This window comes from Streptomyces sp. NPDC059851 (assembly GCF_042732005.1).
GTDB lineage: Bacteria > Actinomycetota > Actinomycetes > Streptomycetales > Streptomycetaceae > Streptomyces.
In genome coordinates, this window is the sequence record NZ_JBHWJJ010000066.1 from 1 (window position 1) to 41320 (window position 41320).

The 41320-nt window shown below is 73.1% G+C and carries 43 protein-coding genes; 20 read left to right on the forward strand and 23 right to left on the reverse strand.

The annotated features are described in order from the left end of the window. Positions 1-67: 67 nt before the first annotated feature. From ACFV7Q_RS22030 to ACFV7Q_RS22045, 4 genes are all read right to left on the reverse strand, one after another. Positions 68-334, reverse strand: coding sequence for a hypothetical protein (locus tag ACFV7Q_RS22030; protein ID WP_385430770.1), 267 nt, complete (start codon positions 332-334; stop codon positions 68-70). After that, entirely contained in the window at positions 331-1194 is an 864-nt protein-coding gene (locus tag ACFV7Q_RS22035; RefSeq protein ID WP_385430772.1) for an oxaloacetate decarboxylase, read from the reverse strand. Before ACFV7Q_RS22035 ends, ACFV7Q_RS22030 begins: the two co-directional genes overlap by 4 nt. Positions 1195-1426: 232 nt before the next feature. Continuing rightward, positions 1427-1624 (reverse strand): hypothetical protein, encoded by a 198-nt coding sequence (locus ACFV7Q_RS22040; RefSeq protein ID WP_385430774.1) that lies wholly within the window; start codon positions 1622-1624, stop codon positions 1427-1429. Positions 1625-1985: 361 nt separating this feature from the next. Continuing rightward, positions 1986-2228 (reverse strand): DUF6480 family protein, encoded by a 243-nt coding sequence (locus ACFV7Q_RS22045; RefSeq protein WP_385430776.1) that lies wholly within the window; start codon positions 2226-2228, stop codon positions 1986-1988. A gap of 155 nt (positions 2229-2383) precedes the next feature. Here ACFV7Q_RS22045 and ACFV7Q_RS22050 point away from each other — a divergent pair, with 155 nt between their 5' ends. Further along, a complete protein-coding gene (locus tag ACFV7Q_RS22050; protein ID WP_385430778.1) occupies positions 2384-2890 on the forward strand; it encodes a flavin reductase family protein in 507 nt (168 codons plus the stop codon). A gap of 14 nt (positions 2891-2904) precedes the next feature. Here the strand turns inward: ACFV7Q_RS22050 and ACFV7Q_RS22055 are convergent, their stop codons facing one another. Genes ACFV7Q_RS22055 through ACFV7Q_RS22065 form a run of 3 tightly spaced genes read right to left on the reverse strand, consistent with a single transcriptional unit; the run spans position 2905 to position 4881 of the window. Further along, positions 2905-3909, reverse strand: a complete 1005-nt coding sequence (locus tag ACFV7Q_RS22055) for an iron-containing redox enzyme family protein (RefSeq protein ID WP_385430780.1) — start codon at positions 3907-3909, stop codon at positions 2905-2907. Then, positions 3906-4130, reverse strand: a complete 225-nt coding sequence (locus ACFV7Q_RS22060) for a CDGSH iron-sulfur domain-containing protein (RefSeq protein WP_385430782.1) — start codon at positions 4128-4130, stop codon at positions 3906-3908. Before ACFV7Q_RS22060 ends, ACFV7Q_RS22055 begins: the two co-directional genes overlap by 4 nt. A 52-nt stretch (positions 4131-4182) precedes the next feature. Next, complete coding sequence (locus ACFV7Q_RS22065) at positions 4183-4881, reverse strand: HemK2/MTQ2 family protein methyltransferase (RefSeq protein WP_385430784.1); 699 nt, start codon at positions 4879-4881, stop codon at positions 4183-4185. Positions 4882-5039: 158 nt separating this feature from the next. Here ACFV7Q_RS22065 and ACFV7Q_RS22070 point away from each other — a divergent pair, with 158 nt between their 5' ends. The 3 genes from ACFV7Q_RS22070 (at position 5040) to ACFV7Q_RS22080 (ending at position 7451) form a co-directional block, all read left to right on the forward strand. Further along, on the forward strand, positions 5040-5600 hold the full coding sequence (locus ACFV7Q_RS22070; RefSeq protein ID WP_385430786.1) for a hemerythrin domain-containing protein: 561 nt from the start codon (positions 5040-5042) through the stop codon (positions 5598-5600). 60 nt (positions 5601-5660) lie between these two features. Further along, positions 5661-5984: a plasmid stabilization protein gene (locus ACFV7Q_RS22075; RefSeq protein ID WP_385430788.1), complete on the forward strand. Its 324-nt coding sequence runs from the start codon at positions 5661-5663 to the stop codon at positions 5982-5984. Positions 5985-6425: 441 nt separating this feature from the next. Next, positions 6426-7451: a serine/threonine-protein kinase gene (locus tag ACFV7Q_RS22080; protein WP_385430789.1), complete on the forward strand. Its 1026-nt coding sequence runs from the start codon at positions 6426-6428 to the stop codon at positions 7449-7451. A 30-nt stretch (positions 7452-7481) separates the two neighbouring features. Here ACFV7Q_RS22080 and ACFV7Q_RS22085 read toward each other — a convergent pair whose 3' ends face one another. Together ACFV7Q_RS22085 and ACFV7Q_RS22090 are read right to left on the reverse strand one after the other, a co-directional pair. Beyond that, complete coding sequence (locus ACFV7Q_RS22085) at positions 7482-7712, reverse strand: response regulator transcription factor (protein WP_385430790.1); 231 nt, start codon at positions 7710-7712, stop codon at positions 7482-7484. 219 nt (positions 7713-7931) lie between these two features. Beyond that, on the reverse strand, positions 7932-10373 hold the full coding sequence (locus tag ACFV7Q_RS22090) for a SpoIIE family protein phosphatase (RefSeq protein ID WP_385430792.1): 2442 nt from the start codon (positions 10371-10373) through the stop codon (positions 7932-7934). Positions 10374-10879: 506 nt separating this feature from the next. Here ACFV7Q_RS22090 and ACFV7Q_RS22095 point away from each other — a divergent pair. After that, a complete protein-coding gene (locus tag ACFV7Q_RS22095; RefSeq protein ID WP_385430793.1) occupies positions 10880-11932 on the forward strand; it encodes an ArsR/SmtB family transcription factor in 1053 nt (350 codons plus the stop codon). Positions 11933-12137: 205 nt separating this feature from the next. On the opposite strand, the gene ACFV7Q_RS22100 is transcribed toward ACFV7Q_RS22095, so the two are convergent. Then, entirely contained in the window at positions 12138-13520 is a 1383-nt protein-coding gene (locus ACFV7Q_RS22100; protein WP_385430795.1) for a DUF6777 domain-containing protein, read from the reverse strand. A gap of 795 nt (positions 13521-14315) precedes the next feature. Here ACFV7Q_RS22100 and ACFV7Q_RS22105 point away from each other — a divergent pair. From ACFV7Q_RS22105 to ACFV7Q_RS22130, 6 genes are all read left to right on the forward strand, one after another. Continuing rightward, positions 14316-15845, forward strand: coding sequence for a monooxygenase (locus ACFV7Q_RS22105; protein ID WP_385430797.1), 1530 nt, complete (start codon positions 14316-14318; stop codon positions 15843-15845). A gap of 23 nt (positions 15846-15868) precedes the next feature. Beyond that, positions 15869-16540: a TetR/AcrR family transcriptional regulator gene (locus ACFV7Q_RS22110; RefSeq protein WP_385430799.1), complete on the forward strand. Its 672-nt coding sequence runs from the start codon at positions 15869-15871 to the stop codon at positions 16538-16540. Between the two features lie 138 nt (positions 16541-16678). After that, positions 16679-17380 (forward strand): hypothetical protein, encoded by a 702-nt coding sequence (locus ACFV7Q_RS22115; RefSeq protein ID WP_385430801.1) that lies wholly within the window; start codon positions 16679-16681, stop codon positions 17378-17380. A gap of 12 nt (positions 17381-17392) precedes the next feature. Continuing rightward, the gene (locus ACFV7Q_RS22120; protein ID WP_385430803.1) at positions 17393-19006 is read left to right on the forward strand and encodes an alpha/beta fold hydrolase; all 1614 of its coding nucleotides are present in this window, start codon (positions 17393-17395) and stop codon (positions 19004-19006) included. Between the two features lie 156 nt (positions 19007-19162). After that, positions 19163-19945: an alpha/beta fold hydrolase gene (locus ACFV7Q_RS22125; RefSeq protein ID WP_385430804.1), complete on the forward strand. Its 783-nt coding sequence runs from the start codon at positions 19163-19165 to the stop codon at positions 19943-19945. Between the two features lie 234 nt (positions 19946-20179). Continuing rightward, positions 20180-20641 carry a hypothetical protein gene (locus ACFV7Q_RS22130; RefSeq protein ID WP_385430806.1) on the forward strand — a complete coding sequence of 154 codons (462 nt, stop codon included), beginning with the start codon at positions 20180-20182 and terminating at the stop codon, positions 20639-20641. Positions 20642-20799: 158 nt separating this feature from the next. Here the strand turns inward: ACFV7Q_RS22130 and ACFV7Q_RS22135 are convergent, their stop codons facing one another. Further along, positions 20800-21249, reverse strand: a complete 450-nt coding sequence (locus ACFV7Q_RS22135; RefSeq protein ID WP_385430808.1) for an arsenate reductase ArsC — start codon at positions 21247-21249, stop codon at positions 20800-20802. Between the two features lie 186 nt (positions 21250-21435). On the opposite strand from ACFV7Q_RS22135, the gene ACFV7Q_RS22140 reads away from it, so the two are divergent. From ACFV7Q_RS22140 to ACFV7Q_RS22150, 3 genes are read left to right on the forward strand one after another with little or no spacing between them, the layout of a single operon-like run. After that, a complete protein-coding gene (locus ACFV7Q_RS22140; RefSeq protein WP_385430810.1) occupies positions 21436-21750 on the forward strand; it encodes an ArsR/SmtB family transcription factor in 315 nt (104 codons plus the stop codon). Between the two features lie 40 nt (positions 21751-21790). Beyond that, a complete protein-coding gene (locus ACFV7Q_RS22145; protein ID WP_385430811.1) occupies positions 21791-22567 on the forward strand; it encodes an aquaporin in 777 nt (258 codons plus the stop codon). After that, on the forward strand, positions 22564-23622 hold the full coding sequence (locus tag ACFV7Q_RS22150) for an ArsO family NAD(P)H-dependent flavin-containing monooxygenase (protein ID WP_385430813.1): 1059 nt from the start codon (positions 22564-22566) through the stop codon (positions 23620-23622). Before ACFV7Q_RS22145 ends, ACFV7Q_RS22150 begins: the two co-directional genes overlap by 4 nt. Before the next feature lie 110 nt (positions 23623-23732). On the opposite strand, the gene ACFV7Q_RS22155 is transcribed toward ACFV7Q_RS22150, so the two are convergent. The 4 genes from ACFV7Q_RS22155 to ACFV7Q_RS22170 all read right to left on the reverse strand — a co-directional run bounded on the left by ACFV7Q_RS22155 (position 23733) and on the right by ACFV7Q_RS22170 (position 26344). After that, a complete protein-coding gene (locus tag ACFV7Q_RS22155) occupies positions 23733-24230 on the reverse strand; it encodes a GNAT family N-acetyltransferase (protein ID WP_385430815.1) in 498 nt (165 codons plus the stop codon). Further along, entirely contained in the window at positions 24227-24595 is a 369-nt protein-coding gene (locus tag ACFV7Q_RS22160; RefSeq protein WP_385430817.1) for an ArsR/SmtB family transcription factor, read from the reverse strand. Before ACFV7Q_RS22160 ends, ACFV7Q_RS22155 begins: the two co-directional genes overlap by 4 nt. A 209-nt stretch (positions 24596-24804) precedes the next feature. After that, the gene (locus ACFV7Q_RS22165) at positions 24805-25503 is read right to left on the reverse strand and encodes a sigma-70 family RNA polymerase sigma factor (protein ID WP_385430819.1); all 699 of its coding nucleotides are present in this window, start codon (positions 25501-25503) and stop codon (positions 24805-24807) included. Between the two features lie 136 nt (positions 25504-25639). Continuing rightward, on the reverse strand, positions 25640-26344 hold the full coding sequence (locus ACFV7Q_RS22170; protein ID WP_385430821.1) for a hypothetical protein: 705 nt from the start codon (positions 26342-26344) through the stop codon (positions 25640-25642). A gap of 365 nt (positions 26345-26709) precedes the next feature. Between ACFV7Q_RS22170 and ACFV7Q_RS22175 the strand changes: the two genes are divergently transcribed. Both ACFV7Q_RS22175 and ACFV7Q_RS22180 read left to right on the forward strand, forming a co-directional pair. Then, a complete protein-coding gene (locus tag ACFV7Q_RS22175) occupies positions 26710-27837 on the forward strand; it encodes an MFS transporter (protein ID WP_385430822.1) in 1128 nt (375 codons plus the stop codon). Beyond that, the gene (locus ACFV7Q_RS22180) at positions 27834-28928 is read left to right on the forward strand and encodes a sugar ABC transporter permease (RefSeq protein ID WP_385430824.1); all 1095 of its coding nucleotides are present in this window, start codon (positions 27834-27836) and stop codon (positions 28926-28928) included. Before ACFV7Q_RS22175 ends, ACFV7Q_RS22180 begins: the two co-directional genes overlap by 4 nt. Here the strand turns inward: ACFV7Q_RS22180 and ACFV7Q_RS22185 are convergent. Then, a complete protein-coding gene (locus ACFV7Q_RS22185; protein ID WP_385430826.1) occupies positions 28915-30123 on the reverse strand; it encodes an acyl-CoA dehydrogenase family protein in 1209 nt (402 codons plus the stop codon). The two genes, ACFV7Q_RS22180 and ACFV7Q_RS22185, sit on opposite strands and share 14 nt — an antisense overlap. A gap of 143 nt (positions 30124-30266) precedes the next feature. On the opposite strand from ACFV7Q_RS22185, the gene ACFV7Q_RS22190 reads away from it, so the two are divergent. Both ACFV7Q_RS22190 and ACFV7Q_RS22195 read left to right on the forward strand, forming a co-directional pair. Continuing rightward, a complete protein-coding gene (locus ACFV7Q_RS22190) occupies positions 30267-32042 on the forward strand; it encodes a CoA transferase (RefSeq protein ID WP_385430827.1) in 1776 nt (591 codons plus the stop codon). Then, positions 32039-33718 carry a class I adenylate-forming enzyme family protein gene (locus tag ACFV7Q_RS22195; RefSeq protein ID WP_385430829.1) on the forward strand — a complete coding sequence of 560 codons (1680 nt, stop codon included), beginning with the start codon at positions 32039-32041 and terminating at the stop codon, positions 33716-33718. Before ACFV7Q_RS22190 ends, ACFV7Q_RS22195 begins: the two co-directional genes overlap by 4 nt. Positions 33719-33771: 53 nt before the next feature. On the opposite strand, the gene ACFV7Q_RS22200 is transcribed toward ACFV7Q_RS22195, so the two are convergent. From ACFV7Q_RS22200 to ACFV7Q_RS22220, 5 genes are all read right to left on the reverse strand, one after another. Further along, entirely contained in the window at positions 33772-34020 is a 249-nt protein-coding gene (locus ACFV7Q_RS22200) for a hypothetical protein (protein ID WP_385430830.1), read from the reverse strand. Between the two features lie 505 nt (positions 34021-34525). After that, positions 34526-35332: a metal ABC transporter solute-binding protein, Zn/Mn family gene (locus ACFV7Q_RS22205; RefSeq protein WP_385430832.1), complete on the reverse strand. Its 807-nt coding sequence runs from the start codon at positions 35330-35332 to the stop codon at positions 34526-34528. Next, positions 35290-36156: a metal ABC transporter permease gene (locus ACFV7Q_RS22210; RefSeq protein ID WP_385430834.1), complete on the reverse strand. Its 867-nt coding sequence runs from the start codon at positions 36154-36156 to the stop codon at positions 35290-35292. Before ACFV7Q_RS22210 ends, ACFV7Q_RS22205 begins: the two co-directional genes overlap by 43 nt. Further along, positions 36153-36788, reverse strand: a complete 636-nt coding sequence (locus ACFV7Q_RS22215) for a metal ABC transporter ATP-binding protein (protein WP_385430835.1) — start codon at positions 36786-36788, stop codon at positions 36153-36155. The genes ACFV7Q_RS22210 and ACFV7Q_RS22215 overlap by 4 nt, the downstream gene beginning before the upstream one ends. 135 nt (positions 36789-36923) lie before the next feature. Further along, positions 36924-37133 (reverse strand): heavy-metal-associated domain-containing protein, encoded by a 210-nt coding sequence (locus ACFV7Q_RS22220; protein WP_385430836.1) that lies wholly within the window; start codon positions 37131-37133, stop codon positions 36924-36926. A gap of 282 nt (positions 37134-37415) precedes the next feature. Here ACFV7Q_RS22220 and ACFV7Q_RS22225 point away from each other — a divergent pair, with 282 nt between their 5' ends. Continuing rightward, positions 37416-37631, forward strand: a complete 216-nt coding sequence (locus tag ACFV7Q_RS22225; RefSeq protein ID WP_385430844.1) for a hypothetical protein — start codon at positions 37416-37418, stop codon at positions 37629-37631. Positions 37632-37657: 26 nt separating this feature from the next. Here ACFV7Q_RS22225 and ACFV7Q_RS22230 read toward each other — a convergent pair whose 3' ends face one another. Next, positions 37658-38197, reverse strand: coding sequence for a copper chaperone PCu(A)C (locus ACFV7Q_RS22230; protein ID WP_385430838.1), 540 nt, complete (start codon positions 38195-38197; stop codon positions 37658-37660). Beyond that, positions 38194-40494, reverse strand: a complete 2301-nt coding sequence (locus tag ACFV7Q_RS22235) for a heavy metal translocating P-type ATPase (RefSeq protein ID WP_385430840.1) — start codon at positions 40492-40494, stop codon at positions 38194-38196. The genes ACFV7Q_RS22230 and ACFV7Q_RS22235 overlap by 4 nt, the downstream gene beginning before the upstream one ends. 563 nt (positions 40495-41057) lie before the next feature. On the opposite strand from ACFV7Q_RS22235, the gene ACFV7Q_RS22240 reads away from it, so the two are divergent. After that, positions 41058-41320: transposase (locus ACFV7Q_RS22240; protein ID WP_385430842.1), on the forward strand; the 263-nt coding region annotated here is incomplete at its 3' end.

Below are 41320 nucleotides of genomic sequence, written 5' to 3' on the forward strand. Positions count from 1 at the left end.
CGTGCGGCGGGGCGGCGCGACCGGCCCCCGGCACCGGGATGCCGGGGGCCGGTCGCGTTGGCCGCCGTCAGTCCGGCTCTGCGGAGGTGAGGGCGCCGAACAGGGCCTGCACGGCTTCGACGGCGCTGCCGTCGTGGTCGCTGCCCGCCGTGCCGCTGCTGCGGTACTGGACGTTGGCGGTCCGGTCGAGCTCCAGGATGGAGTCGGCGTGGGAGTTGTCGACCACCGTGATCAGACTCCCGCCGGCCGCTGCGGGCGCGGCCGCCGCACCGAGCAGGACCGCCGCGAGCACCGGGACGGCCGCTCGCCCCCGCCCGCCCTGCCGGCGGCTCACACCCCCACCCGCTCGGGAACCGGGCGCAGCCGGGCCACGTTGTCCTCCAGGAGCCGGGTAGCGGTGGCGACACCGATCCCGCCGTCGGCGGTCACGAGGGGCAGCCGCCCGTCGTTCCGCCGCAGGTCGCGCAGGGCCGCGTCCATCGCCTCGTGGGCCGCGAAGAGGCAGGGCGTGCTGTAGATCGCCACGTCCACCCCGAGTTCGGCCAGCTCACCGAGCGAGAGCCGCGGCGACTTCCCGCCCGCCAGCTGGTTGAAGAGCAGCGGCTTGTCGCCGACCACCTCCCGGATCCGTCGGATCCACTCCACGCTGCGCACCCCGTCGACCAGGACCACGTCGGCGTCGGTGGCCGCCAGGCGCTCGGCCCGGTGCAGGATGTCGGCCTCCTCGGTGGCGTCCGTACGGGCCACCACGACCATGTCCTGGCGGACGGCCAGCACCATCTCCAACTTGTCGAGGTACTCCTGGAGGGGCAACACCTGCTTGCCGTCGGCGTGCCCGCACCGGCGGGGACGCCGCTGGTCCTCCAGGATCACCCCGGAGGCCCCGATGCGCTCCAGCCCCTCGACGACGTGGCAGGCCACCTCCGGGTCCGCGTAGCCGTCGTCGATGTCCACGAGCAGGTGGTGCCCGGGGAAAGCGCCGCGCAGCCGCTGGACGAAGGCGACCATGTCCGGCCAGGCGATGAACCCGATGTCCGGCAGCCCGTAGTAGGACGCGGCGAAGCCGAAGCCGGAGACGAACATCCCGTCGTAGTGCCGGGCCGCGATGGACGCCGAGTACATGTCGTACACGCCGATCAGGGGGGTGGTTCCCGGCGCGGCGATCTGTTCCCGCAACTTGTTCCCGTAGGTCAAGGCCTGACTCCTCGTCATGGTGAAGCAGCACAGAGACGTGGCGGGACCGCCGCAACACGACGGTCCTTTACCAAAGCCCGATGGTTTCGTGGGAGAACCCGGAAACTCCTGAGGCGAGCGCTTTACTCACTCTCCAGGGGGAGCGTTTTCACCAGAGAAACGTCACTGGGCGCCTCAGCCGAGGACCGCTGCTCACCCGGCGAGCGGACCACCAGCAGGCCACCCCTCCGCTTCAGCGGTCGTCGCGCATGTCGTCCAGGTCTCCCTCGCTCAGCTCGTGCATGACGTCGCGCATGGTCGCGTCCTCCCGGCCGCGCTCGTGCGCGACCTCGTCGGGGCTGCGCGGCCGGCCGCCCGTCTTCAGCTGGTCCGGGTCCGGCGACCGTCCGCGGATCCGTTCCCTGTCCTGCCTGTCGCTGTCGCCGCCCATGGCCTTTCACACTCCCAGCTCGTCCCCCGCAGCCGCAGCGCATGCAGCCACTGCGTCACTGCTGCAGCCACTGCGTCACTGCGCGGGCGCACCGCTCGGCGGCGGCCGTCGCCTCCGCCGCCCGGCGCCTAACCGTTCCTCCGCCCGCCAAACCTGCGGCCCGTCCTGCTCCCGGTCCAGCTCCCGTTCCGCACGTCGGCCAGCACGGAAGGCGTGGCATCAAGCCGGGGCCGGGTCGCCTCGACCACCGTCCCGGACGTCCTTCGCCCAGGCCGAGGGGTGGCTCCGTACTCACGGACCCGGCTCCTGCACGGGCTCCGCCCGTCACGGCATCCACACCATCGTCGGACCCGGCCGGCCGTCACAAGGCCAGCATGATGCCGTAGGCGAGGAAGAACAGGGCGACGATGAGGGCGAGCACCACGATGATCGCGAGCGGGCCGCCCGCCCAGCCCCGCTTCAGGGGACGGTGCGGGCCGGCACCCGTGCCGGTGCTCGCCTCGCCCGGCGGTGTCTCGCCCGGGGGCACACTGCCGCCCGGCGTCAGTCCCGGTGTCCGCCGCGGGTCGGGGTCCGGGTTGCTAGGGGGATGGTCTCTGTTCATGCCCGGCGCCTCCCCCCGGAGGCCGCGGGTATGCACCGGCGGTGGAACCGTTCGGGCGGGCCGCGGCAGTGAGCTCAAGCCCGACCGCACGCGTGCCGATGCAGAGGGGGCAAGGGGCACGCCGGGGCCCAGCCGCCGACCGCCAGGAGCCACTCGTGCCGGAATCCGGGCCCGGTCTCGACGCCTTCAACGCCGCGCTGGACGGACCCGTGTACGTGGTCACGGCCGCGTCCGGCGGCAGGCGCGGCGGGTGCCTGGTCGGGTTCGCCTCCCAGTGCTCGATCGACCCGCCCCGCTTCGTCGTCTGGCTGTCGACCGCGAACCACACCCACACGGTCGCGCGCGGGGCGCAGTACCTCACCGTGCACCTGCTGCGTCGGGACCAGCGGGCCCTCGCGGAGCTCTTCGGCGGCCAGACCGGAGACCGCGTGGACAAGTTCGCCCGCACCGGCTGGCGGCCCGGCCACGCGGGGAGCCCGGTGCTGACGGACGCGGCCGACTGGTTCACCGGCCGGATCGAAGGCGTGTTCGCGGGCGGCGATCACGAGGGCTTCCTCCTGGCCCCGGTCCAAGAGTCTCCGTCCCCGCCGGCCCCCGGCCCGGTCGTCCCGCCCCTGCGGTACGCCGATGTACGGGACCTGGAGCCCGGCCACCCGGCCTGACCGCCGTCCCCCCGTCAGGCGGCGGGCGGGAGCGGGAGGCGCAGGGCCGATTCGTTCCGGTCCCAGGCCGCCGTGACGTGCGCGTCGAGCCGCTCTTCCAGCAGGACCGTCGCCGCGCAGCCGAAGGCCACGTCGGCCTCCAGCGCGGGTTCGTCGGCGAGCAGCCCGCCGACGACCTCGCGGCGCACCACCTGCTCGTGGACCGCGTCGGCCTCGACGTGCTCGGCGTAGAAGCGTTCGGCGGCCGGGCCCGCGCCGCACCGCCGCATCGCGTGCAGCAGGCGCCGGGACCCCGGCGAGGAGGTGATCTCCACACAGGCGAAATGGCCGACCAGGGCGCCGCGCAGGGCCCGGTGCAGGCCGAAGAGCGACATCAGGTTGACGGTGGCGAGCAGGACCGCCGGAGCGTGTTTCAGGTACCTGCCGTACGCGGGATCGAGGCCGAGGTCGGTCATCAGGTCGGCGAACAACCGTGCATGGATGTCCTCGGCGCGTCCGGCGCCGAACTCGTCGTACTCGACAGCGGCCATGCCGGCCTTGGCCCGACCGGTCAACCGCGGGACGACCCACAGGTGGGGGTCCGCTTCCTTGAGGTGGTAGAGGGAGCGCAGGGCGGCGTACTCGCGCAGCTGCCAGAGCGAACCCCGCTGTTCCAGGTAGTGGCTGGTGCTGCCGGCCGGTTCTGCGGACTCCACCAGGAGGGGACCGAAGGCGTCCGCGACGCTGTCCGGCCCGCCGCCCAGTTCGCCCCGCAGGGCGTCGAGGAACGCGGTCTCCAGGAGCCGTCGCAGCTGCAGCAGGTGCGGGTCCCACTCCCGTTCGTCGACGGCCTCGCGGAATCCCCGGTAGTGCAGTTCGTACAGCAGGTACAGCGCGAGCTGGAGGTCCTCGCCCCACGGATCGGCGCGCGTGGCGGCCGCGCGGGAGTACGCGGGCGGCCGGCCGCCGCGCAGGGCGTCCACCACGGCCTGCGACAGCTCTCCGCGCCCCGGCACGAGGCCGGGTCGTCGCCCGTTCACGGTCCGCTCCCGTCGTCGGAGGGCGCCGCCGGGCCCCGGCGGCGCGGGCGGTGGCTGGTGTCGCACCAGGGCAGGTTCCGGCTGCGGCGGCAGGTGCAGACCGCGACCGTGAAGCGGTCCGAGCGGGCGACCGTACCGTCCTCCAGCACGATCTCCACCGGGCCCTCGATCAGCACGGGGCCCTGGGGGACCACCGTCACACGGCGGGCGGGACTCGTCACGGGGGCGGCTGCGGTTTCGGCCGCGGATGCGGTCGGGGAAACCGGGCGGTGTTCAGGCGCGTCGGGCACGGATGACCACCAGCTCTTCCCACTGCTCGCCCGCGCCCGCCAGGCCGTGGCTCTCCAGCCAGGTACGCCGTGAGCGCAGCACCGGACCCCACGGCACGGCCGTGCGCAGTAGGACCCCCGCACTGAGTCCGGCCCGTTCCAGGCGCCGCACGGTGGCACGCGGCCCGCACATGCCGGACTGCACGATCAGGAGCACACCGCCCGGCCGCAGCACGGCCGGAGCCCAGGCACAGATCCGGTCGATGATCTGCCGCCCGGTCGGCCCTGCGTCCCAGGACCGGGCGGCGCCGCGGAGCGGTAGCCGCGGGTCGGGGGAAGGGACGTACGGCGGATTGGCCAGGACCAGATCGAACCGCCGGCCGCGGGTACGGGCGGCGAAGTCCCCGTGCAGCACCCGCAGCGGCAGCCGCCGCCGCAGCGCGTTGGCGTACGCGGTGAGGACGGCCGGCCAGGAGACGTCGACCGCGGTGACGCTCGCCCCCCTGCCGGCCGCGCGGAGGGCGAGGGCCCCGGTTCCGGTGCCGACCTCCATCACCGTCGTGCCGGGTCCCAGCTCCTCCCGGTCGAGGGCTGCGGCCAGGAGCCGGGTGTCCGCCTGGGGACGGTAGACCCCCGGCGGGGCGAACAGCCGTGGCGAGGGTGCCGGGGCCCGCCCGACGGCCGGTGCGGTGTGCTGCGTCATGACACGGCGACTACCCGGAACCCGCCCGGCCATTCCGCCCCACTACTCCCGCCGGGGTGCGATCGCGGTTTCCCGGCATGACGTGCGGGCGACGGGGCAGGCGCGAACCAAGTGGCGTCCGGGCGACCGTCCCGGACCGCAGGACGGGAGGTACCCCAATGGGACACGGTGGAGACGTCGTCGAGGAACTCACCACCGATCACGACGAGGTGAAGGACTACTTCGCGCAACTGCGCAGCACCACCGAGGGCCAGCAGCGGCGACAGGTCGCCGACCTGCTGACCATCGAACTGGTCCGCCACTCGGTGGCGGAGGAGCAGTACCTCTACCCCGCCGTCCGCGAGCACCTCGACGGCGGCGACCGGATCGCCGACAAGGAGATCGCCGACCACACCCGGACGGAGCAGATGCTCAAGGAGCTGGAGGAACTGGACCCCGCCGGCCCCGAGTTCGACCGGCGCGTGGACGAACTGCACACCGAGGTCCTCGCCCACATCAAGGACGAGGAGGAGAACCTCTTCCCGGCCCTGCGGCACAACTGCCCCCAGCAGGTCCTGGACGACCTCGGCGACAGGATCCGGCGCGCGAAGAAGCTCGCACCGACCCGCCCGCACCCCGGCAGCCCGTCCACCCCGCCCGCCAACAAGCTGCTCGCCCCGGGCCTCGGCCTGGTCGACCGGGCACGGGACCTCGTGACCGGCCGCGGCAAGGCGTCCTGAACCGTCGCCGTCGCCGCGGCGCCACCCACGAAGGTACGGAAGACACGGAAGGAGAGGGCCATGCCCCGCGGCTCTTCCCCGAAGCGGGAACGACAGTACGAGCACATCAAGGAGTCCGCGCTGGACCGAGGCGAGTCCGAGAAGCGGGCCGAGGAGATCGCCGCCCGGACGGTGAACAAGGAGCGCGCCCGCTCCGGCGAGTCGAAGACCGCCAGCCGCTCGTCCACCCAGGACATGTCCTCGTCCAAGCGCGGCGGACAGCGGTCGCACAGCGGCTCCGAAGGACCGACGAAGGAGCAGCTCTACAACGAGGCGAAGAAGCGGAACATCAAGGGCCGCTCCCAGATGGACAAGGCCGAACTCAAGGAGGCCCTGGACCGGTGACCAGGGCCTGCCGCCCTGCGTACTGCCGGCCCTGCGTGCAGCCGCCCTGCGTCCTGGTCCCCGGTCGGATGCGGCTCTGCGGGACCTGCGGAGGGCGGCGGGCGGCACTGACACGGGCGGGAGCGCTGCGGCCGGCGGAGCGTAGGTCGGGCGGGTGACGAGCTCGTACGGCCGCGGCGGTACGGCGCGCTCCCCCCGGCGCCGGGCTGCTGACCGTTCATCACCGTGCTGCCCCCCACACTGCCCGTGCAATGCGCGCCGCACCCCCTCCGGGCCGTGACCACATGCGGATCGCCGTGCCGTTCGCGAACGGGCACCTGTGTGGATCACTGGATAGACTTTCGGGTATGGAGGAGCGGCCTGTCGCGTCGATCACGCGTTCGAGCCGACATCACCGCGCCGCCGGCGGCGCCGGCCGTGAGGCGGGGTGAGGGGTGCCTGATGGGCACGGCATCGAACCTGAGCGTGTACGCGGGCGGCCGGGGGTCCGGCCTGATCGGGAAGCAGATCGCGGGCTACCGGGTCGACCGGATGCTCGGTCGCGGCGGGATGGCCGTCGTCTACTGCGCGAAGGACCTGCGTCTGGACCGTACGGTCGCGCTCAAGCTGATCGCGCCGGAGCGCGCCCGCGACGACACCTTCCGGCGCCGCTTCACGCACGAGTCGCGGGTGGCCGCCTCGATCGACCACCCGCACATCGTGCCGATCTACGAGGCGGGCGAGACCGAAGGCGTCCTCTACATCGCCATGCGGTACGTCTCCGGCCTCGACATGCGGGCCCTGCTGGACCGGGAGGGCCCGCTGCCCGTGACGACCGCCCTGCGCATCGCCGCCCAGGTGGCGTCCGCACTCGACGCGGCCCACGAGCACGACCTGGTTCACCGGGACGTCAAACCCGGGAACATCCTGGTCGCCGCGGGCACCGACAGCGACCACCCCGAGCACGTCTACCTCACGGACTTCGGGCTGACGAAGAAGTCGCTGTCGCTCACCGGCTTCACCACCGCCGGCGAGTTCGTCGGCACGCTCGACTACATGGCGCCCGAGCAGATCTCCGGCCGACCGGTCGACGGCCGGTGCGACCTCTACAGCCTCGCCTGCGTGGTGTACGAGTCCCTCACCGGCGGACCGCCCTTCGAGCGCGAGGAGGACGCGGCGCTGCTGTGGGCCCACCAGTACGATCCGCCGCCTCCGCTGACCGAGAAGCGGCCGGACATCGCGTCCGCGGCCGACGAGGTCCTGGAGAAGGCCCTGGCGAAGGTGCCGGAGGACCGCTACGACTCGTGCCTGGAATTCGTGGCCGCCCTGCGTGCCGCCACGGGTACGGCCGCCCGGCGTACGGATCTCGAATCCGGGACGGTCCACCGGTCCCGCAGGAGCGGCGCGGACGCCGAGCCCCCACCGGAGCCACCGGCCTGGGCCGCCCCGGTCTTCCGCGTCCCGTCCGGCGGGCGGCCGTCGGCGTAGAACGCGCCCTCGTTCCCGTCTGCGGTGGGCTCACAGCCCCATGGAGATGGCCAGGCGGGTCATCTCCGCCGTGGTGTTGATGCCCAGCTTGGCCCGGATGCGGCGCAGGTAGGCGTCGACCGTGTGCTTGGAGAGTCCCATGTTGCGGGCGGTCTGCACGTAGGTGCAGCCGGCGGCGATGTGGCCCAGGGCTTCCTGCTCGCGCGGGGCCAGCGTGGATGCGGCGGCTTCGGCGTTCGGGGCGGTCAGCGTGAGGCTCATGGGATTTCCTCCGACGAATCGGTTCGGTCATCTCTGCTCACACCCTCGGAAGCAGGGGATCCATACCGGAATGTCGGTATTTGTCCCTGCTCAAAAGCTTGGCGGTGCGACGTCATGGCGGTGTCCGTCGACTGTCACAGGCGTGTCACAGGGGCACCCCGCCCCGTTTCGGACCGGCAGCGCGGCGCCCGGCTGCACGGCAGCCCCGGTACGCCGCCCTCAGAAACCGACGAGCGACTGCTCGGCCCAGATGGTCTTGCCGATGGGGGCGGGCCGGGTGCCCCAGCGCTGGGCGAGCTGCGCGACCAGCAGCAGGCCCCGCCCCCCCTCGTCGAAGGTCCGGGCCCGCCGCATGTGCGGGGCGGTGCTGCTCGAATCGGAGACTTCGCAGATCAGCGTGCTGTTCTGGTGGATCAGCCGGAGCTGGATGGGCGGCTGGCCGTACCGGATGGCATTGGTGACCAGCTCGCTGACCAGCAGCTCGGTGACGAAGGAGGCTTCCTCCAGCCCCCAGGCCATCAGCTGGTCCGTGGTGTACCGGCGGGCCTGGCCCACGACGGACGGGTCCGGGGACAGGTCCCAGACGACGACCTGGTCGGCGTGCAGGGCCCGGGTCCGGGCCACGAGCAGGGCGACGTCGTCTTCGGGAGGGTGGGTCAGCAGCGCGGTCAGTACGCGGTCGCAGACCGTGTCCAGCGTGGAGGCCGGCCGGTAGAGGGCGGCGAGCATGCCGTCCAGGGCGTCGTCGATGTCGCGGTCGCGGGCCTGGAGCAGGCCGTCGGTGTACAGGGCGATGATGCTGCCCTCGGGAAGCTCCGCCTCGGCGGTCTCGAAGGGCAGGCCCCCCAGCCCCAGCGGCGGTCCGGCCGGTACGTCGATGAGGTACACGGAGCCCTCCGGGGAGACCACGGCCGGCGGGGGGTGGCCGGCCCGGGCGAGGGTGCAGCGGCGGGTCACCGGGTCGTAGACCACGTACAGGCAGGTGGTGCCGATGCCGCCGGCGGCCTCCCCGCCGGGGTCCTGCTCGCCCTCGTCCGCGGACAGGTGGATGATCAGGTCGTCGAGGTGGGTGAGCAGCTCGTCCGGGGGCAGGTCGACATCGGCCAGGGTGCGGACGGCGGTGCGCAGCCGGCCCATGGTGGCGGCCGCACGCATGCCGTGGCCGACGACGTCGCCCACGACCAGGGCCACCCGCGCGCCGGACAGCGGGATCACGTCGAACCAGTCGCCGCCCACGCCGGCCTCGGTGCCGGCGGGCAGGTAGCGGGAGGCGATCTCCAGCGCCGCCTGCTCGGGCAGCGTGTGCGGGAGCAGGCTGCGCTGGAGGGTCATGGTGGTGGTGTGCTCGCGGGGTTGCCGACCCGCGCTGTGGATGCCGGCGGCCGCCCTCTGCCCGAGTTCCTCGGCCAGCCACAGGTCCTCCGGCTGGAACGGCTCCCGGTGCAGCTGCCGGCCGAAGAGCGCCACACCGAGCGTGGTGCTACCGGCCCGCATCGGCACCACCATCATCGAGTGGGTCCCGTACTCGCCGATCCAGGCGGTCCCGGCGTCCTGGTCCGCCCACCGGGCGACGGCCGGGTCGCCCGCCCCGTACACGGCGCCGCGGCCCGCGGCCAGGCACGCGGCGGGAGGCGACAGCGGCGGGTAGACGGTCGTCTCCCCGACCGCGACCCGTGACTCCGGGCCCCCTTCGAGAACCGACCGCACCGCAGTACGGCAGACGGTGACCGGCCCCGCCCCCGGGCCGGGGGCGGGCTCGTCGCCGCGCGGGAGCGGTTCGAGCAGGTCGACGACGGCGAAGTCGGCGAGCCGGGGGACGGCGACGTCGACCAGCTCCTGCGCGGTGCGGGCGCTGTCCAGGGTCGTGCCGATGTGGGCTGCGACGTCGTTCGGCAGGTGCAAGTGCTCCCGTACGCCCTCACCGGCTCCGGTGCGGTCGTGCGCGGCCAGGCAGACGGCGCGCACCCGGCCGTCCGCATCCCGCAACGGAGCCAGCGAGGCCGCCCAACCGTGCGCCGACCCGGCAGCCGTAGGGCGGATGAAGGCGTCCACGTACTGCGCTTCCCCCGTCTCCAGTACCAGGCGCATCCGCCGCTCGGTCTCGTCGCTCACGGGATCCGGGGCGATCTCCGGCAGCCGCAGGCCGTGCATCTCGGCCTCGGTGAGCGAGAGCGTGCGCTCCATGCCTTCATTGGCCCGCACCAGCCGCAGCTCGGCATCGAAGATCGCCAGGAAGCAGGGGCACTGGGAGAACGCCCACTCCTTCAGCTCCTTCGGCTCGCCCGCGGGTGTCGCGGGCCCGCCCGGCACGGCGGAGACCACGAACCACTTGGCGGTCCCGCCGCTGGACGTCCAGCGGTGCGCGAGCAGCCCGGGTTCCAGCCGGCGGCCGTCCCGGTGCCGCAGCGCGACCTTGCCGCTCCACCTCTCCTGGTCGGGCGCGATCCTGCGTGCCGCGTCGTCGGCGGCATCGGCGAGCAGCCGGTCGGCGGGCAGCCCCACGACCTCGGAGGGCACGTAGCCGAGCAGTCGGGTGGCACCCTCGCTCCACTCCGTCACGACGCCCTGCTCGTTGATGGTGGCCGTGGCCGTGTACGACTGCTGGGGGGAGGCGTCCGGTTCCTCGGGCCGCTCACCAGGAGAGGTGGGAAGTTGCTCCATCGCCGCTCATCTCGCCCTCGCTCGTTCCGCTACCGCTGTCCCACGGGAAACTGCACGGCCAGAGGCCCCACTGACAAGCATGATCCAGCGGGGCAAGGAGCACCAACGCAGTGCTGGCCGCCGAGGGCGGTCGGCGCCGAGGCGGACGACGGGGACGGTGGGAGCCGAAGACGCCGGAGAAGCGGGAGACGCCGAAGGGGCCCCCGCCCCCTCCGGCGTCCGCGGAGTGCTCCCGCGACCGGCGTCCGGCGGTTCCGCCCCACCCCCGTAGGAGCGGGACCACCGGACGCGGTGCGCGGCAGGGGCAGCTGCGGGCACGAGCCGGGAACCCTCCGCCCGGTGCGTACCGTGCGCCCCGGAAACGATCCTCCAATCGCGGTCCCGGAGAGGCCCAGCCCTTTCGGCCACGGCCGAAGTGCCTGGCGCAAACCTCCCTTGGGACGGGCCGGGGAAGCGGGGAGGATGTCAGCCCGACCTTCCCAGCAGCCCCGTAAGGAGGTCATCCCGTGCTGCGCATCGTGTTCACGCCCGAGGACCTCGCCAGGACCCGTATCGCGGCGACCTGGGGGCCGCTGGGGGAGACGCTCCTGTCCCTGACGACCTTGCAGCAGACCCAGGAACGGGCACTGTTCGACGCCTGGCGCCGGAAGGTCGACGCGACCTCTGCCGCCCGCACGCATCCCGCCTCCGCCCTCTTCCACGAGGCCTACCTGGACCTGTTCACCGTCACCGGGGCGAAGGCCACCCTTGAGGAGGGCATCGAGGCCCTGCGCGCGGCGCGGGCGGACCACGTGCACAACGAGCTCGTCGGAGCCGTCGGCGTCCGGGCCCGCTACACGCGCTGCACGGGCCCTTGGCAGGGCACCGCATGGGGTGACATCGCGTACGACCGGGAGGACCGGGAGGAGCTGCTGTCCTACCTCCAGGACGCCCACCGCTCCGCCGTGGCGCCGTACTGGCCGCGGATCCTGTCCCGGCTGCAGGCCGAGCAGGCCGCTCACGCCCGTGTCCTCGCCGAACACGGGGTCGAGGCGATGCTGGCCGGCCTACCCCCCGGGTTCCGCTGGCGGTCCCCTGTGCTGGAGGTCGGCCGGGGAACGCTCACCGGCACCGTCGAACTGGGCGGCCGGGGTCTGCTGCTGGTCCCCTCGGCCTTCTGCCGGACCGGACCCGCCACCTACACCAGCGAGGTCGACGGGCAGGCGCCCACCGTGCTGTTCGTGCCCGTCATCCGCAGCGTCGCCGATGCCGCCACCCTGCTGACCACACCCGAGTACGGGCTCGACAAGGCCCTCATCGCCCTCCTGGGCCGTACCCGCGCCCACACCCTGGACGCGATCGGCCGGGGGCCGTGCACCACGGGGCAACTGGCCGAGCGGATCTCGGCGTCCCTGCCCACCGCCAGCGAGCAGGCCACCGTGCTCCGACAGGCGGGTCTCATCACCACCACCCGTCACGGCAGCGCGGTCATGCACGCCCTCACCCCGTTGGGTCGCGCGCTGCTGAACGGGCACCACTTCCGGGCCGCGCCCATCGGGGTCACCGTGTCGGAGCCGTGAGTCGTCGGAGCCGTGAGCTGCGGGCGTGCCGCACCGTCGTCCCCGTCCCGTCCCGTTCCGTGCCCGTTTCCGCCCGCGTCCCCGTGTGAGGGCGGGGCGCGCCCGGCCGCACGACCGCCGCGGGTCCGGTCGTCACTGCCGAGTGCCGCCCGCACCAGCGGGTGCCGGAGAGGCCATCGGCCCTCCGGCACCCGCTGGTGCGTGACTACTGCTGGTTCTCGTTGGCGGGCGGCTCGACCTGGTTCTCGTTCGGGGCGGGTGGCTCGACCTCGTTCTGGTTCGGGGCGGGTGGCTCGACCGCCGACGGGGGCGCCGGAGGCTCGGGGACGGCGGGCTCCGTCACGCGGGGCTCGGGCGCCACGCTTTCGGGCCGCGGAGCGTCAGGCGACACGGGGGCGACCGGCGAGACCGGTGCGTCCGGCGTCGCGGGCTCGACGGGCGACGCAGGCGAGGGCACCGTCTCCGCGGTCGGGGCCGCCGGCGTCTCGCTCCCGGCCTCCTTGGTCACCGGAGGCGGGGACGCAGGGGACGCAGGGGACTTGGGTGCCGGGGAGTCGGACGCGGGGGACTTGGTCACCGGGGGCCGGGACTGCGGGGATTTGGACGCGGGGGACTTGGTGCCCGGGGACGACGTGCCGGGGGACTTGGTACCCGGGGATTGCGTGCCGGGGGACTTGGTGCCCGGGGATTGCGTGCCGGGGGACTTCGTCCCCGGGGATTGCGTGGCCGGGGACTTCGTGCCCGGGGACTTCGTGCCCGGGGACCTGGTGTCCGGCGACACGGTCGCGGGGGACTTGGTGGTGGGCCAAGGCCACTTCGTCGGCGGCAGCGGCCAGTGCGTCGACGGGGGCTTGGTCCTCCTGTCGTGGCGGCCGTGGTCGCCCGAGTGCCGGCTGACCCAGGTCTTGTTCTTCGCGTCGAAGATGACGAAGATCTTGATCACCGTGGGCGCACGGTTGACGACCACGACGTCTTGCGGCCGGTAGCCGGACCAGGTGGTCCCCGTCTGCTTGGGCGTGCCCCTCTGGGGGACCGCCCGGGCCAGCGGATTGCCACAGGCGCAGCGCACCTTCGGCTCTCCGCGGCCGTCGACCAGGACGGCCGTGCCGGACTGCAGCACCGCCTGGTAACTGTTGGAAGTGCCCTTGCGGTAGCCGTGATTGGTGACCCGGGTGTCCGAGCGCAACTGCACGGGCGTCAGCGAGCGCAAGTATCCGGGAACCGCGGACGGCTGGATGTTCGTCGCGGAGGCGAAGGCGTTCTGCCTGCTCGCATCCGCGGTCATGTAGCGGACCTGCTTCTCCACGTCGCAGGCCGCGCTCTTGCGGGTCCCGCCGTAGAGGCCGGGCTCCGCTCCCGACACGCTCCGGATGACACCGGCCTCGGTGGGCGCGGCGACCGGCGCGGCCGCCGGCAGGGCCGTGGACGTGTTCGCCGTCGACGGGGTGAACGGATCCGGCCCGGTCGAGCTCGTGGGCTGGAGGATGACCTCGCTGGCCTGGGCGGAGTCACCCGCCGGGCGGGTGAGGACGACGGCCAGGACCGTGGCGACGGCAATCGCGCTGGTGACCGCCGCGATCCGGGGCACGGACCGCCACCAGGGGTGACCTCCTTCGCCGGGCTGCCGCTCGGGACCACCGGGGCCACCGGGGCCACCGGGGCCACCGGGACCACCGGGGCCACTGGGACCGCCGGGCCCGCCCGGCCGGCCCGGCGGAGGTCCTGACGGCTGGCCGGAAAGGGGCCCGGAGGGCGGGCCCGTGGGACGCTCTGACCGCGGTTCGGAACTCACGTTCTCCCCTTCCCGCCCCAGATCGGGATGCACGTAACTCGAAAGGGTGTGAGATTCGGGCCGATTGGACCTGCTTTCACCCCATCAGCCCCCATTGTGAGCGCCGACACCGCCGGATTCGCAAGCCGAACCCGCCCAGCCACTGCCTCACGCCGTGCCCCGCACGATCGGCGGGCCCGTGCAACTCGAAGGCCGCCCCGCCCGTGTGAGCCGCTGGTGCGGTCCGGGCCGGAAGGGGCAGCTCGGCTATGGCCGGGTGCGGGGGAGCGGGCGCGGGCGTAGAGGGGCGTTCCGCTCGTCAGAGGCGCCCAATCGGGTGACGCGGCCCGGATGTGCACGACGTCCTGCGGGGTGCGGCTCGTCAACGGGGCCGCATCGCGGACGTACGGGATCCGGGCGCAGCCGGTCCGTAGCTGCGGGCTATCGCGCACCCGGCGCGGCGTCGCCCCCGCCCCGGAGACCGCCGCCCGCCCCCGCCGAGTTCTTCGCAGGACCGGAGTTGACGGGGTGTTCGAGAGCTCGACTATAGTGAACGGTGTTCACGTGAACATCGTTCACTAATGTGCGGGATTCCCCGAGAGGACACCCCCAATGCCCTTTGACGCGATCGTCGTCGGAGCCGGACCGACCGGCCTCCTGCTCGCCTGCGAACTGGCCCTCGCCGGGGTGCGCACCCTGATCGTCGAGCGCCGCGAACACCCGCAGCCCCATTCCCGGGCCCTGACCCTCCACCCCCGCAGCGTCGAACTGCTCGACCTGCGCGGGATCGCCCCGCGCTTCCTGACGCCCGGTCGGTCGGTGCCCGGCTGGCACTTCGCGGGCCTGAACACCCGGCTCGACTTCGGCACGCTCGACACCCGGCACCCGTACACCCTGTTCCTCGCCCAGGCCCGCACCGAGGCCCTGCTGGAGGAGCGGGCCCGCGCGCTCGGCGTCGACGTACGGCGGGGCCACACCGTCACCGGCGTACGCCAGGACACCGCCGGCGTCGAGGTGGGCGTACGCCTCCCCGGCGGCGCGTCGGAAACGCTGCGGGCGGCCTACGTCATCGGCTGCGACGGAGCCCGCAGTACCGTCCGCGAGTCCGCCGGAATCGGGTTCCCCGGCACCGAAGAGACCCTGACCGGCATGCTCGGCGACTTCGAGACCCTCGACACCGCGGATCCCGCCCTGCACCGGGCCCGGGAGCGCGGGCTGATCGTCGCGCCCGTCGACGACGGCGTCACCCGGCTGGTCCTCGTCGACCCGACCCGCATGCGGACCCCCTCCCACGAGCCGGTGACCCTGGACGAGTTCCGCACCTCCCTGACCGCCCTCGGCGGTGCCGACTGCGGCATCGGTCGGCCCGTCTGGCTGTCCCGCTTCGGCAACGCCACCCGGCTCGCCGAGCGCTACCGCGCGGGCCGGATCCTGCTCGCCGGTGACGCCGCCCACATCCACTTCCCCGCCGGCGGCCAAGGCCTCAACACCGGCCTCCAGGACGCCATGAACCTGGGCTGGAAGCTGGCCGCCGAGATCCACGGCTGGGCCCCGCCCGGACTGCTCGACACCTACGGAACCGAGCGCCGGCCCGTCGGCCGGGCCGTTACCGAGAACACCGAGGTCCAAACCCTGCTGCTGGAACTCGCCCTGGTGGAGCAGTACGCGCGGCCCGCCACCGCCCTGCGCACCCTCCTCGACGAACTCCTGACCATCCGGGACGTCAACCACCGCCTCGCCGACCGGGTCTCCGCCCTCGCCACCGCGTACCCGCCCGACCCCGCGTCCGGCACCGACGCACCGGCGGGCCAGCGCATGCCGGACATCGGCCTGAAGACCGCCGACGCGGAAGCCACCCGCGCCTACGAGCTCCTCCACGACGGCCGCTTCGTCGTCCTGCACCTGGCCGACCCCGGGGGCGAACCGGGCGCCGGCCGGGCGGGCCGCGTGCGCACCGTGACCGTGTCCTCCCACGACAGCCACCCCGAACTGTCCGGCCTCACCGATCTGTTGATCCGTCCCGACGGCCACATCGCCTGGGCGGGCCGCAGCACGGACCCGCAGCAGCGGCGCTCCGAGCTGTCCCACGCCCTCACCGCCTGGGCCGGGCCGCCCCCGGAGGTTCGCGAGGCCGCGTGGTGAACGCCGTTCACTAGACTGGGGGCATGACCACTCCGCCCACCCGCACCGGCCGTGGCCGGCCGCCCCGCCTCGACCCGGTCCGAACCATCGAGACCGCCCTCGCACTGCTGGACGAGGGCGGTCTCGACGCGCTCACCATGCGACGGCTCGCCGACGCGATGGGGGTGCAGGCCGGGGCGCTCTACCGGTACTTCGCCACCAAGGAGGACCTGCTGACCGCGATGGCGGAGCGCATCCTGGCACAGGTGAGCGCGCCCACCGCCGAGGAGGGCGGCTCGGCGGACTGGAGCGCACGGCTGTCGGCCCTGGCGCGGTCCCTGCGCCTGGCGCTGCTCGCCCACCGCGACGGAGCACGCGTCTTCGCCGGCACGCACTCCACCGGCCCGAACACCCTCAACCTCGCCGACTCCGGCATCGGCATCCTTCGCGGGGCCGGCTTCGACGACGCCGACGCGGCGCGGGCGCTGCTCGCCGTCGTCCACTACACCGTGGGGCACACCCTGGAGGAGCAGGCAGCCCTCAGCCCGGCCGGCGAAGCGCCCGCGGCCCCGGAGGTGTTGCGCGAGGCGGTCACCGCCGCCGGAACCTACCCGCACCTCACGGCCACCCTGCCGATCCTGACCAGCCAGGACCACGCGGACCGCTTCGAGTTCGGCCTCGGCCTGCTGACGAGGGGCCTGCTCACGCGTGCGTAGCCGCTCCGCGGACCGCTGCCCGTGTGCGGGCGGGCGCGCCCCGCGGTACGGTCGCTGTACGTGCGTGCGTTCCGCCACACCGCTGCGGCGTCGTCCGGCCGCGGGCTGCCGTGGATGCCGGCCGAGGAACGGGATCGTATGGCAAAGCACAGCACCGGCGCGGCGGCTGCCGCTGCCGCTCTCGACTGCGTGACAGCGCGGGGCCCGGCACGGAGCGTTGCCGCGCCACCGCCCGCCCGCGACGCCCGGCCCGGCCCGACCGCCGCCGCGGCGCGGTGCGGCTTGCTGGAAGTCCCCGAGGACCGTGCCCGCCCCTCCGACCGGACCGTCAAGCTGGCCGTCGCGGTCGTCCCGGCAGCCGCCGTGAAGCCCGCCGACAGCGGAAACCTCCACGACCAACCGAACCCCGCCTACCCGCAACCGGTCCGGTTCCACGCCCAGTACGTGGGGCTCCGCCACAACGGGGCACCGGCGCAGCGCCTGCCGCTGGACGTCGTCCAGAAGTGCCGGGACCGGCTGGCGGCCGACGGGATCGACCTGAGCACCCACCACACCACCGGGACCGCGGCTGACTTCGGGGTGCGTTCAGCGAGTGGGCGCCCGGGCACTCGCAGACCGACGTGCTGGACACGGGGCGCCGGACCTTTCCCCGGCTGGCCGGACGACGACCTGGCCCGGGCACCGCACCTGCCCTCCCCGTACGACGTGTGCCGCACCCGGAACGTCCCGGACCGTAGCGCCGCCCGGCGGGTGGCCACCGCCAGCGCGGATCCGACCGCACCCGACGCCGGCTGCACGGCCGGTCCCGCACCGAAGCCGTTCACCGTCACCCCGAAATGAGCGGGAGGGCAGATGGCACCCAACCCTGCGCCCCGACGCGGCCGCCGCCCCGCGCGGAGGCCCCGTACGAGGCCGACCGCAGTGGCCCTCGGGGTCCTGCTCACGGGCCTACTCGCCACACCCGCCCAACCGCAAGACGGCACCGGGCCCACCGCGAGCCCCAAAGCCCCGATCGGCACGGTGGCCCGGACGGTGGGCGACGCCCGCTTCGAGCCGGGCCCCTGCCCGAAGACGGCGGAGCCGGTAGCCGAGCTCGACGAGGCCCGCTGCGGAACGCTCACCGTGCCCGAGAACCGCACCGAGCCGAACAGCCGAAAGATCACCCTCGGCGTCGCGATCGTGCCCGCGGCGACCGACGAACCGAAACCCGACCCGATCGTGTGGCTCGCCGGTGGCCCCGGCGACGACGCGGTCGGGGAGGCGAAGATGGCGATCGACGGCGGCCTGAACCGGGACCGTGACGTGATCTTCATGTCCCAGCGCGGGACGTACTCGGCCGACCCGCAGCTCACCTGCCCCAACATCGACGAGTTCAACGCACGCGCCACCGGCCTCGTCTACGGCGCACCGGCCACGGAGCGCCTGCACGTCGCCGCGACGCGGGCCTGCCGCGAGCGACTGGCCGCCCGCGGGGCCGACCTGAGCGCCTACAACGACACCGAGAGCGCCGCCGACTACGCGGACCTCCGCGCCGCCCTCGGCGTCGACCAGTGGAACGTCTTCGGCATCTCCTACGGCACCCACCTGGCGCTCATCTACATGCGCCAACACCCCGAGGGCCTCCGGTCCGTCGGCATCGACGGCATCCTGCCGCCCGCGACGGCCGGCTCCGCCCTGACCTGGAGCAGCGCAAAACAGGGCTTCGACGGCCTGTTCAAGGCCTGCGTGCAGGACCCGGCGTGCAACCGCCGCTATCCGAACCTGTCCGCCACCTTCGAGCGCCTCGTCCGGGAACTCGAAGCCGAGCCCGTCACCACCACCGTCACGCTCCCCGACAGCCAGAAGCAGGTGAAGGTCGTCCTGGACGGCGGAGCCCTGGTGAACTGGCTGACCTCCGCCACCCACGTCGCGGAGGGGGTGCCCCGATCCGTCGACGAGCTGGCCCACGGCAAACCCCAGCGGGTCGCGCAGCAGTGGGCGGCAGGCAAGTACAGCCCGCAGGCCATCGGCCGGGTCGCCCACGGGCTCGTCTACGGCGTCTTCTGCAGCGAATGGACGCCGTACGAGACCCGGGCGCAAGCACTCCGCGGCGGGCAGGACGCGTACCCGTCGTTCCCCCGCTCGGTACAGGCCCAGGCCCCACAGCTCACTTCCCTCCGCGAGGACTGCGACGTCTGGAACGTCCCCGCGGCGCCGCGCTCGATCCGGGAGGCCACGCGCAGCGACGTCCCCACCCTGGCCCTTTCGGGCGGCTTCGACGCCCAGACCGGAGCGGCCAACGGGCCGTACGTCGCCCGCACGTTGCCCCGGGCGACCGTCGTCACGGTCCCGTACGAGCCCCACGTCGTGTTCGCCACCTCGAAGTGCGCCCAGGAGATCACCGTCTCGTTCTTCGACAACCCCACCGCCCCGAACACCGCATGCCTCAACCACTTGAAGCCCCCAGAGTTCGAGATCGGCCCCTGACCCCGCAGCCGAACCGGAAGTCCCGTGGCCGGTGTCGGAGAGTGCGCACGGGGTGGACTAAACCGGTGCCCCGCGATGTTGCTGCCCCGTGGGGGCGGGGTTCGGACCCCCCGGCCTCCGTACTCACGTCACCGGTTCACCAGTCAAGGAGCGTCCGTGCCCACGATCGACGTCAATGGCACCCCCGTTCACTACACCGCGCAGGGCCATGGTCCCGGCCTGTTGTTCGTGCACGGTACGGCAGCCGACGGCGAATCCAATTTCGGCCACCTCCGTGAGCACTTCACGGATCGCCGCACCGTCATCACCCCGGACTACTCGGGCAGTGGTCGGACCCCTCTGCACGCGGACGAGCTGAGCCTGGAAGAGCTGGCGGACCAAGTGATCGGCGCGGCCCGGGCAGTGACGGACGGGCCCTTCGACGTCGTCGGCTTCTCCCTCGGTGCCGTCGTAGCGGCGGCGGCCGCGGCCAAGCACCCGGAACTCGTCCGGCGCCTCGTCGTCATCAACGGCTGGGCCCGCAACGACGACCCTCGTCAGCAGTTGGCCGTCGACCTGTGGCGGCGGCTCCCGGACGTCGACCCGGAAGCCTTCGCCGCGTACAGCGCGTTGATGATCTTCTCTCCTCCTTTCCTCGCCGGCTTCGGCAGCGAAGGCGTCAAGGCCACCGTCGCCGGGATCCGGGCCGAGCTGGGGACACTGCGTCAGATCGAACTCGACCGGCGGGTCGACATCAGCGACCTCCTGCCCTCCATCACCGCACGCACCTTGGTCATCGGCTCCACCCGGGACGCACTGATCCCCGTGGAGCACTCGCGCGAGATCCACGCAGCCGTGCCGGGCAGCGCGTACGCGGAGCTGGACAGCGGCCACATGGTCGTCTTCGAGAGGACGGCCGAACTCGTCGCGCTGCTCGGCGATTTCCTCGACCAGGACTGACCACGTGCGGCCCGCCGCTGAGGTCCCGGGGCCGGGGCGCACACCGGCCCGGGCAGCCGGGCAGCCGGGCAGCAAGGTCGCAGGGGGCCCGATCCGGCATCCAGGTGAACCCGTACGCCGTCCATGGGCGTTCCGGGGGAGGGCCGGGATCCTCGGCGGATGAACACCGATCCTCCACGGCGGACGAGAGAGGGGCGGTCGGACGGAACGGAGCGACCTCCGCAGCCGCATGAATTGCCGGTCACGGGTCGACTGACCTGTTCCGCGGGCTGCCTCTCCCGCGCGCAGAGCGCCGTTGCCGCAGCCCTCTGGCAGTACACCGACGCCCCCATCGCCAGGCCGTACTACGTCCGCGGATGCGTTCCGGAGCCGGACGACGCCGCAGTGATCGTCGCGCTGTGGACCGGCCCGAGGGCGCGGGAGAAGTGGAACCTCTTCCTGCTCGTCCCCCTCGTGTCCGGCGGCCTGCCGGTTCCGCCACGGTACGTCGTGGCGGGCCTGATGCAGCTGGGCCGCGGGACGCACGTGTTCGGGTCTTCCGGGCGACGGTACGACGGCAAACCCCTCCTCGGCGGCAGCGCTCTGGTCGAGGGGAGGGGCGAGGGCCGGCCCTGCTCGTGCGACGGTGCCGCGGAACCCCGCGGCCCGCGCGGGTTCTACTTCGAGCGCCCCGGCGAACCGAAGCACTACCCGTGACCGACCTCGTTGCGCGCCCACGTCGCATGCAGCGCCCCAGGGCGCGCCCGGTCCCCGAGGACCACTGCGTGGTCCGTCTGCAGCACGACCCGTCCCGAGCCCATGACGATGCAGTCGCCTACGTCGTCGGTCGGAGCGTCCCGGTCACGTCGTGTGCCTCAGGCCTTCGACTTGGCGTCGATCTCGGCGATCAGGCCCTCGATGAGGCCCTTGATCTCGTCGCGGATGGGGCGGACGGCCTCGACACCCTGGCCGGCCGGGTCGTCGAGCTGCCAGTCGAGGTAGGTCTTGCCGGGGAAGTAGGGGCAGGCGTCGCCGCAGCCCATGGTGATGATGTAGTCGGACGCCTGGGCGGCTTCGGGGGTGAGCACCTTGGGGGTCTGGTCGGAGATGTCGATGCCCAGCTCGGCCATGGCGGCGACGGCCGAGGGGTTGATCTGCTCGCCGGGCATGGAACCGGCGGAGCGGACCTCGACGCGGTCGCCCGCGAGGTGGCGCAGGAACCCGGCCGCCATCTGGGAGCGGCCCGCGTTGTGGATGCAGACGAACAGTACGGAGGCGGCTGGGGGTACCTCCCGGCCGCCAGGCTGGGGGAGAGCGGAGGACATCTGTTCTTCCTTGGGGTGAGACGACTGCGGTGGGCTTCTGTGGGGCTTCAGGGCAGCACGGGTTCCGGCGCGAAGCGGCCGGCGTATCGAGTGGCGAGACGGGCGGCCCCGGCGCTCCCGTTCGAAGGAGCCGAAGGGATCAACACGGGCTGGTGTCAGTCCCGACTGATGTGACAGTATCAGTCCATGATGACGTCAGTCGACACTGATCTGATCCGGGTTCTGGCCGACCCGCTCAGGCTCCGGATCGTGACCCTGCTCGCGCGCGAGACGCTCTGCACGACCCATCTCGTGGAAGAGACGGGCGCCAAGCAGACGAACCTCTCCAACCACATGAAGGTGCTGCGGGAGGCGGGGGTCGTGGAGACGGAGCCCTGCGGCAGGTACGTCTACTACCGCCTGCGCCCGGAAGTCATCGAAGCCCTCGCCGGTCAGTTCGCCGACCTCGCCCAGACCGCGCGGGCCACCGCCGAAGCGAACCTCAAGCGGTCCTGCCCTTAGCCTTCCGCGCTTTGCCCCACCTGCCCGAGGAGAACCCGTCTTGACCGCCACCAAGCCCGTCGGCACCCCGGTACCTGCCGACGTGCCCCAGCCCGCCCCCGGCGCGACCCCGCCCCGCACCCCGCTGGTCGCCCGCGCAGCTGCCGAGCTGGTCGGCACCGCGGCCCTCGTCGCGGTCGTCGTCGGCTCCGGCATCCAGGCAACGAAGCTCACCCAGGACGTGGCCCTGCAGCTACTGGCCAACTCCACCGCCACGGTCTTCGGGCTCGGCGTCCTCATCGCGCTCCTCGGCCCGGTGTCCGGGGCGCACTTCAACCCCGCCGTGACGCTGGCCGAGTGGTGGACCGCCCGCCGCGGCGGCCCCGGCGTCAACGCCCGCGAGCTGGCCGTGTACGTGCCCTCGCAGATCGTCGGCGCGATCGCGGGCGCGATCCTCGCGGACGCGATGTTCGGCGAGCCGCTCGTCACGTGGTCCACCCACGACCGTTCCGCCGGGAACCTCCTCCTCGGCGAGGTCGTCGCCACCGCGGGCCTGATCCTGCTGATCTTCGGCCTGGCCCGCAACGACCGCCTCCGCTTCGCCCCCGTCGCGGTCGCTTCCTACATCGGCGCCGCGTACTGGTTCACCTCCTCCACCTCCTTCGCCAACCCGGCCGTCACGATCGGCCGCGCTTTCACCGACACCTTCGCGGGCATCGCCCCCGCCTCCGTGCCCGGCTTCATCGCCGTGCAGCTGATCGGCGCCGCGGCGGGCCTGGCCCTGGTGGCCGTCATCTTCATGCGCGGCAGGACGGACGACGGGACGCCCTCGGCATGACGCAGCGCACGGACGTGGTGGTGATCGGCGGCGGCCAAGCAGGCCTCGCCGCCGGCTACCACCTGCGCCGTCTGGGCGTCGAGCACGTCATCCTCGACGCCCAGACGACACCGGGCGGGGCCTGGCAGCACACCTGGGACTCCCTGAGCCTGTTCTCCCCGGCCCGGTACTCCTCCCTCCCCGGGAGACTGATGCCGGTCCAGCCCGGCCGGACCTACCCCGACGCGGCGCACGTCGTCGACTACCTCGCCGACTACGAGAAGCGGTACGGACTGCCCGTCCAGCGCGGTGTGCGGGTCTGCGCGGTCCACCGCGACGGCGCCTTCCTGCGGGTACGGACGGACTGCGGCGACTGGCGGGCCCGCGCCGTCATCGGCGCGACCGGCACGTGGACCCGACCCTTCCTCCCGGCGGTTCCCGGCCGCCGGGAGTTCACCGGCCGCCAGCTCCACACCGTCCAGTACCGGAGCCCCAACGAGTTCGCCGGGCAGCGGGTCATCGTCGTCGGAGGCGGCAACTCCGCAGCCCAGATCGCCGCCGACCTCGCTCATGCCCGGATCGACCTGACCTGGGTCACCCGGCGCACGCCCCGCTACCTGGCCGACGACATCGACGGCCGAGCGCTCTTCGACGCGGCGACTGCCCGCCGCCGCGCCCTGGACGAAGGCCGGGCCGACACCGGAGGCGTCGCCTCCCTCGGCGACATCGTCGCCGTCCCGCCCGTACGCGCCGCCCGCGACGCCGGACTCCTGAACCCGAAGCCGATGTTCAGCCGGCTCACCGCCGCCGGTGTCGAATGGGCCGACACCACTGCCGCGGAAGTCGACGCGGTCATCTGGTGCACCGGCTTCCGACCCGCGCTCGCCCCGTTCGCGGCGCTGCACCTGCGCGGCAGCCGAGGACGCGTCGCCACCGACGGCACCCGCGCCGTGGACGAACCCCGCCTGCACCTGCTCGGCCACGGCGACTGGACCGGCCCCGCCTCCGCCACCCTCATCGGCGTCGGCCGCCCCGCCCGCGAAGCCGCCCGGCAGATCCGCGACCTGCTCGCCTGACTCCCACCTCCCACCCACCCCGGTACGCGCGATCGAGCCTGCCGCCATGAGCGTGGCGAACCGGAGGTCGCCACCCAGGACGGCGAAGCTGCCGTCGCGGATCGGGTGGTTCACGCCAGGACGGGGCTGCGGCGCTCCAGCAGGACCACGTCGCGCCAGACACCGTGATGGCGCCCGATGCGTTCCCGGGTGCCGATGATCCGGAATCCGGCGCGCGCGTGGAGGGCGAGGCTGGCGGTGTTCTCGGGGAAGATCCCGGACTGGACCGTCCAGATCCCCGCCTTCTCGGTGGAGGAGATCAGCGCGTCCAGGAGGGCGCCGGCCACGCCCCGGCCGCGGGCCTCAGGGTGGACGTACACGGAGTGTTCGACCACGCCTGCGTACGCGCACCGGTCGGAGACCGCGCTGGCCGCGATCCAGCCGAGCACCCCGCCGTCTCCGCCGAGGGCGACGAAGCGGTGGCCGGGCAGTTTGGCCTTGTCGAACGCGGTCCAGCCGGGGGCCTGCGTCTCGAAGGTGGCATTGCCCTCGTCGATCCCCGCCTGGTAGATGCCCAGCACCTGCTCGGCGTGCTCGGGCAGCAGAACCCCGATGCGCACGCCGGTCATGCCGTCCGCGCGGCGCCGGACAGCAGCGCGCCCATGGCGGCGAGCACGGACGGCTCGACCCGGTAGTACACCCACGTGCCCCGGCGCTCGGAGGACAGCAGCCCGGCTTCCTTGAGCTTCTTGAGGTGGTGGGAGACGGTGGGCTGCGAGACGCCGACGTCGGAGATGTCGCACACGCACGCCTCCCCGCCCTCGTGGGAGGCGACCGCGGAGAACAGCCGCAGGCGTACCGGGTCCCCGAGGGCCTTGAACATCTTCGCCGCGACCTCGGCCTCTTCCGCCGACATGGGGCGCTCGGTCAGCGGCGGGCAGCAGGCCGCGACGACGTCGGGCTCCAGCAGCGGCAGAACCTTCACATTCGACATACGTCTATGTTGACACACGTCGAACCACGGTGCCGCGGGGATCGGGGGCGGCCTGCGGTGGGCAACCTCACCCTCCTCGCCCGGCAGTGGTCCAGACCGACGCCCGCAGGCTGGCCGGGTCTGCTCGGCCTCTCCTGAGGAGCCGGGGGCCTCCTTGACGGATGCGGGCGGGGTGCGCCGTGCCCCGCTCGCATCCGACGCCCCACGGGTCAGGCGAGCAGCGCCACGGCCCGGAGGGCGGGCTCTGTTGGGGTGGCTGCGCGGCGCCGCTGCGGTGTGGGACGGCCCTGTTCGGCTACGGGCGCCTCGATGTCCGTGAGGAGCGCCATGAGTGAGGAGCGGGCGCGGGCGACGCGGGAACGCACCGTGCCGATGGGACACCCGATGGCCTCGGCCGCCTCGGCGTAAGGCAGACCCAGCAACTGCGTGAGGATGAACGCCTCGCGGCGGTCTGCCGGGATGGTCGCCAGGAGTTCGGCGAGGGCGATGCCGTCCTCGAAGCCGGGAAGTCCCTGCGGCTGTGCCTGCTCCGCGGCGGTTTGCCAGTCGTGGCGGTCTGCCAGGCGCGGCCGGGCGGCGGAGCGGCGGAGGCTGTCCACGACGGTGCGGCGGGCGATGGACAGGAGCCAGGTGCGGGCGGAGGAGCGGCCCTCGAACCGGGGCAGCGCGGGGAGGGCTCGTACGAAGACGTCCTGGGTGAGGTCGTCGGCGGCCTGGGGGTCGGCGCTGAGGAAGGCGACGTAGCGCCAGACGTCCCGCTGGAGGGCGCGCACGAACCGGTCGGCCATCTCGGGGTCGCCGTCGCGTGCGGCGAGCGCGAGGCGCGTCACGGCTGCGTCGCTGCCGGGGGTGTGCCTGGTCGTCTTCGGTGCGACGGGGGTCTGTTGGGTGCTCGGGGCAGGGGTCATCGCCACAAGGTCCTTAAGCGCGTGGGGTGTCCGGCGGCGCAGTAGGCGGGCCGGTGAGCAGTACGGCATGCCGGAGGGCATGGCCGATGCCCGAGGCGCGCCGGAGTTCACCTGCGCGTGCTCGGGGAACCAGCTGTCAGATGACAGCGGTTCCCGCCGGCGGACCCCGTGAGGTGATGACGTGGATGAGGAACAGCTGCCGCAGGGGGTTGCGGTCACGGTCGCGGCGAGCGCGCAGCGGTGGCCGGTGCGGTACCCACGGCGAGCCGAGGAGCAGTCGCAGCGGCGGCAAGAGCCGGGCGGCGAGGGTGCGCAGAAGCTTGAAGGCGGCCTGTTCGCCGTGGGCGAGCCAGAGTCCCGCGAGGACGGCGGCCAGCAGGTGCGCCGCCAGCATGCCGACCGGAGACATGGGCATGGGCATGCCCGCCATGGCGTGTGCGTCCGGCACGGGGACACTCGCCGCGGCGTCCGACAATCCGTGCAGGGCGTGGTGTGTGTGAGCGCCCGTTCCCGCGATCACCGTCGTTCCGGGAGGCGGCTCGTGCACCATGCCGCCGAGGCCGGCGTCATTGACCAGGCGCACAGCTTCGGACGGGGAAAGGTCCGTGTTCCCGCACGTCAGGTAGCGCGCCCATTGCTGCGCGAACGACCGGCCCGGCGGAAGTGGCCGACTGAAGGACTGGGCCAGGGAGAAGCCTGCGTGGAGTGCGGCCTGGACGGCGATCGCCACCGTGGTGACGCCGAGCGGCCCGCGCTCCGTGCGGGCGAGGGACCAGGCCAGTGCCGACGTGCCGACGAGGGCACCACTGATGGCCCACCAGGGCACCGTGGTACCCGACATGAGTACGTGACCGGTAGCCGCGAGCACGACGCACAGGGCTGCGAACATCGCAGCCCGAACGGCTCGGGAACAGTGGCCTGGCGTCATGGCGGGCTCATCCTCGCACCTCCGTTATGGGCGGTGCACGAGGGTGCGCACTATGTGAGTAGTTCTCGTCCACTTTCCGTTCCCGCTGCGTCATGTGACGCAGGACACGGAGTGAAGGAGGAACTGGCATGGCTGCCGGGCCGACTGACTGCGCATCCGGCAGTAGCGATCGAGGTCTGAAGGAGACGGCTGTGCCAACGGAGGAAGCAGCGACGGCTGCGCCCGGAGGGACGCGATTCCGGGCAGGCGGACAGCTCACCGGGCTCCTGACTGCTGCCATGGCCTTCTCGATGCTGCAGTTGTTCCTGCTGGGCGCCCTCGGGCCGCGCCTGGTGGACGAGTTGGACATATCGCCCGTTGTGCTGGGGCTGACGACGACGATCGGGTTCGGCACGGCCGCCCTGCTCTCGCCGGCGGGCGGCCGGATCGTGGACCGGGTGGGGCCCCGGCGCTCGCTGGTGACCCTGCTCCTGGTCTCGGCCGGGGCGCTCGCGCTGATCGGGGCGGCTCCCGGCGCCGGGCTGCTGCTGGGTGCGGTTGCGCTGGGCGGGGTACCGCAGGCGCTCGCCAACCCGGCGACCAACAAGGCGATCCTCGCGGCGGTACCCCCCGCCCGGCGGGGCGCGGTCACCGGCATGAAGCAGTCCGGTGTCCAGTTGGGGGCGTTCGCGGCCGGACTTCCGCTCGCGGCGCTCGCCCCGGGACTGGGCTGGCGCGGCGCGGTGTGGACGGCCGCCGGTGCCGCACTGCTGACCGGGCTGTGGGCGCTGCGCGCACTGCCCGCAGACCCCCCGGTCACCCGCGGCGGCTCCGGTACCTCATTCGTCCCGCGCGGGGCGGTCGCATGGCTTGCGGTGTTCTCGCTGTTCCTGGGTGGCGGCATCGCCTCCGTGAACACCTACCTCGCGCTGTTCGGTGCCCGGGAACTGGGGCTGGGGCCGACGCCGGCCGCGGCTCTGGTCGCGGTGCTGGGCGTGACGGGCATCGCGGGCCGGGTGGGGTGGTCGAAGGCTGCCCGTCCCGGTCGGGCCGAGTGGCTTCCGGGGTGGCTCGCCTGCGGGGCGCTCGGCGCGGCCCTGCTCCTCGCGGCCGCGGTGGCCGTGGGTCCGCTGGTGTGGGCCGGTGCCGTCGCCGTGGGTGTGTTCGCCGTCTCCGGCAACGCCGTGACGATGGTGCTCGTGATGCAGCGGGCCGCTCCGGGGCGGGCGGGGCAGGACTCGGCGCTGGCCGCGGCGGGCTTCTTCGCCGGCTTCGCGGTGGGTCCGCCGCTGTTCGGGATGCTGGTGTCGGACGGCCGGTACGCCGTGGGCTGGATGGTGGTGGCTGCGGAATTCGCGGTGGCGGCCGGGATCGCGTTCGTCTGGGCCGTACGCGACCGCCGCGACAGGGCGGAACGGTCCGCATGACCGGCACGGACCGGGCCGGCCGCGCCCTGGCGGCACTGATGGAACGCGTGATGGTGACCGAGTCGCAGGTCGGCGTCCGCTTCCCTCTCTACGCCGACCCCGACGACGGCAGCTGGACCACGACCGGCCGCGGTTCCTGGGCAGGCGGGTTCTGGGCCGGGCTGCTGTGGCTCAGGGCCCGGTACACCGGCGACGAGGACGACCGCGCGGCGGCGGTGGAGTGCACGGCCCGGCTGGCGCCCTGGGTGGAGGCCGACACGGCGACCCGCGGCCTGATCTTCTGGTACGGAACGGCCCTGGCAACGGACGACGACGCAGCCGAGGCGATCAGGAAGGCGGCTGTCGGCGCCTGCCTGTCGGCCCATGACCGCGAGCTGGGTCTCGTGCCCTGGGGGGCCGCCTTCGGCGGGCCCCGCCTGCTGGCCCGGGTGGACGCCGTTCCCGGGATGCTGTCCCTGCTGGCCGAGGAGGGGCCCGATGGAGCGGCGGCCGCCACGGCGCACCTGCACCGGCACCTCGACCTCTGCCTGGGCGAGGACCTCCCGCCAGGACAGTGGCCGGCGCCCGCATGGCAGTTCACCGGACAGCAGCGGTGGCAGCCCCTGGGAGACCCCCTCCCGGGGTGGAGCCGGGGCCGGGCCTGGCTCCTGCTCGCGGTGGCCGAAGCCCTGCTCCACCCCCGGCTCGCACTGCACCGACCTGACCGGCTCGCGGCGGCGGCCGAACGACTCCTGGCCCACGGGGGCTTCCTGACCGGACCGCTGGTCCCCCCGGCCGAGGCGGAGAAGCCCGACGGCCCGCTCGACACCTCGACCGCCGCCATCACCGCCGTGGCCCTGATGAAACTCGCCAGGGTTCCCGGGCCGCGGGCCGAGGACTGCTCGTACCGGGCCGTGGCGATCCTGAGCCGACTGGCCGAGAGCCACCTCTACGACGGGGTGGCCGACGAGGCTCCGGTGGGACGGCTGGTGGACGGCTGCTACGACGCGGGCAAGGGCCTGGCCGTCCGGCACGAACTCATCTGGGGGACGTTCTTCCTGACCCTGGCGCTGGCCGCCCTGGACGGTGTCGTCGACATCACCCGCGTGTAGCGGACCGCACGCCGTAGCCGCGCAGGACCCGGCGGGCCACGGAGGTGATGTGCAGCTCGTCGGGGCCGTCGAGGATCCGGGCGGCCCGGCCGCCGCGGAACAGCGCGGGCAGCGGGGTGTCCGGTCCGAGCCCGGTGGCGCCGTGGACCTGGATGGCGGAGTCCGTGACCTGCTGGAGCATCCGCGCGGCGGCGACCTTGGCGAGCCCGACCTCGACGTGGGCGTCCCGTCCCGCGTCGATCAGGGCCACGGCCTCGTGGACGAGGGGGCGGGTCGTGCGCAGGGCGAGCAGGGCGTCGAAGACGTGCTGTTGGACCAGCTGGTGATCGGCGAGTGGCCCCCGGGAACCGCTCCGGGTGGCGGCCCGCTCGCACATGAGGTGGAAGGCCCGCTGGGCCTGACCGAGCCAGCGCAGGCAACGCAGCGTCCGGCCCAGCTGCAGCCGCTCCCCGGCGATGGCGAGCGCCTGGCCCGGCTCGCCGACCAGATGGTCGGCAGGCACCGGGGCCCGGTCGAGCTCCAACTCGTACTGCCCGGCCGCGCCGAACACCGGGAGTTCACGGACGATGCGGAAGCCGGGGGCACTTGTCGGTACCAGGAGCAGCGACAATCCCTCGCGGTCCCCGGGGGAGCCGTCCGTGCGGGCCAGAACGGTGACCAGATCGGCGTTCGCGGCTCCAGAGGTGAACCACTTGCGTCCGGTCACGATCCAGCTGCCGTCCGCCCGGCGCTCGGCTCGGGTGGCGGTCCGGAACGGATCCGTGCCGGGAACACCGGGCTCGGTCATGGCGTAGCAGGTGCGGAGCTCACCGGAGACCAGACGCGGGAGGTACTCCTCGCGGACCCGGCTCCCGCCGTGCCGCGCGAGCATCGTCACGTCGAGGAGGGGCGCGGAGCCGACGGCCGCGGGCCCGTGGTCGCTGGCGCCCTCCGCCTCGGCCAGGGCGGCGTACGCCCCGAGGGGCAGGCCCCCGCCACCCAGCTCCACCGGGAGGGGCAGCGCCCACAACCCCTCCTCGCGGGCCCGGTCGCGCAGCCCGCTCAGCGCGGCCGTCGCCGCGGGTCCTCCTGCATCCAGCACCGGCTCGTGCGGGATCACCTCGTCCTGAACGAACCGGGCGACCCGCTCGCGCAACTCGACTCCGTGCCGGTCGTGTTGTGCGTGCCCGGTGTCGACGGCACGGGGATCTGTCACTGCTTTCCTCCGGTTCTCCGGGAACTCGTGGGAACGGTTGTCCGACTGTCTGTCCGTGGAACTGGTCGGGTGCGGACGCCCCCGGGTTCCCACGTTTCGGAAACGTCCCGGTGCGGCCACCGCCGTGCCAGGAGAGGAGAGGCATGGCGTCACCAGCAACCACGCAGACGGTCCGGCCGCTCGACACGCTGCGCTTCGACACCTCGGGGCCGCCGCAGATCACGAGCGTCGTCGCGGACCGCCTCCGGCTGCTCGGCGCACAGGGCGGGGCCGCCGTCCAGGGGGACACCGCCACCGGGCAGGTCACGCTCGGCGGGGCCGGCTCCGAGCCGGTGCACGCGACCACCGGCTGGGGCGACCCTGCGGCCGGCCTCGTGGACGAGGCCACCGTGCAGGCCGCCACCGGCGTCATGGCCGTCCACGGCCGTCGCGACGGCAGCCCGCGTGGCCTGGCCGCCGACTACACGGCCACGGCCACCGCAGTCCTCACCGTCCAGGGCCTCCTCGCCATGCTGGTGGGCGCGGCCCGTGGCATCCAGCCGCAGCAGGTCAGCACGGGCGCGGACCGGGCCGGACTGCTCGCCGTCTCCCAGTACCTTGCGGCAGCAGGGGCCGACGAGGGCGAGGCGGTCGACCTCGCGCCCGGCGGCCCGCCCTTCACCTCCGCCGAGGGAACGCTCTTCGAGCTAGAGACCCTCGACCCCGGGGCCTGGGCCGCGTTCTGGCGGGCCCTCGAAGCGCCTGCCGATGCGATGCGGGCCGGCTGGCGGCCTTTCCAGTTCCGGTACGCCACCGCCTGCGCCCCCTTCCCCGCAACCCTGCACACGGTTACGCGGGCCCACTCCTTCGAGCGGATCCGGCAGGCCGCCGCGCTCTCCGGCGCGGAGGTGTGCGTCCTGTGCACACTGGCCGAGCGGGCCGCAGAGCACGACGGCGCCGCGCCCTGGTCCTTGCGCCTCCTTGACCCGGGTGCCAGGACCGGCGCAGCGGCCCCGCCCGCCGGCCGGCCGCTCTCCGGGCTCACCGTGCTGGAGGCGGGCCGCCGCATCCAGGCCCCGCTCGCCGCACACCTGTTGGGCCTGCTCGGCGCCGAGGTCGTACGGATCGAGCCGCCGGGCGGGGACCCCCTGCGCGGCATGCCGCCGGCCTGTTCCGGGATCTCGGCCCGCTGGCTGGCCCTCAACCGGGGCAAGAGGGCCGTGGAGATCGACATCAAGGCGGAGGCCGACCGCCGCCGCCTGCGGGAGATGGCCGCCGAAGCCGATGTCTTCCTGCACAACTGGGCGCCGGGCAAGGCGGGCGAACTCGGCCTCGACGCCGACGACCTCGCCGCCGTGAACCCGGGGCTGGTGTACGCGTACACCAGCGGCTGGGCCGGCCGCCTGCCCGACGCACCCATGGGTACCGACTTCATGGTCCAGGCCCGCACCGGCGTCGGCGAGGCCGTACGGCCAGAAGACGAACCGCCCGCCCCGTCACTGATGACCCTGCTCGACGTCCTGGGCGGACTGACCGGAGCCGAGGCCGTGCTCGCGGGGCTCCTGCTCCGCGAACGCACCGGGCACGGCGTGCACGTCGACTCCTCCCTGCTCGGCGCGGCCGACACCCTGACCGCTCCCGCCCTGCGCCGCGCTGCCCGTGGACAGAACCCACGACGCCCCGCCGGGTTCCGCCGCCCGCTGCCCACGGCCGACGGGTGGATCGCGCCCACCGACGCGAACGCGGCAGCCGCTGCCGCGTACGACCTGCGCGAACTCACCACCCCCGCCGCCCTGTCCCTTCTGGCCGGGCACGGCCTGACCGCCACCGCCGTCACCACCGACCTGGCCGACCTCCACCACGACGTGCGCTTCCACGGCTCGATCAGCCGCGACGCGCACGGTGCCCCTGCCGTTCCCGACCCCTGGAGCTTCAGATGACCGTCGCACTGCACGACCTGCTGCCCGCCGAGCTCCGCCGCTCCTGGGTGGTCGACGGCACCTGCCCCGACCTCGACCTCTACAGCCTCTTCCGGGCACGCCAGATCGCGAACCTGCACCACACCGCCGTCCTCGACGACAAGGGCAAACTCTGCTACACCGCCCTGGACCGCAAAGTGCGATGTCTGGCCGCCGGCCTGCGCGACCTCGGCATGGGCCCGGGCGACGTGGTCGGCGTACAGCTCCCCAACAACCGCAACGCCGTGATCGCCGACCTCGCCATCGCGGCCATCGGCGCGATCGCCCTCCCCTTCCCCGTCGGCCGGGGCGTCCTGGAGGCCGAGTGCCTGCTGCGCCGGGCCGAGGCCGTCGCCGTCATCGCCGCGACCGAACACCGCGGCTCTCACCATGCTGCCGACCTGCTGGCCCTGGCCCCCTCGCAGCCCGCGCTGCGCCATGTGATCGCCGCCGGGCCCGGAACGGCTCCCGAAGGGACGGTCGCCTTCTCGCAGCTGCTGCGCTCGGACGCCAAGGCCTTCACCCCCGCCCGGCCCGACCCCGACAGCGCCGCCCGCATCCTGGTCTCCTCCGGCTCCGAGGCCGAGCCGAAGATGATCGCCTACTCCCACAACGCCCTCGCGGGCGGCCGCGGAAACTTCCTCGCCTCCCTGATGCCGGACGGAACGCCTCCGCGGTGCCTGTTCCTCGTGCCGCTCGCCTCCGCCTTCGGCTCCAACGGCACCGCCGTGACCCTGGCCCGGCACGGAGGCACCCTCGTCCTGCTCGACCACTTCACCCCCGAAGCCGCCCTGGCGGCCGTACGGGAGCACGAGCCCACCCACATCCTGGGCGTGCCGACCATGGTCCGCATGATGCTCGACCGGCTCGACTCCGTCGGCGGTGTCCTGCCCACCCCGACCGCACTCGTCCTGGGCGGTGCGCCGCTCGACGGGACGACCGCGAAGGACGCCGCCCGGGCCTTCGGCTGCCCCGTCGTCAACCTCTACGGCTCCGCCGATGGGGTCAACTGCCACACGGGCCTCACCCACCAGGTCCCTCCCACCGACAGCACGGGCGTCGTCGCGGGCCACCCCGACCCGCGCGTCGCGGAGATCCGTATCGCCGACCCGGACACCCACGCACCGCTGCCCGACGGAGCCATTGGGGAGATCATCTCGCGCGGCCCGATGACCCCGCTGTGCTACGTCGCCTCCCCGCACCTCGACGCCCGCTACCGCACCCCCGACGGCTGGGTCCGCACCGGCGACCTCGGCTTCCTCGACGACGACGGCACCCTGCACGTCGTCGGCAGGCTCAAGGACATCGTGATCCGCGGCGGCGCCAACATCAGCCCCGCCGAAGTCGAACGCGAGTTGGCCTCCCACCCGCTGGTCCGTGACGTGGTGTGCGTGGGCGTCCCGGACACGCTGATGGGCGAACGGCTCGCCGCCTGCATCGTGCCCCGTACGGCCCGGGTGCCCGTACTGGAGGAACTCGGCGCCTACCTGACCACACGTGGTGTCGAACGGCGCAAGCACCCCGAGCGGCTCCTGGTGGTGGCCGAACTGCCCCTGACTCCGGCGGGCAAGCCCGACCGGGCCGCCCTGCGGGAACGCCTGTCCGAGCCCGACGGCCCCGGCCACGCCGACCCGGCCCCGCTCGCGCAGGCCGGATGACACGAGGGGCCCGGGCAGCGCGATGCTGCCCGGGCCCCTGACCCGGGAGGGGCTCACTTGGGTGTGTGCCCCTCCCGCCTGTCGGGCGAGTCTGCCAGCCGCCTGCGTACAAGGCCGACGGCCACGTCCACCACGAGGAAGGCGAGCAGCAGCACGCCCAGCACGGGCGCGGCCCGGCCCGGCGCAGCTACGGCGGGGACACCCAGCACGAGGACGGGCGGCGGAAGGCTGCGCCGGCTGGCACGGGCCGGGGCCTTGCCCATGGTGGCCTTGCGGTCCTCGCACGTGGGCGGCGCTGCCACCACATGCGGTAGCCCCGAAAGGTCACCGGGATCAGGCCGAGGGCGACGACGGCCGTCCTCCGCGCCGCCGAGGCCGCCGTGGCCCGCGTGCGAGCCAGACGCCGGTCACTGCGTGGAAGCTGACGGTCCGCCGCACACCACGGGCCCGGCGGCCGGGCAGCAGAACACCGCGAGCGCACTTCGCGCGCTACACCCGGGCGCCGCCGATCCACAGCACGAGCCCGCCCGCGACGATCACCCAGAGCCGGCTCGCGGCGACCGCGGAGCGGGCTGGGCCGTCGTTCGGGCTCGGCGAGAGCGCCTGCCCCTGCTGAGCAGTCAGTGCACCAAGGCGATGAGGGCGTTGCTTCGAAGGGCGTGCCTGCCCCGCGGCTCTGACAGGAGGACGCGCCACGCCACGGTGGGCGGAACCACAGGGCGCATCGAACCGGCACCAGGGGCATCCCGGGGCGGTGTGCGCACACTGCCCCGGGACGGAAGCCGCACGGCGGCCGGCTCACCGGCCTCAGGAGGCCAGGGCCTTCTTCAGTTCGGCTGCCGCGTTGCGGTAGACGGGCAGCAGATCGAGGTCCTCGCCGGGGTAGTTGACGATCTTGACCTGCTTGGCGCCGGAGTCGGGCAGCACGGTGCCGGTGGACATGTGGGCGTTGTCCAGGACGAGCGCCGGCTTCTTCGCCGAGAGCTCGGCGAGCTGGGCCGGGGTGACGGCCTCGGGCCCGTAGGTGCCGACCACGGTGGCGCCCGCGAGCTTCGCCGACCAGGCGGTGAAGACCTGGGAGACGACGGCCGGGCTCCCCCCGCCGGGCCAGGCGGCCTGGAGGTCCTTGTTCAGCTTGCCGTACTCGGTGTCGAACCCGGTCTTCCAGCTCGTGGCGGCGTCCGCGGTGCCGAAGAGGGCGCCCAGCTTGTCGACCTCGGCCTTGACCTTGTCGGGGTCGTTGTCGAGGTTCACCTCGACCAGTTTCGCCTTCGAGCCCGCAGCTTCCTTGATCTTGGCGGCGTACGGCTCGAACGGCGCGTACAGCACGAAGTCGGCCTTCGCGACGGCGGCGAGGTCGGAGGGCTTCGGGTCGTAGTCGGGCGCGTGGTGCACGGACTGCGGCACGATGACCTTGACGTCCTCGGCGCCGGCGGCCTTGGCGAAGGCACCTTCCCAGGTGGTGGTCACGACCACCACGGGCTTGTCCTTCTTCGCCCCACCGCCGCTCCCGGCCGGAGCGTCGGAGGCGACGTCATCGCCGCAACCCGCGGTCAGGAGGAGTGCCGCGCTCAGTGCGACGAGGGCAGGGATACGGACGCGGGTGCGCGCCATGAGCTGAATCTCCGTTCGGGTATGGAATGCACGGCGAGGACGAGGGCCCCCGCCGTCAGTACGAGGACCGGCCCGGGCGGCCAGTCCAGCCACAGGGCCAGAAGGAACCCCGTCAGGTTGACGACGACGCCGATGCCGACGGCCCAGAGCGTGATCGACTTCAGGGAGCTGCCCAGGCGGCGGGCCGCGAGCGCGGGCAGCAAGGTCAAGGCGTCGACCAGCAGCGCGCCGGTGAGCTTGATCGCCCCGGCGACCGCGACCGCGACCAGGACGAGGAGGGCGGCGGTCAGCGCCCGTACCGGCACGCCCGAGCACTGGGCGAGCTCACGGTCGTAGAGCAGCAGACCGATCTCGCGCCGCCGCCACCAGAACAGGCCCGGTACGGCGACGGCGAGCACGCCGAGGACGATCAGGTCCGGCGTCCCGACCGACAGGATCGACCCCCACAGCAGGGCGAAGGCACCGGATGCGTTGACCCCCGACACCGCCATGAGGAGCAGCGCCGCGGCGATCGCCAGGCTCATGAGCAGCCCCATCGCGCCGGACAGGCCGTCCGGGGTACGGGCGAGCGGAGCCACGCCCGCACCGGCGAGGGCGCAGGCGACCAGCGCGCACAGCATGGGGTCGAGTCCGGTCAGCATGCCCACGGCGATGCCGAGCAGGGCGACGTGCATCATCGCGAAGCGCACCGGCATGATGTCGAGCCCGACGATGACCACGCCGATCACGGGCAGCCCGATCGCGGCGAGCAGCAGGGCGATCCCGGCCCGCTGCACGGGTACGAGTTGCAGGAGGGCGCCGAGGTCGGCGGTGGCGAGGGTCACCGGACCTCCCGCAGCCGGCCCGCGGCCATCTCCAGGACGCGGTCGCAGCGTTCCGCCAGGGTCCGGTCGTGCGTCACCACGATCAGCGTCACCGGGAGCGAGGTGAGGACGTCCGCCGCCTCCTCCTGTCCGTCGAAGTCGAGGGCTGCGGTCGGTTCGTCCGCGAGGAGCACCTGCGCCCCCGCGGCGACGCAGCCGATCGCGCGGGCCAGGTACACCCGCTGCAACTGGCCGCCCGAGAGGGTGTGCAGGGGGCGCCCGGTCAGCGGTTCGACGCCGAGCCGGGCCGCGGCTTCCGCGGCTTCCGCGGGTGCGGTGCTGCTGGCCAGCAGCTCGGAGCCGAGCAACGGGAAGCGGCCCGCCGCGGGTTTCTGCGGGATCCAGGCGCAGGCCCTTCGCCGCCAGGCCCATTCGGCCGGCGACGCGGTGCCCCGCCCTCCGACCGTGATCGAGCCCGTCACCTGCCGGTGCAGACCGAGCACGGCACGCAGGAGCGTGGTCTTGCCCGAGCCGTTGGTCCCGGTCAGCGCCACCCGCTCGCCGGCTGCGATCTCCAGATCCACGTCGGCGACGGCCTCCACCCGGCCGTGCCGGCAGGCCACCTGGCGCATGCGTACATCCAGCCCGCCCATCACACCTCCCTCGATCCTTACGTTGCAGCAGGGCGCGGCGGAGTCTCCCGCCGCTGCCCACGCCGCAGTAGTCGGACGGCGGATGCCCTTGGTTCCCGCGGCCCGGCGATCGATCCGGACCGTCCCCTGCTGAGATCAAGGAGCGCCGGTGACGCCGTAGCCCGCTTCGACGATCGCCTCACGGATCAGACCGTCGTCGAGGGACGATCCGTCGACCGTGACGGCGTTCGTCCCGAGGTCCACGACGACCTGGCTCACCCCGGGAATCGCGGAGACCTCCTTCGTGATGTGGTCGGCACAGTGGCCGCAGGTCATGCCGGTCACCTGGTATTTCTGCTGCGTCATCACGTCTCTTCCTGGTGCGGAGGGCGAGGGGCCGGACGTCCCGGCCGGTGGGCTCTCTCATGTAGTCGGATCGGGATCCGTTCTGGTTTCCGTCACTTCCCGCTCGCTGGAAGCAGTGGAAGCAGTGGAAGCACAGGCGACTCGTCTCGTGCTCCTGCAGCCCTTCGATCCGGAGCTTGTAGCCGACGCCGAACGGGCATCTCCCTGACGTCCGGGTCGCAGAAACCGCTTCTGCGGGCGGAAAAATGAGTGCGGATGAGTATCGGAGAAGAGGCGCATGCGATGACCGACATCAGTTCTCTGCAGCCCGTGGCGACGTTCTGCGGCAAGTGCGACTGCGGATGCCCGCAGCTGTTCATCGACGAGGCAGCCCCTGCCGACCGCAGGGTCGTGATCACCGACGACTTCGGCCAGCGGGTGCAGATGAGCGCCGATCAGTTCGGCTCCATCATCGAGGACGCCAAGGCGGGCAAGCTGGACTCCGTCGCGGTCGCGTGAGGCGCTGCTGCGGTCCGTCAACCGGTTCAGCTGTCCGGCCGCACCACGAACGCCACGACGTCCACCGGGCCGCTGCGCCGGAAATGCAGGACGAAGGGGATGGCCTCACCCCCCTGCCAACGGGCCCTCACCTTCACCGTCACGTCCAGGGTGCTCGGCGTCATGTCCACGGAGCCGCCGGCGGGGATGTCGACCGAGTCGACCACGCGCAGGGTACCGGCGCCTGCGCCGACCCGCTCGTGCCGGCTCAGCACGGCCTCCTCGACGGCCGGGGACGTCACCGAGACCAATTGGTCATCGGCGCCTCCGATGTTCGTGACCCGGAAGGAGGCGGCGGTCCGCTCCTCCTCGGCAGGGGGCAGGAAGACGTGTCCGAGGCCGACTTCGATGCGCGGCGGGCTGCCGGCTGCGCCCGCCGTCGTCCAGGCCGTCAGGCCGACCAGAGCCGCGAGACAGGCGACGGCGGGGGCGAGGGCTGCGCGCGCCCCGTCCAGCAGGCGCCGCCCGGTCGGCCTCCAGCTGCCGACCGGCTCCGTCGGCCGGTGAGGATCGAACGGACCGGTCATCGGCGGACGGCCTTTCGGACGGTGCGGGCGGAGGGGGAGGTGCGCTTCTGGGCGGGCTGCCAGGCGCGCAGGCGCAAGCTGTTGCCCACGACGAGGAGCGAGCTGACGGACATGGCGGCGGCGGCGACCATCGGGTTGAGCCACCCCACGGCCGCCAGCGGGACGGTGACCACGTTGTAGCCGAACGCCCAGACGAGGTTGAGACGGACCGTACCCAGGGTGCGCCGGGCGAGGCGGACCGCGTCGGCGACCGCCTCGATGTCACCCCTCACCAGCGTCACGTCAGCAGCCCCGATGGCCACGTCCGTGCCGCTGCCCATCGCGATGCCGAGGTCCGCCTCCGCCAGGGCCGCGGCGTCGTTGACGCCGTCACCGATGACGGCGACCCGCCGTCCGCGTGCCTTCAACTCCCGTACCAGAAGTGCCTTGTCCTCCGGAGTGCAGCGGGCGTGGACCTCCTCGACGCCGAGCTCCGCGGCGACGGCACGCGCGGTGCTCTCACGGTCACCCGTCGCCAGGACCGCCTCCACCCCCAGCCGCCGCAACCGGTCCACTGCCCGGTAGCTGCCGGGCCGCACGACGTCCCCCAGAGAAATGAGGGCCTCGTCGACGCCGTCCACCCGTACCAGTACCGGTGTCAGGGCGGAGGATTCCGCCTCGGCCAGCCCCCGTGCCAACGAGCCGGGCAAGCCCTCGCCGGGGGCGCACACCTCCACCCGGTGGCCTTCCACCACACCCGAGACGCCGGTACCAGGGGCGGCCAGGAAGCCGCTCACCTCGGGTAGCGGCCGCTCTGACCCGACGCGCCGGGCGTACGAGACGACCGCCCGGCCCAGGGGGTGTTCGGAGCCCTGCTCCACCGCCCCGGCCAGCCGGAGCGCCGCGTCCCCGCCGATGCCGCCACCGACCTCGGTGACCTTCACGACCGACATGTGGCCGGTGGTGAGGGTGCCGGTCTTGTCCATGACGATCACATCGACGTGCCTCAGGCTCTCGAGCGCCTGCGCCCCGCTGACCAGAACGCCGAGCCGCGCGCCCCGCCCGGTCGCCGCCATGAGCGCTGTGGGGGTCGCCAACCCCAGAGCGCAGGGACACGCGACCACGAGGACCGCTACCGCCGCGGTGACGGCCGCCTGAGGATCCGCTCCGGCGCCGAGCCAGAATCCGAGCACCGTAACGGCCAGCACGAGCACGACCGGAACGAAGACGCCCGCCACCTTGTCGGCCAGCCGCTGCGCACGGGCCTTCCCCGCCTGGGCTTCGGTGACCATACGGGTGATCCGGGCCAGTTGCGTGTCCGCCCCGACGGCGGTGGCCCGGACGCGGAGCAGCCCGCCGGCGTTCACGGCGGCGCCCACCACGGACCGGCCCGGACCGACCTCCACCGGGTCGCTCTCTCCCGTGACCAGAGAGAGGTCCAGGGCGGAACTCCCCAGCACCACCACGCCGTCGGTGGCGACCCGCTCACCGGGCCGGACGATGAAGTCCTGACCCACGCGCAGCTGCTCGATCGGCAACCGCTGCTCGCGACCGTCCTCCCACACGGTCACGTCCCTCACGGCCAGGCCCGCCAGGGACCGCAGGGCCTCACCGGTGCCGCGCCGGGCGCGCGCCTCCAGATGGCGGCCGGCGAGCACGAACAGGGGGACGCCGACCGCCGCCTCCAAATAGACGTGTGCGACGTCCCCTCCCGCCGAGGGGAAGAGGGTGAAGGGCATCCGCATGTCCGGCTCGCCGGCACCGCCGAGGAACAACGCGTACAAGGACCAGGAGAACGACGCGAGGACACCGAGGGAGACCAGGGTGTCCATGGTGGCCGCCGAGTGCCGCAACCCACGCGCCGCCCGCACGTGGAACGGCCACGCACTCCAGACGACCACCGGACCGGCGAGGACGAGGCACAACCACTGCCAGTTGCGGAACTGCAGGGCGGGCGCCATCGACAGCACGAGGACCGGCAGGCACAGCAAGGTGGTGATCAGCAGCCGCTCGCGATCCGAGCCGGCGCCGTTCTTCGATGACGTCGGCGTCGGGCTGACGTCGGCCTGTGGCTCCACGGTCGGTACCACGAGCTCGACCGTGTAGCCGGCGCCCTCGACGGCGGCCATCAGGTCCTTCGCCGTGACGTGCGGCGGGTGTTCCACCCGGGCCTTGCCGGTGGCGAGGTTGACCGTGGCCGTGACACCGTCGAGTTTGGCCAGCCGTTTCTCCACCCGGTTCACGCAGGCGGCGCAGGTCATGCCGCCGACGGCCAGATCAGTGGTCACCGGCGCGGTGCTCGCCGTTCCGGCCGTCATCGCGCACCGCCCGAGTGTGCCCCGCCCATGCCGCCGGCACCGTGCGGAGCGGAATCCCCACGAGAACCGGAGCCAGTGCCATCGGGGTGCATGCCGGGCGCGACCGGACCGGCGGCCCTTCCCACACCGAACGAGAAGACGAACACCGCAACGAGCAGCAGCACGAACCCCACCAGCGCAGGGGGCGGCGCCCACCGCCCTGTGCGGCTGTACACCCGGGCCGCGAACCCTTGTTCTTCGACCATCGACATTCCCTGATTCGACGAGTGCGAGCGGGGAACCCCACCCCCGGGCCCCGGCGACGTAGTCGCGCGTGGTGCGGGAAGAGTTCCCCCTGCTTGCGCGACCGGTCCTCGGGCGCCGCGCCGTACGCCGCCGGCCTCGTCCTGGACTCCTGGAGGGCGATCTCCCCTCCAGGAGCCCGACGTCAGGCTCTAGAAGAACCCGAGCTTCTTCGGGGAGTAGCTGCAATAGACGTTCTTCGTCTGCTGGTAGTAGTGCTTGGTCAGGTTGGTTCGCGGGTGGCGTGTCTGGCTGATGGCCTGTGTCGTTGATCGGGTGTGATGGCTGAGGAGTTGGCTGCGGTCCGGTGTGATCTGGAGGATTTCGCGGCGGAGGTGTTCGAGTCGTTCGGGCGGGCGGATCAGCGTCGGTGGGGGTCGGTCTATCTGCGTGGTCTGCTGTTGGACGGCGGGCGTAAGTCGGTCGAGCCGATGGCCGCCCGACTGGGCGACGACGGCAACCGGCAGGCGTTGGCCCACTTCGTCACCTCCAGCCCGTGGGATCCGGCACATGTGCGGGCCAGACTGGCCTGGAGGATGCAGCC

What these genes read in the sequence shown, in the direction of transcription:
- ACFV7Q_RS22155 (WP_385430815.1), bottom strand. Translation starts at nt 24,230, where the DNA reads ATGACCGGCGTGCGCATCGGGGTTCTGCTGCCCGAGCACGCCGAGCAG.
- ACFV7Q_RS22205 (WP_385430832.1), bottom strand. Translation starts at nt 35,332, where the DNA reads ATGGCGCGCACCCGCGTCCGTATCCCTGCCCTCGTCGCACTGAGCGCG.
- ACFV7Q_RS22220 (WP_385430836.1), bottom strand. Translation starts at nt 37,133, where the DNA reads ATGACGCAGCAGAAATACCAGGTGACCGGCATGACCTGCGGCCACTGT.
- ACFV7Q_RS22045 (WP_385430776.1), bottom strand. Translation starts at nt 2,228, where the DNA reads ATGAACAGAGACCATCCCCCTAGCAACCCGGACCCCGACCCGCGGCGG.
- ACFV7Q_RS22065 (WP_385430784.1), bottom strand. Translation starts at nt 4,881, where the DNA reads ATGACGCAGCACACCGCACCGGCCGTCGGGCGGGCCCCGGCACCCTCG.
- ACFV7Q_RS22160 (WP_385430817.1), bottom strand. Translation starts at nt 24,595, where the DNA reads ATGTCGAATGTGAAGGTTCTGCCGCTGCTGGAGCCCGACGTCGTCGCG.
- ACFV7Q_RS22105 (WP_385430797.1), top strand. Translation starts at nt 14,316, where the DNA reads ATGCCCTTTGACGCGATCGTCGTCGGAGCCGGACCGACCGGCCTCCTG.
- ACFV7Q_RS22230 (WP_385430838.1), bottom strand. Translation starts at nt 38,197, where the DNA reads ATGACCGGTCCGTTCGATCCTCACCGGCCGACGGAGCCGGTCGGCAGC.
- ACFV7Q_RS22040 (WP_385430774.1), bottom strand. Translation starts at nt 1,624, where the DNA reads ATGGGCGGCGACAGCGACAGGCAGGACAGGGAACGGATCCGCGGACGG.
- ACFV7Q_RS22165 (WP_385430819.1), bottom strand. Translation starts at nt 25,503, where the DNA reads ATGACCCCTGCCCCGAGCACCCAACAGACCCCCGTCGCACCGAAGACG.
- ACFV7Q_RS22135 (WP_385430808.1), bottom strand. Translation starts at nt 21,249, where the DNA reads ATGTCCTCCGCTCTCCCCCAGCCTGGCGGCCGGGAGGTACCCCCAGCC.
- ACFV7Q_RS22195 (WP_385430829.1), top strand. Translation starts at nt 32,039, where the DNA reads ATGACCGTCGCACTGCACGACCTGCTGCCCGCCGAGCTCCGCCGCTCC.
- ACFV7Q_RS22235 (WP_385430840.1), bottom strand. Translation starts at nt 40,494, where the DNA reads ATGACGGCCGGAACGGCGAGCACCGCGCCGGTGACCACTGATCTGGCC.
- ACFV7Q_RS22075 (WP_385430788.1), top strand. Translation starts at nt 5,661, where the DNA reads ATGCCCCGCGGCTCTTCCCCGAAGCGGGAACGACAGTACGAGCACATC.
- ACFV7Q_RS22110 (WP_385430799.1), top strand. Translation starts at nt 15,869, where the DNA reads ATGACCACTCCGCCCACCCGCACCGGCCGTGGCCGGCCGCCCCGCCTC.
- ACFV7Q_RS22215 (WP_385430835.1), bottom strand. Translation starts at nt 36,788, where the DNA reads ATGGGCGGGCTGGATGTACGCATGCGCCAGGTGGCCTGCCGGCACGGC.
- ACFV7Q_RS22150 (WP_385430813.1), top strand. Translation starts at nt 22,564, where the DNA reads ATGACGCAGCGCACGGACGTGGTGGTGATCGGCGGCGGCCAAGCAGGC.
- ACFV7Q_RS22140 (WP_385430810.1), top strand. Translation starts at nt 21,436, where the DNA reads ATGATGACGTCAGTCGACACTGATCTGATCCGGGTTCTGGCCGACCCG.
- ACFV7Q_RS22115 (WP_385430801.1), top strand. Translation starts at nt 16,679, where the DNA reads ATGGCAAAGCACAGCACCGGCGCGGCGGCTGCCGCTGCCGCTCTCGAC.
- ACFV7Q_RS22175 (WP_385430822.1), top strand. Translation starts at nt 26,710, where the DNA reads ATGGCCTTCTCGATGCTGCAGTTGTTCCTGCTGGGCGCCCTCGGGCCG.
- ACFV7Q_RS22190 (WP_385430827.1), top strand. Translation starts at nt 30,267, where the DNA reads ATGGCGTCACCAGCAACCACGCAGACGGTCCGGCCGCTCGACACGCTG.
- ACFV7Q_RS22080 (WP_385430789.1), top strand. Translation starts at nt 6,426, where the DNA reads ATGGGCACGGCATCGAACCTGAGCGTGTACGCGGGCGGCCGGGGGTCC.
- ACFV7Q_RS22225 (WP_385430844.1), top strand. Translation starts at nt 37,416, where the DNA reads ATGACCGACATCAGTTCTCTGCAGCCCGTGGCGACGTTCTGCGGCAAG.
- ACFV7Q_RS22090 (WP_385430792.1), bottom strand. Translation starts at nt 10,373, where the DNA reads ATGGAGCAACTTCCCACCTCTCCTGGTGAGCGGCCCGAGGAACCGGAC.
- ACFV7Q_RS22120 (WP_385430803.1), top strand. Translation starts at nt 17,393, where the DNA reads ATGGCACCCAACCCTGCGCCCCGACGCGGCCGCCGCCCCGCGCGGAGG.
- ACFV7Q_RS22070 (WP_385430786.1), top strand. Translation starts at nt 5,040, where the DNA reads ATGGGACACGGTGGAGACGTCGTCGAGGAACTCACCACCGATCACGAC.
- ACFV7Q_RS22170 (WP_385430821.1), bottom strand. Translation starts at nt 26,344, where the DNA reads ATGTCGGGTACCACGGTGCCCTGGTGGGCCATCAGTGGTGCCCTCGTC.
- ACFV7Q_RS22085 (WP_385430790.1), bottom strand. Translation starts at nt 7,712, where the DNA reads ATGAGCCTCACGCTGACCGCCCCGAACGCCGAAGCCGCCGCATCCACG.
- ACFV7Q_RS22180 (WP_385430824.1), top strand. Translation starts at nt 27,834, where the DNA reads ATGACCGGCACGGACCGGGCCGGCCGCGCCCTGGCGGCACTGATGGAA.